Below are 52,698 nucleotides of genomic sequence, written 5' to 3' on the forward strand. Positions count from 1 at the left end.
AGGCCAACGCGCAGGCCTGCTCAACATCAAGATCGTTACTGCACAGGTGGCCAGAAGCCTTTGCGGCCAAGGAAAAGGCCCGTGGGCGACCATCACCCCGGGCGGGCAGGCTCTCCTCGACCGCTTGGATCGCCTGCTCGCCGAGCCCCAGGTTGCAGAAGATCCGGGCCTGTTCATGCAGGATGTGAGCCCAACTGTAGATACCGATCCAACGCGGCTCGCTGAGGGAATCCGACAGGTCTTGGCAGCGGCGTATCTCCTTTAGTACACCTACGGTTGCCTGCCGATCTCCAGTCAGCGAAAGGGCAAGGGCCTGTTTGGAGAGCAGGAATGCTCGGGCAAGAGGCGGCGCATCGGACGCTATGGCAGCAGCGCCGGCGGTGTATCCGACTGCATGCCGGATGTGGGTTATCCAGGCGTCGTTGTCGCGGCGATAGCGCGCCAGCTGCGCTTGATCAACCTCCTGCTCTCCGCGCCGGGCCAGCACCCACGCCGCAAGAGTCAGATCGTTGCTCTCCTGGGCGGTGGTGAATGCCGTGCCCAGCAGGCGGCCAGAGGCCTGGTAGTCGCCAGCGTCGAGGTACATGGCGGCCACCCGAAGACTGAACTCGGTGGCCACGCTGAACAAGTCGTGACGAATGCCAGCGGTGGTGGGCGCGTGCAGTCGCGGCTGGATAACACCGAGAAAGTAATGGCCCGCGTAGGCGCGGGAGTGTTGCCCGCCGAAGCGTCGGTCGGAGGCGGTGAGCGCTGCCAACGTGTCCTGAAAGATCCTGACATCGGCAAGGCCGACGGAGCCGCTCGATGGGGACGGTGGGGCGGCTCCATATCCGAACTCTTGTAGTGTCGTCCGCCCCGTTTCCATCGGATCGCTGGTCAAGCGCCCCAGGCCGAACAGGCCCGGCCCGTCAAACGCGGTGGGGTTCGTCGTGGTGACGGTGTTGATGGGTGTGGTGGAGTCGTCGTGGGGTTTCGTGGCGGTGCCTCTGGTTCGGGGGTGGCGCCCGAACAGGTCCTCGACGGTGACGTTCAAGGCGCGGGCCAGGAGAACTTTGTAGAAGTCTCGGGGCATGACTACCGTGCCTGATTCCCAGTTCCGCAGGTTGCGCAGCAGGTGGTCGGGGTTGGGCAGTCGCTGGCCGGGGCTGGCGAGCTCACACAACCGGGCGACGAACTGCCTGCGGTCGGGGTAGCGCGCTTCGCGCAACCTGCGCAGCCGCTGAGCCCACGCGGGCCCGTCCTCACCCATTGATCCTCTCATTCCGCTCCGCGGCGAAAGGCACATACGCTCATCTGTTTCTCTTACGACGACTGGGTTGCTGTTGGCTGACGCCTCAGAGTCCAGCGCGCCGTCGCTCCAATGCCTTCAAGGCCAGCTCCCATGGGTAATTCTCAAGCTGATTGTCTCCGGTACCTGCCGGGTGGGGCTCGAACTCTCCTGGGCCGAATAGCACGGTGACACCCTCATCACGCAAGCTGCTGATGCTGCGCAGCAGAGGAGCTCGGGCGGCGAACGCACGGTTGACGAACGGCAACACCACCACAGGGATCCCCAGTCCGGGTGCCTCCGCCAAGAGGCCCAGTGCGTAGGTGTCGGCCATTCCGTGTGCGAACTTGTTGATGGTGTTGAAGGTTGCTGGCGCAACGATAATGGCGTCGGCGCGCGGTGGCCGAGCTTCGTCCGGTTTGCGGTACTCGCTGCGAACCGGCCGCCCGCTCTGTCGCTCCAGCGAGGCCACGTCGATGAAGCCCAGTGCGGCTGGCGTGGCGATGACTTGAACGATCCATCCCGCAGCTTGCGCATAGCCAACCAGGTGCCCCACATGTCGAGCTGCTCCTGCGGCGCACACGACGATGTACAGCGTTTTGCCGAGGTTTTTCACGCAGGCACTCCCAGCTTGCTCGCGTACTCCCGCGCAGCACGGCGAACCGTGGGCGGCGCGGTGAGCGCGATGTCATGGACCAGACGCATCGCGGCAGGCCGGCTGGAGACTTCCTCGGGGGCGATGAACTCCGCGGCTTGCAAGACGTGCAGAGCCTTGTCGTGTTTTGCCCACATGAAGAAGGCCTGTGCGGTATCGAGCAACACCGAGGCCCTTCGTTCCGCCGTTGGCAGCGCGTTGAGTTCAACGTGACGAGCGTGGCTGATGGCTGTACCGGCATCGCCGAGTCGCAAGGAGGCGTTGACCTTATGGCACAGCACGTTGGCCGGGCCGAACGCCGTCCACTGGTGATTGCCGTCGTAGCCGAGCCGCCGGGCCGCCCGTTCGGCTTCGTCGAAGAGTTCCTGGACCTCGTGACGTTGGTTACGCAGCGCCGCGGCGCCCGTGCCAGCGAGGAGCAGGGAACCGTACACAGACAGCTCATCGGGGGATGGATCGTCCACGGCGGCGCTCAGGCGCTGGGCGGCAGCGCGTGCGGCGTCAGCGGCGACTCTGTACTGGGCGCTGTCCATGAGCGCCCGGGTCATTGCCCTGGCGCTTGCCCCGATGGCCAGCGCGTTTTCACTGGCGTGCGCCGTTTTGACGCTGCGGTCAGCAGCGAGCCAGGCGAGTTCTCGCTCCTCCTGCTTGAGGAGGACTGATGCGGCGACATGGTAGACCTGGGACGTGAGCGCCTGAGCGTGCAGCCGGTTATCGCCATCCAAGGCATGACTAGCCGCTTCCGTAATTGGCAGCAGGGCTGATACCGCCTCGACGACTTGCGTGTATCGGGACGCCTGGTAATGCTGCTTGATCGTCGCGAGACGTTGGGCCAGCACCGGCAGATTGGGCAGCTCTCCCCGATAGGGAGCCAGGTTGATCATAGCCGATGTGAGCTGTTCCAGCTCAGGCTTCTCGCCGTCCGCAGGCGGCGGTCCTGTCACAGTCCGGAACCAGGAAGGTTCCCGCGGGTCGGTGAGGTTTGTCGTGGTGACGGTGTTGATGGGTGTGGTGGAGTCGTCGTGGGGTTTCGTGGCGGTGCCTCTGGTTCGGGGGTGGCGCCCGAACAGGTCCTCGACGGTGACGTTCAAGGCGCGGGCCAGGAGAACTTTGTAGAAGTCTCGGGGCATGACTACCGTGCCTGATTCCCAGTTCCGCAGGTTGCGCAGCAGGTGGTCGGGGTTGGGCAGTCGCTGGCCGGGGCTGGCGAGCTCACACAACCGGGCGACGAACTGCCTGCGGTCGGGGTAGCGCGCTTCGCGGAGCCTGCGCAGCCGCTGAGCCCACGCGTGCCCGTCCTCACCCATTGCCACCTCTTGCACGACGCCAAGACGGAAATATTCCGTCCCTATCTTCGTCCATCCACGGTGGTTCCACTACCGCGTTGGCGGTCCGCTATGCGGGGCGGGCCTCTCTTGCGCCCAGACAGACCGGCTGACGTCCGCTGGCTGACCTGATACTGCCAGCTCCGCCACCCACTGCACGCGAGGCTGGTGAGAGTCCCACGCATCCTGCATCCCCCGAACGACCGCGGAACCCTTGAGAGGAATTTTTGCGAGGACGTTCGCGGAAATTTTCCTCGCCATTCTTCCTCATTCTTCCGGCCTTTTACTCTTTTCTTGTAGGTGCTAATCGCGATTTACTAGAAAGGTTAAATCGTCAAGTGGCGTGAGCGGTTGGCGTGCCGCAGGCAAGGCTCACGGGATTCGGAGATTGGCTATGGGGCGTGAGCGCTGTCGGAGTAGTCCGGCTGGGGGCGCTACATGCGTCCTTGGCCGCCTGCGGCGTCCGCCTACACGCTGGTCGTGCGCCTTGGCTGTTCGCCTGTCCGAACGTCGCAGGGGACTGGCGCGGCACCGCGACTCAACCCGGCCTCTGCCTGTTCGACAGCGCTGGCTTGAGGGCAGCCTCGTTGCGGTTCCCTCCCGAGTACGTGCACGTTCGCTTGCACGGCAGTCGACTGCACCACACACGGAGATGCGGCTGAAAAGGGGGAGCGCATTACAGGGAAAAGCGTTTCCGGCTCCCGCGCGGTCACGTCCATGTCCGGACGATATTGATCTGAACTCGAAATGAAGATGGGCCCGCCTGCACTTTTCGGAGACGTGCGGACGGGCCCCGATCGGAAGGATGGTCCGATCTCGATGACCAACATAGCTGCTGGCGGCTCCTCAGCCCACCGGTGCGACCACCGGTCCCCGAGGCGAACGACTCGCGCAGCCGACAATCCGGCAGCCCGCCAGAGAGTAGTTTCAGAGGATATCGACCCGAGTGTCCCCAACCCGGCTCGCGTCTACGATTACCTGCTCGGCGGCAAGGACAATTTCGCTGCTGACCGCGCCGCCGCGGAAAAGCTGATCGCTAGAGCGTCGTGGGTGCGTGGCGCGGTTCTCGACAACCGTGAATTCCTCGGCCGCGCCGTCGAGTACGTCGTGACAGGTCTCGGCATCACCCAGATCGTCGACATCGGGCCGGGTCTGCCTACGCGTGACAACGTGCACGAGGTAGCCCTGAGGGCCAACCCGGCCGCCCGTATCGCTTACGTGGACAACGACCTGGTCGTGTGCACTCACGCTCGCGCGCTGCTGGACAGGTCCAAGGTGACCACCGTACTGGAGTACGACGTGCGCGACATCGACGCCATCCTCCACGACGACCATCTTCGGCGGCTGATCTCCTGGGAGAAGCAGATCGCGGTCGGGCTGGTTGCTCTGCTGCACTTCGTCCCGCACAGCCCTGAGGCCATCATCAGCACGCTGGCCTCCTGCCTTCCCGCGGGCAGCGCCGTGTTCACCACGTACCCTTGCACCGATGGCCTCACCGCCGAGGTGGTCAGCGAACTCACCGAGGTGTATGCGAGTACGAGGGACGGCATTCATCCTCGATCGAGTGAGGAGATCCGCGTCCTGTTCCCCGCCGAGACCTGGGAGTGGGCGCAGCCCGGCCTGGTTCCGGTCCGCGACTGGCGTCCCCTTCCGGTCGGTGCTGCCGGGCCGCCACGCGACAGGCCGAAGGCGCACTTCCTGGGAGGCGTGGCGCTGCTGCGTGAGGCGGCGTGAGCCCCGCCGCGGGTGACCGCTCCGCCGGGTCGCTTGATGGCAGCGGCAGCACCGGGTTGTGCTCGAACGGTGTGTCGGCCGGACGCGCGATGGCTGGCCTGTACGACCTGCGCGTTCATCTGGCCCATCACCACCTGGCCGCCTCGATCGTTTTCCGCCGCGCCCGCCCATTCCTGCTCATCGACTCGATAGAGCTGCTGGTAGGGATCGAAGGCGAGACGGTCATCTGGCAGTTGGCTGACCCCTCACAGCCCGGCTTCCCAGTCGGCCGGATCACGGCCACCGACAGCAAGGAGGCGGCCTCGGCCGTGTCCGCAGCCGTCAATGCCGCGCTGATCCAGCAGCAGAGCCGACCTGTGACGACCGATCTTGACCAGGAGGCGACGGGCGAGGAACCGATACCGGCAGTCTCCGGCCCAACTTTCACACGCGGGACCTTGAGCCTGTCATCGGAGGCCGGATTTCGGGAGCTGTTGTGCGCGTGTGCCGCCCTGGCCGGCGGCAGCCTGTTCGTCCACGATCTGTCTCTCGAACTGGCCAGCCGCACCGAACGCCGGTCCCGCCCGCACCGCGCCGGTCAGGAACTGGCCGAGGCGCTCAACAAGCACAACAGCAGCGATGCCACCGCAATCCCGATCAACCGGTGGGTGACGGTGGTTTGGGTGGGCCCGGGTCTGGTCGTGCTGACCGACGGTCAACGCTTCGTCTGGTCGCAGCCCAGCGAGACCCTTTGGCGCAGGTGGTACATGAAGCAGACCATCCCGAGCGCCGCGCGCTGCCTGTCGCGCCAGCGGGATGGGCAGATGCTCGCCCGGGAGCCTCCCTGAGCGCGGTCGGCATCCCGGCTACTGGTCAACTCGTCCAGATGTCGTGGGGCCGTGTCTGAAACCTCTCCGTCAGTTTTCCCTCGAAGGACACCCTCTCTGTCATGAAGCAATCACTTACTGTATGGCTAATTGTGCTCTTAGTTACTGCGTTGGGCGGGTGCGGAAGCTCCGCTGACACGCCAGGTGAGAGCGGCACCCCCGGGCGAAAGATCACCATCGGCATCATGGGCATTCCCGACTGCGTCACCGTGCCGCTCGCACAGGCCCGCGGCTACTTCGCCGATGAAGGGCTGGAGGTGACGACGAGGACCGTCCAGGGCGGCGGCGAGGCGGTTCCCCAGCTGATGTCGGGCGCGCTCAACTTCGCCATCGTCAACTACACGGCCGCGATCATGCACCGGGCGAAACATTCAGGGCCGGAAGGCTCGGTGCGGGTCGTTTCCGATGCCTATCAGGCCAGTTCCAACACCTTCAAGTTGATGGTCCCCAGTGACAGCCCCATCAAGGGCATCCAGGAGATGCGCGGCAAGCGCATCCTGGTGGCGACGATGTTCGGTGTGGGTGATCTGACCACGGAGGCAGTACTGAGGGTGGCTGGACTGACCCGCGATGACGTGAGTTTCCAGGAGAAGGCCCTTCCCGACATGGCTGCGGCGCTGGAAACAGGCAACGCAGACGTCGCCTGGATGACCGAGCCGTTCATCACCGCCTATCAGGCCCAGGGCGGCAGGATGCTCCACGACGTGATGCAGGGCCAGTTGAGGGACTGGCCCATCGCCGGCTGGGCTACCTCAGCCGACTTCGCCACCAGCAATCCCGGCGTCGTGGCTGCCTTTCAACGGGCTTTGCGACCTGCTCAGCTAGACGCCGGCGACCGGCAGGTCGTGGCCGACATCCTGCCCACCTACACCAAGATCAGCTCGCAGATCGCGGACACCATCACGCTCGGCGTCTTCCCCATAGAACTGGGACGCGGCCGCATCCAGAAGGTGGCTGACCTCATGCTCGAGTTCGGCTGGATCAAGGCCCCCTTTGACGTCGGCACCATACTCACACCGCTCCTGGGCACGGGAGCATCCGCGGTGCCGGGTTCAGCGTTGCCCTCCGTCAACTGAGCAGGAGCCATGAACGATCGTCTCTTCAGCAGGTGGAGCACGTTCGCAAGGCGGGCCGTCGCAGCTGGACAGCACAGCACACGCCGCGCTGGTGCCCGGCCGTCGACCGGCGTATCCGCTGCTCCGCGCGGGCACGTCAGCGGGGCGCGGCGGCTGAATAACGCGGCAGGGGCGTGGCGTCCACCGCGCATCAGCCTCGCCGTGAGCACGCCGACCCTGCTGATAGGCGGGGGTTAGCCGAAGACCGTAACCGAACTCCGAACCACGAAGACCGTGAGTTCGCCCCAGCCGGGTGAACTCACCGTCTGTTCCGCAGGCTGCGGGGCCGTGCAGCGCGCGCACGGCTCCGCAGCCATCCCCCACAGTCGCAGCCACGCCGCCGACTGCGCTGACACCGTGGGGCGACCCATCCACCGCCGTCTGTGAGGGCATCATGACCACTGCCATCAGCGACCCGACGGTGAACGCCGAGGCTCACCGCATCCGTAAGACCATCTCCCACCTAGTCACTTATGCCGCACTGCACACGATCTGCAACCTGCGGATCCCTGACCGCTTGAACCGATCGCCCGCCACATTGACCGAACTCTGCCAATGGGCGATCTCCACCATGCGGGCGCCGCAGATCAGCGGCGACTATCTCGAGCGCGTCCTGCGTGCCGGCGAGGCTCATGGCTGGGTGCGCCGTGACGGCGGCATCTACCACGTGGAAGAGCACGGCCGACCTCTCATCAGCGATGCTTCCGAGTCGCTGTATCTCACTGTGCAGCGGGCTGCGCTGCGCGGCCACCCGATCACCGACATGAGCGCGGTCCGCCCACCCGCCCTTCCCGGTTCCCGGGGGCCAGGCGACGGTATCGATTGCGTCGTGCGAGGCGTCGCGCTCTACCGGGCTCTGTATCAGCTGTGCGCCTGGCGGGTGCCCGACCGGCTGCAGGATGGGGGGCCGGTGTCGGTGGAGGAATTGCATGCCTGGTGTGAGCGCGTCCGTAACCGCACCGACGTGGGCAGCAGAATGTCGAGGGAAAGCCTCATCAGGCTGCTGGAGATCTGGACGTCGCAGAAGTGGGTTGCCGCGACGCCTGCGGGCCGGTTCCGGCAGACCCGCATCGGTGACCTATTGACCGGCGCGCCGCACTCGATGCGGGCCGAGGTGATGATCTACGGGCTCGCGCCGTTCTGGGAGCCGCTGGCCAGGATGTCCGAAATCGTGCGCTCGGGTTTTCCCGCGGCGATGACCGGCGCCGACACAAACACGGTTGTGACGGAGGCGCAGCGGTCCGGCGCCGGCGAACTCATCGCGGAGTTCCGCGCTACTCAGGACGCGAGCTTGGCTGCCGTCATCACTGACGCGATTGAGGAGCATCTGGGCGACGCGATCACTCACGTCGTGATCATCGGTGCAGGCGCGGCCTTGGTCGCCGGCATCCTTGACCGGCAGCCACAGGTGAAGGGCGTTGTCGTCCCGCAGTGCGACAGCGACACGGAAAACGCCTTGGCCCAGATCGAGCAGATCGCCGACCGGTGGACGCCCGCGAGCACGGCGGGCGATCCCCCTGGGATCCCGGTAGCGTTCCGGCCGCTCTATCTCATCCACGGGATGATCAACGAGCTCACCGACCAAGACGCACGTGAACTGCTGAAGCAGGTGGCCGCCGCCATGGACGGTTCCGGGCCCGACAGCGTGCTATGGCTGATCGTGCCCATCCTTCCCGAGCCTGGCGAGCCACATCCGGCGATCGCCCGGGATCTGCTGCGCATGGTGCGGACCCCGCACGGGCGTGAGCGCACCACGGACCAGTACGTGAAGCTACTGGCCTCGGCGGGCCTGTCCATATGCGCGTTCATCGCTGGGAGAGAGCACACGATCATCCACGCCAGGAGCACGCGCACGCATCCGCTGCCTATGCACGCACAGCGGATGCTCCTGGGGCGCCAGCCGCGTCTCAACGTCGCGCAGGTGGCGAGCTGGCCGTACTGACCTCTCTTCGCCGCGATCCTGTCCGAAAGGCGTCCATGACCACCGGCCCGGCCCCAACCCCGATCCGGCCCCGGCCCGGCCCCCGGCCCGGCCCCGCGGTGCTGCCGACACCCACGTCCGCGCTGATCGACATCGCCGTCAAGCAGCGGCTGCCGGGCCGGCCGGTGCCCATTGGTGCGGTCGGCGCGGGGGCAACCGGCTCCGATCCAATGGCCGGTGTGACGGGCGTGTGGCCAGGGGGCGCACTGCGGGCACCCCGCGGTGAGGCACCTGCCTGTGCAGCCAGGCCGCGAGACAAGCGCCCTGGCTTCTCCACTGTGGCGCTTGCAGCCCGTTCCCGGCAGGCCCCCGTCATCCGGTTCTTGGAAGGACTTCCCTCATGAACTCATCGTCTTCACCGGAAGAGCGGCTCCACTCCAGCGAAAGCCCGCAGAGCCTGCCTCAGCGGGCCATCGGGGAAAGCACGCCCCCGATCGCTGCCGTCAGGCCGGATCCGCGTGAAGAGGTTCAGGCCGACCTGGACGGTGAGAACCGTACGGCAGCCGTGCGAGCGTTCGCGGACCTGGGATGCCCCCAGCATCTGGCGCAGGGCCCGTTGTCCGCCACGGACCTGGCTCAGCGATGCGGCGTCGACGCCGTGATGCTGGAGGTGTTCCTCAACATTCTGCGCGCATACGGCTACGTCACACACGATCAGGAAGGACGGGTTCGGCTCAGCAGCAAGGGCGAGCTGCTGCGGCCCGACGCCGACGACACGATGGCCACGGCAGTCAAGGTGACCGGCTCCACGACCTGGCGGGAAATGCTCGCGTCACTGCCCGGCACGCTGCGCCGCGGACATCCCCTCTACCTCGACGGTTCCGCCTCGCTGTACGAGCACCTGGCCCAGGAACCGCACCTGGAGCAGCAGTTCGGCCGGTTCATGGCCGAGCGCACCGCACGGATCGCACGCTGGCTCGCCGCCCAGCACTACGCAGGCGTGAGTACGGTCGCCGACCTCGGCGGCGGCACCGGCACCATCCTGGCCGCGATCTTGGAAGCACATCCCCGCCTGACCGGGTTCCTGGTGGAGCGGCCCACCGTCGCTGAACAGGCCCGGCAATACCTGCGCGAGCGCGGCCTGTCCGGACGCTGCACGGTCATCGAGGGCGACATTGAGACCACGAGCTACCCCGGAGCCGAGAGGGTCATCCTGTCTCAGATTCTGCACAACTGGCCCGACGAGAGGTGCGTCCACATCCTGCGCCTGGTCCGCCAAGCACTGGAAGACACGCCGGCAGGTGGCGAAGTGCACATCATCGACGGCATCCTTCCCAGGGACGGGACATACAGCCCGGTGACAGATCGCGCGGTCCGCATGATGGCGATGTTCGGCGCCGCCCGCGAGCGCACCGCCGCGCAACTCACTGACCTCATCAATGCAGCCGGACTCACGATCAGCGAAGCCGAAAGACGTCTGCCGGACAGTCACTCGCTGGTGATAGCCCGGCCCGCCAGGCATCCGCACTCCGCCGCAAGCGCAGCGTCCCGTTGCCAGTGCGCGTGACCGGCAACGCGGGTCGGCACTCACCGGCCCGCACCGGCTTTGTGAACCAGCCACTTCGACCTTTCAGGTGATCATGACAACTACCGACCCTCCGCCCTCGAAGCTGACTCGAGGCGGGCTGCTGAGACCACTCGCGGTGGTTCTCCCTGTGGCGCTGCTGGCTATCATGACCGCGCTTGTGCTGCATGCGATGAGCACCGGCGCCGACACCGTTCGGACGACGTTGTGCGTGTTCGCGCTCCTCATCGCCGTGGGTGTGAGCATCGTGATGCTTCGCATGGTCCGGGAAGAACGAAAGCGTGCGAACAGGTTCGCGCGCTGGGAGCAGCGCCGCCTGGCCGAAGCCGAGGAAGGCCATCGGCGCCTGCACCGAGCGGTGACGGAAGCCCTGCGCCGGCAGGTTGGCCATCTGGTCACTGTCCGGATTCCTGCTGTCTTGGGCGGCCGTACGGAGATCCCGCCCCCCTTGGACGAGTCTGCCATCGCCGCCGCCACGAGTGCGCTGGAGAGCGTTCTGCACACGGTCTGTGAGATCGTCGATCGGTCCACTGGTCGACAGGAGGCGCTCCGCCAAGTCCTGATTGCGCTTTCTCGTCGTGTGCAGCCCTCCGCCCACCGACTGCAGAAGACCGCGGTGGAACTCGGCAACGCTTGTCGAGACGACGAACTCGTGCAGGAAACCATGCTGAAAATCGACCACATCGCCGCCCAGCAGGCCCGAACGGCGCAGAGTCTCGCGGTGCTGTGTGGAGACTGGCCGGGACAGCAATGGCTCAGCCCGTTCCCCTGCATCGAGGTCGTTCGCGCCGCATCCGGCCGCATCGTGGACTTCACGCGCATCACCGTGAGCGGGGACGCCACCGTGGCCGCGGCAGCCTCTGTCGTCGAGCCGCTCATCCATGTGGTCGCCGAACTCCTGGCGAACGCCACCGCCTGCTCTCCTCCCCGCACCGCCGTCGACGTGGTAATCCGGCGCGTGCAGCAGGGCGCTGCCATCACCATCGAGGACGGCGGCGTCGGACTGGACGACCATCGCCTGGCCAAGCTCAATGAGATCGCTTCCGGCCGCCGGTTGCCGGACTTGACTGACCTCGCCGATGCCCTGCAGACGGGGCTGGTCGTGGTCGGCACCCTGGCCCGCCGGCACAAGTTCCACGTCACGCTGACGCACTCGGCGTTGCTCGGGGTGCGCGCTGTCGTGGTCGTTCCCAACCAGATGATTGTGACCGTCGACGACGAAGACCCTCGCGCGCCCGTTGCCCTATTTCCCGCGCGTCCCGATCCTCTCTCGCCTCAGCAACCACCGACCACAGCCGCATCCAAGGCCGACACCGGCACGGTCGCAGGCGAGGCCACCGGGCTGCCCCGCAGGCGATCACTGCGAGAGGTCCCCGCACCGCCCGTCGACGGACCTGCCACGGTGGCCCCGCCCAGTCGCGGCGGATCCTCTAGCTCCCCGCGGCACAGCGTCTTCGCGTTTCTCGCGCCCGGCTCGCCGAGCACTTCCGACACACCGCGGGCGGCGGCACGGCCGCCTGTCCGCGCAGAATCTCCCACCGACGAACAGGAGAAGCGATGACCCACAGCGTCCAGGACAACTCGTGGATGGCTGATCACGTTGCCGAAGTCCTCGGGGTTCGCTATGTGGTGATCTCCACGGCCGACGGCATCGCCAAGGTCTGGTCCCAAGCCACCAGCCGCGACAAAGCGGAACGCATCGCTGCCACCGTTGCCGGCATCCACTCGCTCAGCCATCAGATGAGCGAGGAACACGGTCTGGGCAGCCGACTTGAGACAGTCGTGCATTTCGAAGGAGGCTATGTCTTCGTCTGCCCAGCCGCCGCGGGCTCATCGCTCAGCGTGGTCACCCGTGCCGACGTCGATCCGAACGTGTTGTCTCGCACGGCGCGGGATCTCATTCAGCGCCTGGGTGAGCAGACACTCTCCACACGCCCGCGCAGCACCGCCGGGCCATGACCGATCCCGCCGCGCCGCCGGACTACGTTGATCAGGCGGTGCGGCCCTACGTGATCACCGGGGGACGCGTCTGCGCGTCCATCCCGGTGGACACGCTGATTGTGGCGGCCTCCGACGGTCCGCCCTTGCCGTTGACCGCCACCTTTGAGCAGCGCGCCCTGGTGAAACTGTGTGCCCGCCTGCACACGCTCGTCGAAGCCGCCGCTCGGATGGGGCAGCCGGTCAGTGTCATCGCGATCGTGGCAAGCGATCTCATCGAATCGGGGCATCTGCGCGCCCGTTCGCCCATCCCTCAAGCAGAGAGCCCCCGTATCCAGATGCTGCAGGAGCTTCTTGATGGCCTTCGCAACCTCTGACCGGTACCTGCCCGACAGCGTGCAGCAGGTCGCGAAAATCCTCGTTGTCGGCGGTTTCGGCGTCGGCAAGACCACGCTCATCGGCGCGGTGTCGGAAATCACCCCGCTTCACACCGAGGAGACGATGACCGAAGCCAGTGTCGGCGTCGACGATCTCACCCACCTGCCGGGCAAGTCCAGTACCACCGTGGTGCTCGACTTCGGCCGCATCACCGTCTCGCGCAGTCTGACGCTGTACCTGTTCGGAGCGCCGGGCCAAAACCGCTTCTGGGACGCCTGGCTGGGCCTATCCCACGGAGCAGTCGGCGCCCTCGTCCTCATCGACACTCGCAGACTCGGCGACAGCTTCGCCGTCCTCAACCAGCTCGAACAGTACGCCGCCGCCCTGCCGATCGCTGTGGCCGTGAACCTCTTCCCCGACAGCCGCCACCATCCCGTCCACGACATACGTGGCGCGCTGGACCTGGACGACCGCACCCCGCTGCTGACGTGTGACGCGCGCGACCGCCGTTCTGCCATCGACGCGCTCACGGTACTCGTGCGACATGCACTGGCCACCCACGCCGACTCCCACGTTGAGGACGTTACCCATGTCCGATGATGACCTGACCGGCCCCTTCCCCCAGCACACCAGCTCCGTGGCGGGACAGGCCACACACGAACCGATCTCGCTGTCCCACATCACCGCCTGCGCCGACCCTGATCAGCAGTACCGACGGCTTCGGGACATCCACGGCGAAGTGGCGCCGGTGGAACTCGAGCCCGGCGTGCGCGCCTGGCTGGTCATGGGCTGGCAAGAAATCAAGATCATCGCCACGAACGAAGCCCTGTACTCGCGCGACGCCCGCAACTGGCGCGACCTCAACGAGGGAATCGTCGCGTCCGACTCCGGCCTGGGTCCGATGATGTTCTACCGCCCCAACGTCATCGGCGCTGACGGCGCCGAACACCGACGCCTGCGCGCTCCGCTCGACGACCTCGTCACCCGTGTGAACGCCCCCCGGCTACGTGCCTCCGTCGAAGAAATCTGCTCCGAACTCATCGCCGCGTTCGCACCCCATGGCCACGCCGATCTGGTCACCGACTACGCCGTCATCGTCCCCATGCTCGCCGTCGCCTCGCAGTTCGGCATGGGCGCCGAGCAAGGGTTCGCCCTGCTGAACGGCCTCATGGCCCTCTTCGGGTCCGGCGATGACTCCCAGGCGGGCAATGCACGCTTCGAAGACCTGCTCGCGCAAGTCATGCACGCCCGCCGCAAACGACCCGCCGACGACCTGACCAGCGCCCTGCTCACCCACCCCAACCTTCACCGCGACTCAGAGATCCTGCAATCCATGGTCGTCATGGTCTCCGCCGGGTACCAAACGACCATGATCTGGATCAGCCAGACGTTCCGCCTGATGCTGACCGACCCTCGCCTCGCAGGCCGTGTCAACGGCGGCCGCCTCGCGATCGACGAAGCCCTCGACGAAGTGCTGTGGCGCGACCCGCCCATGACCCACATGCCCACACGCTTCGCCCGGCGCGGCACCACACTCGGCGGGCGCCACATCCGCGCCGGCGACGCCCTCGTCCTCGGCCTGGCGGCCGCCGCAACCGACGCACGCATGCACACCGGAGCGTCCGTCATGGCGCTCGGCAACCGATCCCATCTGGCATGGAGCATCGGACCACACCAGTGCCCGGCCCGCGTCCCCGCCCGGCTGATCGCCCGCACAGCCGTGCAGACCGCGTTCACGCACCTGCCCGGCATGAAACTCGACGCTGACCCCGCTGCCATCACCCTCCACCCTTCGCCCTGGACCCGCGGCCCCGCCAGCCTCCCCGTGACTTTCCCGCCCCAGCTCTAACCCTCGACGAGCCAGCCTGCTTCATCCGTCACCGCTCGAGCGCCGGAGGACCTCGTGACCGCTCACCACCCGCCAGACCCCGACACCACCCCCGAGACCGACCAGCGAGCCGGCACCGCAACCGGCGCGCCGGCCGCGGCGCCCGTCATCACCCTGGACCCCACCGGTGCCGACCACCACGGAGAAGCCGCTCACCTGCGCGCGGCCGGACCGGTCGTGCGCGTCCTGCTCCCCGATAACGTGCCTGCATGGGTGATCACCCGCCAAGATCTGCTGCTAGAGGTGCTCACCCACCCGGACGTCAGCAAGGACTGGCGCAACTGGAAGTGCGTTCAGGACGGCACCATCCGCGACGACTGGCCTCTCATCGGAATGCTGAAAGTCGTCAACATGGTCACCGCAGACGGAGCCGAACACCAGCGGCTCCGCCGCCCCGTCACCCGGACGCTGACCGCACGTAAACTCCAGGCGCTGCGCCCTCGCGTCATGCGCATCATCGACGACATCGTCGCGGAACTGCCCGCACACGCGAACGCTGACGGCGTCGTCGATCTGCGCCAGCACTTCGCCTATCCCATCCCCATGGCTGTCATCTGCGAACTCGTCGGTGTGCCAGACCAGGACCGTCCCCGCCTGCGTCGGCTGGTGGAATCCATCTTCCGCTCCACCACGCCACCAGCGGAAGTCCTGCGCACCCAGCAGGAGATCGACCAGGCGCTCGCAGAAGTCGTCCGCCACCGACGCCACAACCCCGGCACCGACCTGACCAGCGACCTGATCGCCCTGCAACGCACCGACGCGGGCGCGCTCACCGACGACGAACTCGCCGGCACGCTCTGGGTGATGATCGCGGCAGGCCACGAAACCACCGCCAGCCTGCTGCTGAACGCAATCCGCGCACTGCTGAGCACTCCCCGCCAGCTTGAGGCGGTGCGCGCCCGCGCAGCGGCCGGCCACAACAGCGCCTGGGACGCCGTCGTCGAAGAGGCCCTGCGGTTCGACGCCCCGATCGGCAACTTCATGGCCCGCTACCCACTCACCGATCTCACCGTCACGGGCATCACCATCCCGGCTGGCGACGCCATCCTCGCCCCCTACAGCCTCCTCGGCCGAGACCCCCAACTGCACGGCGAGGACGCGCACCTGTTCAACGTCTCCCGCCCCGACATTCACCACCTCGCCTTCGGCACCGGCAGACACGCATGCCCGGGCGCGGGCCTGGCGCGCCTGGAAGCCCGGTTGGCGCTGCCTGCCCTGTTCAGCCGTCATCCGCGCATGCAACTCGCAATCCCCGACAACGCGCTCACCCCGGTCGCGTCCCTGTTCTCCAACTCCGTCCAATCCCTGCCCGTCCGCTTGCAACACCGACCCGTGCCCACCCCCGGCGCAGCCACCGAATCCTCCTGAAATGGGCGCCCCCGAACCGCCCAACACCCCCGGCCGAGGGCGCCTTCACCCTTCTCCCGAACGGCCACCATGCTCGACATCACCATCGCCCGGCCGGCCGCGGCAGCACGACCACGCAACCCGCCGGTGCGAGGCGCTGGCGCGGATCTCGCACCGGTACGGGCCCGTCGTCGGGGCAAGGACGGCGGGCGAAGCTCAGAACAGATTCACGGCAGTGATCCCTGGTGACCGCTTTCATACTCGATCGGCGGTCCAGGGATCATAGCTGCCCGATTCGTGTCTCCCGCCCCGTGCTGTGTTCCGGGACCCTGCAGCGCTCGAGAACTCGAATCACCTTCGACGCAGAGCCCTTCGCTTCATGGTCTTTGGACGCTGTCAACGACACTTGTCCGCCTGCTCTAACTGATCGCGCTCCGGGTGTTCGGCTGGCTGATGGTGCTGGGCCGCGGTCAAGCGTCGAAGGGCGCGGAGATCATGGTGTTGCGCCACGAGGTGGCAGTGCTGTGGCGTCAGACGGGTCGTGATCGCCGTCTTCAACGGCAGAAGAGCAGGGACGGAAGCGCCTCGTCGACCCACTCCCAGAATGGTGTGCCCGGCTGCTCGGATGTGCCGTTGACGCCCGAGAGCGCGACTCGGGGGATGTCGTCTGGATCGCGGTCGGCCATGTCCAAGAAGTAGGCCTCAGCGGCGGAGCCGCAGGTGCAGAAGAGTATGCGACGGTCAAACTCGCCGTTCACCGCACGGACGAAATCATCGGTCTCGTCGTAGTCGGCGGGGTCCTCGCCCGCGTAGTTCGCGCGGATTGAGGCGCCGAGCGTGGTGGTGAAGCGGTCGAGGCGCAGATCGATGTCGGAGGATGTGAGGGAGGCGTGGACTGCCGTGAGGTCACGGACGGGCGCGGGGAGCGGTTCGGCAAGCATGGGGACGACGTCCGTCGGGTTGAGGCGGGTCGGGGCCGTCGCCCACAGCACATCTAGGTAGTCCGGCGGCACGTCCGCCAGGTCACGCGGCGGCTCCCCCGAGAGATCCGAGAGGCCTCCGTGGACGTGCAGATACCCGAGCAGATACTCGCCCTCCACTGCGACCAGCGCCAGCCCGAGCACCTCCGCGCGCAGTGCCGCCAGGAAGCGCGGGGAGCATCCGGCGACGGGTGCCCAGACATGCTCCAGGGCATCGACGAGGCCCGCACCGGCCGGCACACCCCATGGGGAGTCCTCGGCGAACGGGACGTCACCGTCACCACCCAGCAGCAAGAGTCCTCGCAGTTCGGCTGCCTCACTCGACTCCGGTTCGAGCAGGGTCACGCTATGCTGCATCAGCCGCTCGATGATGCGCGGGTCGCGGTTGGCCAGAAAAGTCTGCCACAGGTGGTCAATCTCCTCATTGTTCATGATCGCGACAGTAGCCGTCGGCGCTGCCGGCGACACAGCAGTCTCAAGGACGGCCCTCGCCGCACACCGAGTCCACCGCCGGACCATCCTTGGCTGCCTCATCAACGAGTACCGCATCGCCAGCTGACACTCTCAAGAGCCGCAGGTCGGGCACCGAATCCGATTATCGAGCCCGACAGGCAGGCGGGGCATCGCCACAGTACGGCGATCAGCGTGGTCTGGAGACGGGACACGACCTGGTGCAGGTTCAGGCCGTGTGCATTCCTTTTGGGCTGAGGCGCTGTTCCAGGCAGAACGAACGGCGATCTGGCGCGAGCCGTCGTGCCACAAGCGGGCGCGGGCTGCCTGGCGCTACAACCGCCACCGCACGGTCCGACCCGGACACGTACGCCGCGGCGTGACCACCCGGGTCCGTACGGGTTGACGATGGCCTTCCAACGCCGGGGCGAGTGACTTGCTCACCTGCCCGCCCCGTCCGTCAGGGTCAGCGCGATTTCGGCGGTTCTGGTCGTGCCGGGGGTGAAGGAGATGGTTGTTCCGGCGGCCTGTGCCTGTTCGATCCCGAGACCCGGGATGCTGGTCGCCGGTTCGATGCCGAGGACGTAGACGCCCTGGTACCACGGGAATCCGGGTGTTCCCGCCGCTTCCAGCCAATACCAGGCGTAGGGCATGAGAGTGGCGTTCCATTCGAGTCGCGCGCCCAGGTCGAGTCGCGTGTTGCGGAGCGTGACCAGTCCGGTGGGGAAGCCGGAGAGGTAGGCCATGCGGCTGACCCCGGCGCGCGGGGGCGGTACCCGCCGTAGATCGGCCGGTTCGCCGCCCGGTCGGCTTGCGACGTGTGGCCATGTGCCGGTCGCGCCGGGTTGCACGTCGGTCGGGCCGCCGGGCGGTACGGCGTCGACGGTGAGATGCGTGGCCGTGCTGTCGATCACGCAGTCGGCGGACAGGAAGGGTGGGCCGAAGGCGGGGTGGTGACTCCACATGACGTCGATGGAGTGTCCACCGCGGTGAGTGATCGTTTCGGTGACGGCCACGCGAGGGCCGTCGACGGTGATCCGCTTCAGGATCCGGAATGGGCTGTGGACCAGTTCGGCGGTCATCTCGATGGTGGTGGCGGGCGCGTCGAGGTGCCAGTCGAATGGCGCGAGCCAGGCTTCACCGTGCATCCCCCAGGTGGTGCCCTGGGCGGAGGCGGCGTTGCCCCCGTTGGGGAACACGGTCTGCCATCCGCCCGGGTACGCCTCCATGAGGCGGCCCTCGCTGTCCGTCGCCGCGCTGAGGGCGCCACGTGGTCGCAGTCCCCACGGCGTCGACCACAGGAGATTGACGCCGTCCGAAGGGCGCCGAACTGACAGGATGTCCCCGCCCTTGCCCGGAAGCACCTCGACCTCCGCGTACGCCGAGCGCAGGGTCACGATGTCCCACCCCAGGCGGGTGGTGACGCTCATCGCGGGGCGGCGGCGGCGACCGGCGCTCCGGCGACACCGGCGTCGATTCGCCACAGGCTGCCGGCCAACGGCTCGCTGTGGAGCTGGTCCGCTGACAGTCCTTCCCTGGCGGAGGTGACGTAGAGATCGGTGCCGTCGCCGAACGCGCAACTCGTCGGGCGGGACACCGGCATCCCGATCCGCGCGATCGTGCGTCCGGATGGCGCCAGTCGCAGCAGGCACGACCCGGCGTAGAACGCCACCCAGAGGCAGCCTTCGGCGTCGACGGCCAAGCCATCGGGCAGGCCGGGAATGTCGTCGAAGTGGCGCAGCGTCTCACGCATGCCCGCGTCGCCCGTCTCAAGGTCGTACTCGTAGGCGTACAACCGCCGGGCCACGCTGTCGACGACGTACATGATCGTGTCGTCGGGGCTCCAGCCGATGCCATTGAGCAGGGTGAACCCCTCGTCGACCAGGCGACTCGGCCGTCCCGGCGCCCAGACGCGCAAGGTGCCACGTCCGGGCTCCTCCTCGCTCCCGTTCACGCTCGCCCAGAACCGGCCGGCGGCGTCGCACTTGCCGTCGTTCATCAGCAGGCCCGGGCCGGCGGCGACGGGGTCGTGGACGTCGAGGCGGTCGCCGTCGATGACGGCGAAACCCTCGTCCGTCGCGGCGAGGTACGTACCGTCGTACGCAGGGACGACCACGCCGAGGGGCCGGCCGAAGCGGGCCACGACGTCACGGCCTCGCCGGATGTCCGTCCAGTGCACCTCGCCTCGTGGTGTGTCGACCCAGAGCAGTTCGCCGTCCAGCCAGCAGGGCCCCTCGGCGAGTTCGGCGCGCGCCGCCAGGACGAGGTCGACCATGCCGTACGAACGGGGCGCGGGCGCCAGGTCCCCGCCGAACTCGCGAGTCATCGGCCTACCGCCTTGTCTGAGAGAGTGCCGGCCCGCTCTGCCTGAGACCCGTCGTCGGTCGCGATCGCGCGGCCGATGCGGGCCATCCAGTCGCCACGTCCGGTGCGCGACAGCACTGCCACGACGAGCAGTCCCGCCACGAACCAGGCCACCGCCACGACCGGCGCCCATCCGTTGATCCCCTCGGGCAGCGGGCTCACCGTCTTGTACCCGACGTAGAGCAGGACGATCGTGGAGAAGATCGGGATGGCGAGGTGAGTCAGCCGGTTGTACTCCTGCGGGTACCTGCGTGAGTAGAGCCGCCACATCGCGAGGTTGCCGGCCGAGTAGACGACGATGACCAGCAGGGTGATGATGATGGCCGCGAACGACAGCACACCGACCGGGCCGAAGAGCGCGCCGCCGCCCAGCGCGACAACCGCCGTGACGACCGATTGTGTCCAGACCGCGTTCACCGGCGTACGGCGTACCGGGTGGATCTTCGCCAGCGGCGCCGGCAGTGCGCCGGCCCGAGCCATGCCGTAGATGACCCGTGTCGAGGCGTTCTGCACGGCGATGCCGACCCCTACCGCGGAGTTGATCAACGTGATCAGGAGGAGGATCCACCCGATACCCCACAGCCGGTGTGCCAGGGTCAGCACCGGGGAGCCGTCCGACACGAAGCCGGACAGGTCGTCGGTGCCCCAGCCGATGATGATGCCCCACGAGGTGAACAGGAAGAACACGCCGGAGATGAGCAGTGACAGCACCACTGCCCGAGGCAGGGTCCTCGCCGGGTCGCGGCTCTCCTCCGCCAGCGGGGCGACCTGCTCGAACCCGGCGAACGCGAAGATCGAGAACACGATGCCGAGGAAGAGGCCGTTGAAGCTGGACGCGTTCGACGGGTCGAAGGGGATGAGGTTGACGCCGCCGGGCCCGGGTTGGAGGAGGCCGGTCAGCGCCAGCGCGACGCAGACGATGATCTCGAAGGCACCCAGCAGGACGACAACCTGGATGGACAGCTTCAGCCCGTAGTAGGACACCACCGTCAGCAGGACGATGCCGATGAGGACCGGTATCCACCAGGCGAACCGGAATCCGAACTCCGCCTTGAGCGTCGACTCCAGGATCCCGCCGAGGAAGGCGAGGTTGATGCCGGCCCCGATGGGTTCGAAGAGCAGGAAGATCCAGGCGACGAAGAATCCCGCACGGGGGCCGATGGTCGAGCCGACCCACGTGAAGTAGCCGCCGGCCGACGAGATCTTCTTGGAGAGCTGGATGACCGACACGGAGACGGTCGCCATCGCCAGACAGGCGAAGGCCAGCGCGAAGGGGCTGGCGATGCCCGCGACCCCAGAGATCGCCTGGACCGTGAAGATCAGTCCAACGGCTGGAGCGATGTGGGTGATCGCCTGCATCAGCACCCCGGGCAGCGAAACGGCACTGGCGTCGAGAGTGTGCTGCGTCGTATCGGTGAGTGCGTCCTTTGTCATGATCAGACCTCCGCGGGCCTCTTCGTGCTGCCTAACGTCGGGATGGCGTTTCCGTAGATTCCTCTGGGTGCCGGTGGTGCCATGGCCGCGCGATCACGCGGAATTCGGCACCACGGTCGCGAATCGCTCCAGGGCGTCACGATCCAGTTCGATGCCGAGACCGGGGGTGCTGGGCACGACGAGCCGGCCTTCGTCCATCGTGAAGTCGTCGACGATCAGCGAGCGGCGCAGATTCGACGACGACAGGTCCCTGGGCAGGAACTCCAGGAAGGGAATCGACTCGGTCGTCGCCGCGAGGTGGATGCCCGCCGCGATGGAGATCCCGGTCTTCCAGATGTGCGGCACGACCGGGACGTTGGCGTCCGTCGCCGCGCGCACGACCCGGCTGGCCTCGGTGAGGCCGCCCACCCTGCCGATGTCGGGCTGGACCACGCTAACCGCCCCGCGGCGGAGCAGTTCCTCGAACTCGAACCGGGTGGCCAGCCATTCGCCCTGGGCGATCGGGATGGGCTGCTCGGCGACCAGCCGCGCGTAGCCCTCGACGTCGTCGGACGGCAGCGGCGTCTCCAGGAAGTAGACGTCGTACGGCTCCCATTCGCGGATCGCGGCCAGGCAGGAGTCGGCGTCGGTGAACGAGTATTGTGCGTCGACCATGAGCGTCATGTCCGGCCCGACCGCGCCGCGCACCGCCTCGATCACCTCGGCCATCCGCTCGACCTCAGCGTTAAGCCCCAGATGAGCGTACGCACCCGCCAGCGTGACCTCCAACTTGGCGGCGACGAAGCCGAGCCCCTGCGCCTTCAGCGCCCACTCGACGAGCGAGGCCTTGTAACTGTCGAAGCTCGACTGGTCGGGCTGCAGGGAGGCGTAAGGCGTGACGCGGTCCCGTACCGCTCCGCCGAGGAGTTGGTGACACGGCTTGCCGAGGGCCTTGCCGCGCAGGTCGTGCAGAGCCATGTCGACGGCCCCGATGGCGTGGATCACCGCGCCGCGCCGGCCGTTCATCGCGGTGCCGACGTAGAGCTTCTCCCAGATGGCCTCCACGTCGAGCGGGTCGCTTCCGATGAGCAGTTCGGTGATCCCGCGGCCCATCGTGTGCGTTCCTGGAGCCTCGATGCAGGCCCGCGCGATCCAGGGGTTGACGTCGCTCTCACCGATTCCGATCAAGCCCTCGTCGGTGATGATCTCGACCACGATGTCGTCCTGTGCCGAGCTGGTGGCGCCGATGTTGTAGTCGGGGTCGAGAAGCACGTGGCACTTGACATCGACGATCTTCACAAGGTCCTCCAAATGTGGTCACGAGAGATGTGGTCTGCCTCGTGGAGGTGACCGGGCTCGGGGCTCGGACTCCGGTGAAAGCGTCCTTCATACGGCTCTAGTCTGTTGTCAGACAAGAGCTTCTTGTCGGACAACGCTATAGACCCGGCTCCGGGGTGTCAACGATGTGCGGTCGCGGATTTCGGTCAGGCCCCGAGGCGAGATCCGGGCCAGAAACAGCGAGACGCGCCCTCCCGGGGGGAGGGCGCGTCTCACGCCGCTGCGGCGGGTGCCTGCGAAGGGCCGGCGTCTCGTCAGTCCGTACGGTCCGTGCCCAGTACGGACAGGTCGTGATGGTGCGACTGCGCCAGGTGGTCGGCCATCTCCGCGGCCGCGGCATTCGGATCGCGGGTGCGCAACGCGCGAAGCAGCCGCCGGTGGCGCTCGACCCCGTCGGCCCGCACGTTCGCGCGTGCGTGTATCGGCAGTTGGTCGGTGCGCATGGCGTCGGACAGCGAGTTGAACATGTAGATGATGGCGGTGTTGTGGCACGCCCGGACGATCTCGCTGTGAAAGGCGACCGTCCCCGACCAGAACTCCTCGTCGCCGTCGACCTGGGACAGCCTGTCGAGATGCGCGTCGAGGGCCGCGAGCTCGGCCTCGGTGGCGAGCTCGCAGGCCAGGCGGATGGCCCCGACCTCAAGGATGTTGCGGGCCTGGTGCAACTCTTCGACGCGCCTCATGGTGAGCAGCACGTCGAGCATCTCCAGGGGCACCCGCCGGCTCTCCTGGTCGGCGACGAAGGTGCCCACCTTGCCGCGTGACTCCAGGAAGCCCCTGGATATGAGCATCTGCTTGGCCTCGCGAACCGTCGATCGGCCCACCCCTAGCTGTCGCGCCAGATCGGGCTCGGAGGGCAGCTTGTCGCCCGGCGAGAGCTGGTCGGTGCTGATCAGGCGCAGCAACTCGCCCGCCACCCGATCCGCGACGCTCGTGGTGGAGATGCGCCGGATGCCGTCTCGTCCCGTGTCGGCGCCGGATGCGCTCCGCCGATCGATGCCCGCGGTCATACGGCGATCGTAGCCTTGGCGAGCAGCCCTCCGTCACACACCAGATGGGTGCCGGTGACGTATCGGGACCCGTCACCCAGGAGCCAGGAGATGGCCTCCGCGATCTCCCCGGGCTCGGCGAGCCGGCCCAGCGGCACGGCCTCCGCCACGCCGCGCCGCACCTCCTCGACGTCCTCGTCGGCTACGTTCGCCCACATCAGGGGCGTCTCCGTGGCCCCGGGCACGACGGCGTTCACCCGGACGCCGTGCGCCGCGTACTCGACCGCGAGGGTTCGGACCAGCGCGCTCACGCCGCCCTTCGAGGCGGAGTATGCGGCGTTCTGCCCGGCCGCGAATCCGACGAAGGCCGCGGGCGACGACACGCAGACGATGCTCGTGGCGCCGGAACCCGCTGCCAGCCGCGCGGACAGAACGGCCTGGCACAGCAGGAACGTACCTGTCAGATTGACCTCAAGGGTCTGCCGCCAGTCGGCGGGTGAGACCAGGTGGCTCGGCGCCCCCTTCTCGATGCCGGCCGCGGTCACCAGTCCGTCGGGCGCCCCGAACTGCTCTGTCACCTGCTCGACCGCCGCCTCGACCTGGTCTCTGTCGCTGACGTCACATTGGATCGCCAGCGCGGAGCCGTCCTCGCCGGCGATGCGCGCGGCGGCCTCGCTCACGGCGGCCGCGTCCCGATCCAGCATCGCGACGGTGGCCCCCGCGCCGGCCACGAGGCGCGCGGTGGCGAGTCCGATCCCGCTGGCGGCGCCTGAGATGATCAACGTTGACCCGTGCAAAGAGGACAAAACCCGCACTCCCCACCCTTAGCTAGAGTTCTTGTCTGACATAAGACTAGCAGTGTGGGCAGGCTGTAGTCGGCAGGCCATTGGGTGGTGCCCTGCGTGGGTGAGGGTGGGCGGCGTGGTGGGGGAGCGTTGCCGAAGATCAGAAGGTGATCGAGGCATTCGCGCCGGAGTGTGCCGATGAACCGCTCGGCGAACGCGTTTGCCCGTGAACGCGAGGTTCGCCGACAGCTTCGATGAGGTTTTCGCGGGCGACGACATTCACGTGCTGAAGATCCTGCCCGCGGTTGCCTAGCGCGAACGCGTTCGCCGAGCGATGGGTACGGACCGTACGTGCGGAGTGCACCGACAGGCTGCTGATCTTCGACGAGCGGCACCTTCGTACTGTGCTGGACGAATATGCCGATCATGACAATCGGCACCGGCCACACCGCTCCCTCGGCCTTCGAGCGCCTACCGGGTCTGACGTGATTCCGCTGCCGGTGGGCCGGATCGAGCGCCGTCAGGTCCTCGGCGGGCTGATCAGCGAGTACCGCAGAGCGGCCTGATCGCCCTGCGAACGCTCAGCTCGCCGGTCGGCTGGCCGGCGCAAGCCGTACAGCACGATCGAAAGGCCCTAGCCGGCTGGATCGGCGCTCTGCCCGCCAAGCGCAAGGACGCGCTGCTGTTGTGGGTGATCGAGGATGACGCCACAAGGGTCCGCTCGGAACTGCTGGACCCCGCCGCCGCCCGCCGCCACGCCCGCGAGCAACAGGAGTCGGCCCGGCACGCCGAAAAGCAGGCCCGCCAGGAACACGAGCGACGGCAGGCCCGGGAACTCCACCTGAACCGGCTTGCCCAGAGTCTCGAAGCAGCCTGGGACCGGGTGGAGGCCTCCATCGGCACCAAGCCAGGGTGACCACGAACGACTGACGCACCCAGTAATCGTCGTGTGTGTGCGCCTGGGTGAGGCGGTGATTTTTCGTGTGGTATCCGCAAGTCGGTGCTCCATTCCCCTTCCGTCCCGCGTGGATGGCCGCTCTCAACTGGGCAACGGATGGGAAGTTGAGTCGGGTGCGCTGAAAATCCACAGCAAGCCATTCTCCTGTTCAGGCCCCCACATCGTGACCATATACCCGCCGCCCGTGCGCTAACCTACGCGCTAGCATGAGCTTTAGTGATAGACCGACGGCATGCATCGGTGATTGGAGTGGGTCATGGCCACGCAGATTCGAGAAATTCTCATCGATGACCTGGACGGAGGCGAGGCCTCCCAGACAATCCCCTTCGGGATCGATGGATCCTCCTATGAAATCGACCTCAGCGACCCAAACGCCAAGAAGCTCAGAGACGCGCTGACACCTTTTGTCCTGCATGCACGGCGAGCCAGCGCGCCGCCGTCGCGCCGTCGCGGCCAGGGTGCCGGTCAGCCGACGATAAGCCGACAGAAAAGCTCGGAAATCAGGCGGTGGGCCAAAGCTCACGGGGTGCCGGTCAACGAGCGAGGCCGGATCGCCGCTACCGTTGTGGAGCAGTATGAGGCCAGCCGCTGACCGTCGCCGGGCGGTGCGCGAGGATCGCGTGCTCAGGGACCCTGGGCGATGGGCACGCGGCCAGGAAGTTGGCCGACAGCGCTCATCCGCAGCTGAGCCGGACGCCTTCCGCGCAGATGGGACAGATGAAGGGATGGCGAGCCTCGGGGCGTTCAGCGGCACCGCCTGCGTCTATTTCACACGGGTGCCGCCCAGCGGCGGGACGCGCGCCGCCCCCCGGCCGCCTCCGCCGCCGGAGAAGCCGACCACGTCGGCGGCGAAAAGGTCTTCGAGGGCGACGATGTTCCCCGTCTGGGCGGCGTAGATGAAAACCGACAGGAGGCGCCGGTGCTCGCTCTTGTCGATGGGTTCGTGCCATTCGGCGGTCAGACGCTTGCGGGCACGGCTGACGAGCTTGCGGGCGTTGACCGGGCTGAGCTGAAGGATGTCCGCGATCTGCTGGAAGGGGTAGACGAACGCCTCGCGCAGCACATATGCGGCCCGTTCGGCGGGAGTGAGCCTTTTGAGCGCCGGGTTTGCCACCCTCGTCGTTACTGAGCTATTCAAGATCGCCTCGATGAGATTCGCTGCAGCGTCATCGCCCACGCGGCGAACGAACTCCTCGCTGATGCCGAGTTCTTCGGCTACCTGGCTGACTGTGCCAGGCTGGCCGGTGAACAGGCCGAGCCGCAGCGTGAGGACGTGAAACTCTGGCGAGTCGGCCATCGCGTCGGTGAACTCGTGGGTCAACTTCGTGATCTCACCGGGGGCGTCGCAGGCCGGGCCATCAATCGCGTTTTCCCCGTCCATGACCGGAGTGAGATCGTCCGGCTGTGGTGACTCGAACTCTCTCCCCAGGCGATGAGAGGTCTCGAGCATACGGCGGTATTCACGTCGCTCAGCGTCCGTCAACCTCCACACGTCGCCTTGGACGTAGCGCCGGATCTGCTCCTCCCTCAAATCTTCGTCGTGGAGGTCCGTCCAGAAGCCCACGAGCGCACCCTCTTCCACGGCAAGACGCCGATCGCAGATCTACACGTATCCCTCTCTGACAATGAACCTTACTCGATATGACTTGCCGTTTTGACTCGTGGTGGGGAGTTTGCCCGTTCGCGGGTTGTTCGGATGCCACTCAGTGCCAGCGGCGAGCTATCGGAGTACCCCACTCCCCGAACGGCGTGCGGTGCGCTTGGACATCTCCAGCCAGTAGGAGAGCCACTTCCGGCTCGCGATCGAGCGGCGCCGGTCCATTCCGCGCTCGTTGTTGCCGGGCAGGCTCGTCTGATGGTGAAAGAACAAACTCTGGAGCGCGGCCAGTCCGGCCACAGTCCGTGGGGGCGCGCTGTTCCAGCCGGATATCTGTGATAGCAGCTCGTCAACCTGCTGCTCGGGATTGCCTGCGGCGATAAGTTCTGGGGCGAACAGCGAGGGCTTGCCAGATCTTCGCGAGCCGGTGCTGCCGCGACGCCCGGTCGGCGAGAAGGCCGGGGTCTGGCCGCGTTGGGACGATGCGGGTACTACATTCACAGATCTTGGAGTTCGGCTGCGTAACACGGTGTACTACTCCATCGTCATCGTGTGACCTGTTCTCTCACCTACGATCTGGTCGTGTCCTGGGATGCAGAACTTGAGCGCGCTGACCGAGCGGATCGCCGAACCGATGTTCACCCGGCCTGAGCCGCGCTCCACGTTCGGTGACCTGGTCCGCGCCCTGCTGGCCGACGTCCCGCGGAAGAACTCCTGGCAGTTGGCCGACCACATCGGCCACGTCAAGGCCCACCGGTTCGAGTGGCTGCTGAACGGAGCCAAGTGGGACGCCGACGCGCTGCGCGATGAGGTCCGCGCCTACATGCTGCAGCATCTGGGCCGCCCCGTGGCGTGCTGATCGCCGACGACACCAGCGCGATCAAGAAGAGCGACAAGTCGGTCGCGGTGGCCCGCCAATACTGCGGACTGACCGGACAGGTCGAAAACTGCCAGGTCATGCCCATGCTCACCTACGCCTCGGCAGCCGGGCACGCCTTCGTCAACCGGCGCCTGTACCTACCCGATGCCTGGGCAGCAGATACGGAACGGCGCAGGCAAGCCGGAGTACCGAACGGAGTGGTCTTCGCCACCAAGCCGCACCTGGTGATCGACATGCTGAAGGAGGAGATCGCAGCCGGCACCCCGTTCCGCTACCTGTGCGGCGACTCCGGCTACGGGCGCGACCCCGACCTGCGCGCCTTCTGCCACGATCAGCAGATCGGCTACGTGCTGGCCGTCCCGGTCGACCTGCCGCTCATCGCCGTACGCGGCGGCGGCGAGCCGGTCGGCCACCTGCTGGATCGCCTGCTCGCCCACGGCAACCCGGCCATCTGGGAGCGCCGTTCCTGCGGGCAGGGCACCAAGGGCACCCGCCTGTATGACTGGACCTCCGTGCCCGTGCGCCTGACCGAGCAGCAACCCGCACCCGAGCACGCCCACACCGTGCTCATCCGCCGCTCCGTGGCCGACCCGGCCGAGATCGAGTTCTTCCTCGCCCATGCCCCGCTCGGCACCCCGATCACCGAACTGATCAAACTCGCCGGGCTGCGCTGGAAGATCGAGGAGAACAACGCCCAGAGCAAGGGCCTGCTCGGCCTGACCCAATACCAGGTCCGCAAGTGGACGCCCTGGCATCGGCACGTCACCACCGTCATGCTCGCCCTGGCCTTCCTCGCCGTCACCCAGACCGCCTTACCCGACGACAACAACGCCCCCGCCGACCAGGGAAAAGACCACCAGCCACCGCCGCAACCACCATGAACAGCACTCCCGAGCGCGTGCCCCTGCCCTCGCTGGCGGAAATCCGGCGCGTCCTGGCCCGGCTGTTCATCCCCGCCGCCAACGCCATCGAACACGTCCTGGCCTGGTCAGCCTTCCGCCGCCTCCACCAGGCCCGCGCCCGGCTCAGCCACTACCGCCGACGCGGAGATCCTTTACCTCAAGATCTGTGAATGTAGTACCTGCAAGGTGGTCTTGCCAGTTCACATGGCTGTGGGCTTTTGGGATCTTCCCGCGAGTGAGGCGCCGACGATGATCGCTGTGAGGCCCACAACCGTCGAGTGCGTCAAGCCTTCGTGTAGTAGGGCGACTCCAAGCGTGACGGCGAAGGCGGGGGACAGATAGAACGCAAGCGCCGCGTGGGCGGGCCCTGCCTGGCTGATCAGTGTGTAGAACAAGACGAGGGTCCCGCCGGTGCACACTACGCCCAGCACGAGCAAGGCACCCACGACCGACAAGCTCGGAGGATGGGCGGGAAGCGAGAACAGCCCAGGGATAAGGAGCGCTGCCGTGGTCACGATCATGGCTGCGGTCGCTACGCCGAGCGGCTGGGCATCGCTCAACCGCCGATGGATCATCAACGCACCAGCCGCATAGCAGACCGCGGCGACGAGGACAAGCAAGCCGCCCAGCAGAGCCTGATGCCCGCCCTGGAGATCAATCCCGAACAGGAGAACCAGGCCGAGTAGCCCAAGGAGAAGTCCCAGGGCTCCGAGCCAGCCTCGAGGTCGTTCCTCAGGAGCAAATCGCATCGCCAACAGGGCCACAAACAGTGGCTGCGCGCCGACCAGGATGCCGGCTACCCCAGCGGACACGAACTGCTGTCCTACCGTGAGGAGGAGAAGCGGCACCGTGGACTGTATGAGCACGGTTTCGATCACGGCGGCACTCTGACCGACCCGGCCGCCCGCGTCGACCCCGCGTCCGGCTGCCGCCCCGTCGAGACCACTGCCGCCGCTACGCTGCATCTCCTCCACCACCGCCAGTTGCGTCTGGTGCTGAGCTCCAACAACCTGGCGACCCAGAACCGCCGCCTGGCGCTGCGGCGCGCCAGCGTCGAACACCTCTTCGCCGACGTGCTGACCTCCGAAGACCTCGGCTACGGCAAACCCGACCCGCGCTTCTACGCGGCCGTGCTCAAAGCCGCCGCCTGCTCACCTGAACACATCCTGTTCGTGGGCAACAACTACGACACCGACGTGGCCGCGCCGATCAGCCACGGTATGCGCGCCATCCTCATCCGGCCCCACGGCCGCCTCCTGGACGGTGAGGAACTGCCCAACGATGCCGCAGCGGTCATCGGCTTCCGTCAGCTTCCCACGTTCCTCGACAAGCTTGACGCTCCGTGAGAACCCGACCAGCACAAGGCACAGACATTGCGCCCCTCATGGGGCCTCGCGTCCAACCGTCCCACCGGACAGTACGGAGAGATCATGCTCAACGCGCGCGCCAACGTCGTCGCCGACGCTGAGCCAGCTTATGTCACGGCTGATGCCCTCGCCGACGCTGCGGGAAAGGCCGCCGTCGCCTACTGGCAACCGCGGATCCGAGACTGGCTGCTGGTGTACTCCCCGAGGAAACGCGCCCTTCTTGCGTTCTACTGCGGTCCATGCCCGCCGCCCGGCCTCCAGGTCGAAGTCGACCAGCCGGGGGAACTGCTGGAGCGCATCCAATACGCGGCCCTTGAGCTGTTGCTGACGCGCGGCTACCGGGGCTACCGCGACTGGCAGGCTGCCACTGCCCTCGAACCATGCTGAGCCGGGGCCAAGATGGAAAGGGTCGCCATCAGTCCCCATGCCGCCGCGCCAGGTACTCTTCCCGGCGTGGCGGCGGGCGTTCCGCCCTCCCGCGGCCCCTGCTGCCCGGTAGCGGGGAGACGGAGGACGACACGCCATTGAGTGTGAGGCGCACACCACGGTCGTTCTCCCCGCCAGCGCTGCGGGCTTCCACACCCGAATGGACCTAGCCCAGCACCGCGTCGTCAGGGAAGAGCCCACCCGAGGCGACGCGGCCGTGGGACCGGGCGTGCCCTCCTGCGACCGGTCCCACGCCTGCCATTCACCCGCGAAGGGAGAGCACGATGTCCTGGCCTCCACCCTGGCTCGATATCACCCTCGCGGGCATGGTGGATTTCTGGTCACCGACGCTCACCGACCAACCCATCGCGCAGAACGGAGACTCTTATGACACGTCTGATCTGGGAGGACCTTCCCGGCACGGCCATCGACGCCCTCACTCTGGAGCGTGGCGAAGTGCTCGACGTCTGGCCCATGCCTGCCAGACCCGCTGGCAGCGCGCTCGTCACCGGCCTGACGTTCGATGACGGCCGCCGTATGGTTCTGAAGGCCGCCCACAAGGACACCGATAGCGGGGCCAGGCTACTGCGCGAGCCATCCCCGGTCCCGAGGTGGTCTTCTCCTCCACCATCGACCAGGTCCACGTGCTCATGATGCGCTACGTCAACGATCAGTCGCGTGTCCCGAGTCTGACAGTCGGGTCCCGTGATCTGGACCGCGTGCTGGAGGCGGTCGCGGTGCTGCCGTCGCGGCTCACTCGCGACGGCCTTCCATTTGACGCGGCGCTGGTCGAAGACGACATCCGCCGGATGGCCGAGGCTGCGCACCGGCTCTGCCGCGCGATGGCGCTGCCCGCAGCCGAACTGCCCCTGTGGCAGAAGGCACTGGAGCAGATCGACCTGTCGGTCGTCACCGGCCGCACCCTGCTCCACATGGCGCTGGAACCGAGGCATCTCCTCGTGGCAGTTGACCGGCCGGTGACCGTGCTGGACTGGTCCCAGGCCGCGTACGGCGCCGACTGGGTCGACCTGGTACCGCTCGGCGTGCATCTGCTGTGTGCCGGGCACTCACCGGCTGAGGTGGAGGCGCTGCTGACCCGCTCAATCCCGTGCTGGCGGACCGCACCCTATGGCGCGGTGACGGGCCTCATCGCAGCGTGGGCGTTGTCTCACGTCCTGATCGCCTCCAGAGCGCAGCAGATGCCTGACACGGCCGTCCGGCTCGCAGCCCACGCATGGGTGCGGCACCGGCTGCAGCCAAGCTGATCCGCCGCCCCCCGGGCTGTGCTGCAGACCAGCCCACCCCGAACAGCCCCCAGCACAGCCGCCCACCTTTGAGCAGGAAGCGTCTGGGCGGCCGGGCCGTGCGACGGTGTCGAGCTGTCTCACGGCCCCTGCCCCCCGTTCCGGCTCAATGCAGCCAGGCAAGATACCGACATAGAACTCTCCACACTCTGCCGACGGGCAAGTGAAAGCGCCTGGCATCCGCTGAGGCATACGGCGAGCGAACGCTCCAGGGCAGAGCAGCGAGTCGTGCTTCCTCGCTGGTCAGGCTGAACGACGCGCTCGACGAGGGCGCGCCGGCGTACGCTCCGGTACACTGAGCCCGCGGCCGATGCGAACGCGGCGAAACTGCCAGTGACGGACACGTACTCGGAGACACCTTACGGCTCGTCGCCGCTCTGCAGGACAACCCTCTCGCGGCCATCCTCCTTCGAGAGGCTGCCTGGTTCTACGCGGCAACGTTTCGGCTTGCTGACACCGTCAGAATCGATGGTGCCGAACGCGTCCTCGTTGACATCGTGCAGCGTTAGGGCAGGGGCGCTCGTCCCGGCGGATGAGATCCTCGCCGCGGAGCGTGAGATCTTGCGACGAACGCCCCCGGAGAGCGCGTAGATTGCGTGTCAGTGTCGCGCGGTCGCGCCGACCGCGTTCAGAGGCGGTGTGTGGGCGGCCGACGTCTGGGCGCCGGGGAGAACGCTTCGGTTACCTGTGTTGCTGCCGCCGGGACATGGCAGTGTTGTCCTGATGATGCAGAAAGGGGCGGCGTTGGACTCGAGGCATTGACGGCGATGCGTCACATTTCGGCGCCCTTTCGAACCTATAGGTCAGTCAACTCGTGAACCCATCAGGACCGCACAGAGCGGAGGATCACGTGCCATGCCTGTACGGACCTGGATGACCGGCGAGGCGAGTATCGCCCTGTTCTGGGATTTCCTCGACGAGGTCACCCGTGAATGGCGGACGGTGCTCGACGTCCCGCCCTGGCAGGTGGACTTCGGGAAGGAAACGACGGCGCGCACGATCGTCCACTACCAAGATCCTTCGGCCGGTCAGGTGGCCGTGGGCGTCGCGCTGCGCCCCGGCCGCGAGTCGGAGGTGGAATGGGGGATAGTGGCCGAGGCTGAACACGGATGGACATGCCGCTCGACACCTCCGTGGGTCAGCCTGGGCTTTGTCGGCGAAGGATTCTGCGACGCCAGCGGCGCCTACCTGGACGTGCAGCCCGCTGTCCTGCCGGTCGACTCCAGCCCGGCCAGGAGAGACCTCCTGGACGCCATGGTGCAGGGCCTCAACGACCAGCAGCGCTCCACCGGTCTGCTCGTCGTAGCCGTGAGCAGCAGGAAATCCGCGGCAAAAGCCGGCCACGTCGCCGCCGTGAACTGGCCCGGAGTGCTCAGCACCGCGCTGGTCAGCGACGAGGGCCGCGCGGCGCTGAACAAGTTGCTGCCGGATCAGCCCATTCCCGCCGGCGGTGCCCGCTTCTATCCAGCGCCGGGCGACAAGCTGGCCGGGGTCGAGTACTCACGCGCCACCGTGCGCGCTCGGCCGGAGGTGTTCACCGAGCTGCTCAACCGAGCGCTCCGCACTCGCTCCGACTGCACGCCCACCGGTGTCGCGGCGCTTGCCGTCCCGCTGCTCGAGAACGCCCTGACTGCGAGACGTTCACTCGAACAACACACGCTCCAGCAGGAGAACGAGCGTCTGCAAAGTGACCTCCGCGAGGAGCGCCAGGACAATGCTGCGTTACGGGAAGCTCTCGAACGAGCGCGGCGAGCCGGTGCGGACGCACGCCGCGAAGCGGCCAGCCTCGCTCGCCTCCTGCCGGCAAACGACGGGGGTGTCACCAGTGCCTCGCAGCCGGGGGATCCTGTCGCGGCGGTGGAAGCCGAACGGGACCGCCTTGCCCAACAGCTGGAACGTGCCGAAGACGAGCGGGATCAAGCCCTCCACGACAAGGGCCTGCTGATGTCACGCCTGAACACCGCCAGCCTCGACCTCATACAGAGCGGGTATGACGACATCGGTGCTGCGCCCACCTTTCCCGCCCTGCTTGAAGCCGCGCGCCAACGCTGCACCCTGCTGAAGATCACCGCGGACCCCGCTGCCGCCGCGCTCCTGGACGCCTATCCAACAGCGGCGTCATGGCGGCGCAAAACTGCTGACACGCTCGCGACCATGCAGGCCTACGCTGAGGCCAAACAACGCGCCCGTGCCGGAGGTGAGCCGCCGGGCCCGAACCTGGCAGATCTGCTGGCCTTCGCCCGCTCCGGCTCCCTGGGGGTCATGATCAGCGCGAACGTCATCGCCCTAAGCGAGTCAGAGCAAGTGTCCAGCACCGACCGTTTCCGCGCGGCCCGTACCTTCGCTGTCAGTTCTGAGATCGACCCACGGGGCCACGCCGTCTTCGCCGCTCACGTCCGACTCGGCGGGCCCAAGCCGCCCGCACCTCGGCTGCATTTCTACGACGACACCTCGGCTAGCGGGCTCTTTTACGTCGGTTGGATTGGCCCTCACCTCGCGAGCGGCCGCACCAACTAGCTGGGCTGGGCGGCGGCGGCGGACGTGTCACCGCGTGGTCAGGCTGAGGCGGCCGTCCGCCAACGCGCCAAGATCTCCAGGTCGTCGGGGTCGCCGTGCCAGGAGGCTTGCTCGTCGCTCGCGTACGGTAGCCAGGCTTGGTAGTCCGGGGCATCAGGCGTGATGTCCCGCCAGCCGTCGACGCGAGTGCCGTCAGCCAGCACGGCACAGGTAGGGACGCGAAGCACACCGTCGGCCAGCATGGTCGCGGTCATGTGCGTTGCCCCTCTCTGCCTCATCCGTCACGCTGTACGCCCAGCATAACGCTCTCGCGCCCTACGGGGGAGTGGCGCTGGTCAGCCGATCCCATATCGCCCCGCGAACCAGGTGTAGGCCTGCTGAGCGGCGTGCTCATCACCGAACAGTGCGATGAGACGCCGAGCCCGCCGGATCAGCGTGCAGGCGTACGCCTCAGCGAAAAGCTCGATCACCGCCTCGCGGTAGGGAGGAGCCAGACGGTCGGCGTTCGCGGCATGCAGAGCTGTCCAGAACAGGCCACGGGACGGCATCCCGTCCATGTCGTCGGTCGCGTGCCCCAACTCGTGGCCCGCGACGCTCACCGACGGTGAGGGTACGCTGCCGACCCCGATGGTGCGCCGCGTCGGGTCGTAGACGCCGGCTGATTGTTCCCAGCCGCCTGCCTGGAGCGGCAGTGGGACGCCTTGCAGGTGCTCGAAGCCAGGTAAGTTTGTCACCGCGCCCGTTCCGACCACGATTCCGCCGGAGAGGTGAGCGGCCAGCCTGGTGCCCAGCGCGCGTGGCACTGCGGACAACGTCATGATCGCCAAAAGGGTTTCGGCCGGAGGGAAGGTGCCCGGATCCCACGCTCTGTCAAGGCGGCCCTCGAGCGCGCCGACATGAAGCCAACCCGGCCGTCCTCTGCTCTGGCTGGCCACTCACGTCCTTGGTCATCGCTCTGGCACTGGTCGACGGTGGGCAGCGCATGAGGGAAAGGGGGAGTCCCCGCTGGCTCACTCCTATCGTCAGTCGTGAACTTTAGCGTCCGGTAGATCCCGTCGCATCTTCGTTGAGACGGTGTATCCACCGAGCCTGACAGCGGCCATTGCCTACTCGCAGGAATCTACGTAGTAAAGGCGACGGGGTGGGATCCCTCAAAATTCCTGTCCTCGATACAGAACAGGCTTCGCCCGCGGCTGACGCAGACCCTCGCCGATCGCGACGCGGGACGCTGGAACGCGCCGCTATGGACGGTCGGGTGGCTGGGACCGTCACCCGCATCATCTGGCACCGCGAGGCGTCGCCGGAGACCCGGCCATGAGCGATGTTGGTGTCGGTCATCTGCCCGCGGAGAACATGCTGGAGGAACTCGCCGACCGGCATCTGCACGGTCTCGACGAACTCGCCGTCATCCAGGGGTCGGCTCAGAGACCTTCCGGCACCCACGGGCTACGACAGCGTGGCGGAGGTCGCGATGGCGGAGTGTGGGCGCCTGTCGTGTCTGCTCGGCGTGGCACACGCGCGCAGGCCGGGCCCCACCTGTAAGGTGCGAACCTCCTTTCTCGTAGGTCACGGGCATTCTGAGGAGCTGGTGTGTCGGTGCTTGTCGCTCACATCCGGGCAGTCGGTCACGGAGAACTCCGCTCTCGGGCTGGTGGGGAGGTGTCCCGTGGTGATCAGTGACGCGGACATCTCGCGTGCGGTTTCCGCTTACCTCTCGCGCTACCCGGATGAGGCCGCGCTGCTGTCTGAGCCGGTGGGCCTGCTGTCTCGGGGAGGAGATTTCGCCTCGCGGCGGAACTTCGCCATGCATGTGACCGTCGGTGCCCTGCTGGTCCGCGGCGCTGACGTCCTGCTTGTCGACCATCGGGCGTACGGGATTCCGTTGCAGCCTGGAGGCCACCTGGAGCCCGGCGACGTGTCGTTGATCGACGCGGCAGTGCGGGAGTTGACGGAGGAGACCGGTGTTGACGCCGCCAAGGTCTTTCCAGCGTCGCCGACCCCCGTCTACATCGAGTACGGCAGGGTGCCGGCACGGCCAGAGAAGAATGAGCCGGAGCACCACCACCTCGACATCGGGTATGCGTTCGTGACCGATGCGGACGTGGGACACCTGCAGGAGTCGGAGGTGACGGGTGCCGCCTGGTACCCGCTCGCCGAGGCCGAGCGTCTGGTCGGCCACCGGATCGCGCGAGCGGTGCCAGCCCCGGCAGGCTGACCAGGCCCGTCGAATGCTTCTGGCTGGCGGGCCGCGCGCCAGGTCACGGTGCGCGCCGTTTGAGGCTTGCGCGCTCGTTGTCGAACCGAACGCGCAAGCCTCGACGGCGCGGCCTCAGCCGGCCGGTCGGCCGGGCTGTGGTGCCCGCTCACTCAAAGCACGGCTTGACGCTTCGGTCCCGGCTCCGTTTGAGCTCGAAGAAGCCGTCCGTCCCAGCGACCAGGGCCAGGCCGTCCCAGAGTCGGCCGGCAGCTTCGCCACGGGGGGTCTGCCTGATCACGGGGCCGAACAGGGCCGTGCCCGCGATGCGGAGAACGGGCGTCCCGACATCAAGGCCGACCTCGGTGAACGCCTCGTCGTGGGAGTCCGTGATGAGCTGATCGAATTCCGTGCTTGTGGCGGCAGCGGCCAGTGAACCAGGCAAGCTCACGTCCGCGAGCGCGTCGGTGATCGCGGTGGGGTCGTCGCGACGCCCTTGGTGATGCAGCCGGATGCCGATAGCGGTGTACAGCGGCCCGAGGACGCCGCGGCCGGCGTGCTCAGCGGCGGCCGCGCAGATGCGGACCGGGCCCCATGCCTTCGTCATCAGGTTCCGGTAGTCCTCGCTGAGTCCCTTGCCCTCGCGCTGGACGAGGTTCAGGTGGGCCAGCGACATGATCCTCCAGTCGGCGCGTACGGGCCGGACCTGTTCGACCTCCAGCAGCCAGCGCGAGGTGATCCACGCCCAGGGACAGATGGGGTCGAACCAGAACGGGACCACGTCACGGTCCGGCAGTTCCTTGATCGTCATGGGAGCGCCGTCCTTTCTTCAGACCGGGTCTCGCGTGTCCCGTCGTCTGTCGGCAGGGTGGATGTCGAACAACCCGCCTTGGGCGGGCATGTTGCACTTGGCGGTGCGGCCCGCGATCTTCACCAGTGCCGCGAGGTCGCTGACCTGGGCATCTTCGTCTGCGGCGCTGATCAGCCGGATGAACACCTGCGCGGTGACGTCGACGTCGGCGTAGGCCCGGTGGCGATCCGCTGGGTGCTTGACGGCGAAGTGCGCCAGCAGCGTGTCGAGTTTGTGGTTGGGCAGGCCTGGGACGAGGTGCTTGGCCAGCGGGATCGTGTCGAGAAGGTCGATGCGGGCCAGCGCCGGGCAGTGCTCTCGTTGGTTGTGGATGATGTTGGCTTCGGTGGCGGCGTGCTGAGCCACCAGCAGGTAGTGCTTGCCGGCCGCGAACCGCCGGTCCAGCGCGCCGAGCGCCTGGGCCGGGCTGGGTGCCTGGCTCACCTGCTCGGCCGACAGGCCGGTTTGGGCTGTGACGGCGGGTGTCACCGGAGCGAACGCGGGCGGCCGGATGAGGGATGAGCTTTTGCCGACCGTTGTCCAGGTGCCGGCTTCGTAACGGAGCGCGAGAGCGGCGACCTCGATGGGCTGGGCCGGGTAGCCGGTGGGGGTTGTCGCCTCGAAGTCGATGACGACGAACGTCGTCGCCGCGAAGGCGGGGTCGTCGGTCAGGGCGCCCATGTGTCCACCGTTCTTGCCGCTCGGATGCTGTTGCCGGCCCGCGCCCGGCGCGTTGAGATGAGCATGCCTGAGCGCCAGCGGTCGTGTGCCGTCATGGGCCGATGAGACGGGCAACGGCCCGCGTGGCGGCGGGCAGGTCCGGCGCGTCCCCCCGGCGCTCGCCGGTCCAGGTCTGGGCCAGGGACCGGTACAGGTCCGACATCACCGGCAGGAACGTGGGCGGAAGCGGCGCCGGCTGCGGCCACTGGCTCCTGGGCACGTCGTCGGCGATCAGCCGGCCGGTGGGCACCTCGAGCCCGTTGTTGACGTACCAGTTCCGCAGGACCTGCTTGCCGCAGTGCACCCCGTCGAGCATCAGGCGGCTTTCGTCGGGTGTGCCGGGGCTGTCGGCGAGCACGATGCGCCCGTCGCTCGACACCAGGAACTCGAGCTTGCCGTCGCAGTGGCTCAGCCCGAGCTTGTGCGCGTGCTCGGTCAGCACCTCGTTGACGGTGACGGTGGTTTCGCGCATCGCCTGGTACTGCTCGTCGCTCAGACCGGCCAGGTGCTGTGCGTCGGGCCCGCTCACGAACCGGTTGACCTCTTCCAGCATCGTGGTGTGTTCGATGAGCGGACGGTCCAGCTTCTCGCCGGCCTCGGGAATGCGGTCGAGTCCGACGTCGGCCGGTGTCAGCGTGCCGGCTGCGAGCCGGCGGTGCACGGAGCTTCCTTGCGGGAGTTCGTTGCGGAAGAGGACCTGCACGGGAATGAGGTAGTTTCCCGTGCCGGGGGTGAGCGGCCCGCTGCCCGGATCGGGGACGCGGGCGAGGTCGAACTCGATCCGATTCGGGGGGATGAACCGGCGGAAATGGGTGCGTACGCCCACGGCCTCCAACAGGGTGAAGTTGAAGACGGCCATGCGGCAGATCGCCTCCCCTTTCCCGGGGATCAAGTCCGGCATCGCGCCGTAATGGAACACCGTGTAGGTGTCCCGGTATGCGAAGCGTGCGATCCCTTCCCTCGTTGCGGTGGGAGGTTCGACGATCTCCAGGTTCTTGGTCGAGTGCAGGACGGGCATCATGCTCCCCAGGTGCGACGGCCTCGGGCCGTCATCGGGCGGAATCTGCTGATCGTGGCGACGTGTTGTCCGCCGTGGCGTCTGGCGTGGTGCCGTGCGCGGCGGCGGCGGCCGTCGTGCGGGCGGTAGCTGGCCCAGGCGCGCGGCGCCGCGACGCCTGGCGTGGTGTCTGGCGCTGCATCGGCGCTGTGGCGTCGGCAGCGAAGTGGTGTGCGGCTGTCTCGGCGACTTCGTCGGCGGGGGCCAGGTGGCCGTCGGCCACGGTGAGCACGTGCTGCATGCCGGCCGCGCGGGCGGAGGTGACTCCGTCGGGAGCGTCGTCGACGGCCAGGCAGCGGTCCGGCCTGACGCCGAGGCGTCGGGCCGCCGCGAGGTACAGGTCGGGGGCCGGCTTGCCGTGGGTGACGTCTTCGCGGGCGATGACGGCGGCGAACTCGTGCCTCAGGCCCAGGGCGTCGAGTCCGGGATGGACGAGGACCTGGCTGGCGCCTGAGGCGACGGCGCAGCGCAGCCCGGCCTGGCGTGCAGCGCGCAGGAGCGCGACGACGCACGCGATGGGGGTGAGGGTGTGCAGGGTGGACAGCAGGTGGGTGCGGCTGGCTCGGATGATGTCGTTGTGGGGCAGTGACTGGCCGCCTGGCAGCGCGGCCAGCAGGTCGTGGATGGACAGGCCGACGTGCTGGCGATACCAGCCGTGGTCGAGGTTGAGGCCGTGCGGCTGCAGCGCCGCTCGTAGCGCCTGCTCGTGGCCGGGTGTGGTGTCGGCCAGCGTTCCGTCGAAGTCGAGGATCAGGGCGTCGACGCCGTCGAGGATCGCGGGGATCGTCGGCGCGCGGCACCTCGCCGCAGCCGCGCCTGGGCAGGGTGCGAGGCGTGCTCCGTCGTTCATGCCGGTGCCCCTTCTGGGCGGCGGCCGCAGCACAGGCAGGGGGCCGCCGGGCCCTGCCATGGCTCGCGCAGGCAGCCCGGAGCGGTACCGGCGTCGTGGATCCACGCCCGGATCAGCTCGGCCGCGTCGTGCTCGTCCACGCTGCGCCGGTCGACGACCCGGTAGCGTGCCGGGTCGGTGGCGGCGAGCCGCTCGTAGAGGTCGCATGCCTGGTGCATGAACGTGGCCTGCTCGGCCGTGAAGACGCACTGGTCACGCCGTTGTGCGCGCAGCACGGCCTCGTTGGCGTCGTCGGTGATGAGGATCGTGAGGTCGGGTAGGGGCCGGTAGGAGGACGCGAAATCCAGCAGGGCGGTTGCCGTGTCCAGGGCGGTGGCCGGGTCGCCGGGATGCAGCAGCAGCGCCTGGCACACCGCTGTGGTGTCAACGCCGCGTCCTTCGACGACGGCACGCCCGAGCGACAGCTCGGGGATGACGGTGTCCAGGTCATGTCGCTTGATGGCGAGCAGGAGCCAGGTCTCGGCCAGTGGGGTGCCTCCGCGCAGGAACGGGTCGCCTGCGCTGGCCGCGCGCAGCGCTCGCAGCAGGGCTTCGCCCAGGCCGGGCCGCTCGCCGGCCCGCTGGGAGAACCCGTCGAGGAGCAGCGGCTTGTCGTCGAGGGCTCCGATGGCGCGGCGGGTCAGATATGTCTTGCCGACGCCGGTGATGCCGTCGACGGAGATCAGCGGCCCGCGGGTGCAGGAACGGCGTACCGGTGTGATCGTCATGCGGCAGGATCCGTTCAGGAGTGAGGGCGGGGCGGCGCCGGAAGGGGCGCTCCGGGTGTTGCGGTGGCGTTCGTCGATGCGGGCTGCGGGGTGCTGGTGCGGCATGTGAGCCATGCGGTGGCCTCGTGGGCGATGACGGCGGCGTAGCGGTCGAGGGTGGCCTCGGTGTCGCGTTCGGTGAGGATGACGGCGAGCGTGCGATCGAGGATCTCGGCGGCGCCGCGGCACGGTCGGCGGCTGCTGGTGAACATGGGCCGGGTGTCGCAGGGGACGAGCCGGAAGCTGCCGGTGGAGTTCGGCACTCCCCGCTGTGCGAGGTGTTCGGCGAACGCCCGCGGGTTCGGCAGGTCGATGTGCAGCAGTGCGGCGAAGCCGTTCCACGCCTCGCCCGCTGCCGGGCGCAGGGCGGTCAGGCCGGGTGTGTGCGCGAGGGCGTGCAGCAGGTGGCGGGTTTGGGCGCGGCGCAGTTCGATCAGGGTGGGGAGTCGGCGAAGGTTGGCCGCGGCGATCGCGGCGAGGGGGGCGGCCAGCCGGGAGTTGGTGGCCAGGCGGCTGTGGGGGGCCTGGCCCGCAGGAGCAGGCTGCCAGTGGCTGCGGAACGCGGCCGCGTGCTCTGCGACGTCGCGGCGGGTGGTGAGCAGGAAGCCGCCCTCGCCGCTCCAGAGGATCTTGCCGTCCTTCATGCTGACGCAGCCGACGGTGCTGGTCGTGCCGGCGCGCTGTCCGTCGCGTGTGGTGCCGACGGCCTGTGCGGCGTCCTCGACGACGGCGAGCCCGTGCTCGCAGGCGAACGCGGTCAGGGTCGCGGGGTCTCCCATCCGGCCCCACAGGTGTACCGGGATGATCGCCTGGGTTCGCGGGGTGACCTTGCGGGCAGCGTCGTCGTAGTCCAGGTCGAGGGTGGTGGGGTCGCTGTCGACGAACACGGGCACCGCTCCGAGAGCGGCCAGGGGTGCCACGGTCATGACGACGGTCAGCGCCGGCACGAGGACCTCGTCGCCGGGGCCGATGCCGCAGGCCGACAGCGCGGCGTGCAGGGCCGCTGTGCCGGAGGCGACCGCGACGGCGTGCCGGACGCCGAACGCCTCGGCCAACTCGCGCTCCAGGTTCCTGACGGCGGGCCCACCACTCGGGTCGGGCATCTGCTCGAGCACGAGGGCGAGCTGATCGGCGAGCAGGTGTGCATCGCCGGGGATCGCCGGGAGTGTCATCGGGTAGCCCCCTTGTTCAGCAGCCTGGGCATGTCCAGCGCAAGCGGCCACATGTTCACGCAGTCCCGGGAGAACAGCGAGCAGTTCGTGCACGCGGGCCGGTCCGCGAACAGGGTGCGCGCGTCGGCGCCGCGGATGGTGCGCCGCCCTTCGGGCGGGGTAGCGGCGATCCGGCGATCGGAGGGGCAGTCCCAGACGGAGCCGTCGGGCTGGGCGAAGAACAGGCGGGCGCCGCCGAAGCAGTTGGGCACATGCCCGCTGTCCTGAGTGGAGATCGCCTCGATGAAGCGCCGTGCGTAGGAGGGGGCCGGGAGCGTCAGCCTGCCCGGCTCGTCGTAGAGACGGCCGAGCTGCTCGGCCACGGCGGGTACGTCGTCGCGGCGGTGGGTGAGCTCGGTGAACAGCTTGTGGTCCGGTGCCAGGGAGATCGGCTGGGGGACGTAGTAGTCCACGCCGAGCTCGTCGGCCAGGTGGGCCATGGCGGTGATCTCGTGCGGGCGTTCCCGCATCACCACGGTGTAGATTCCGACCCGCGGCGCGGGCCGGTCGCCGCGGGCCTGAAGCAGGGCGCGGATACCGGACAGGACATCGTGGAAGCCGAAGCGGCCCGATCGGGAGGGGCGCAGCCGGTCGTTGACGGCCGCGTCGGCGCTGTCCAGGGAAACCGAAACGCCGTCGACGCCGAGCGCGACGAGCCGCTGGACTACCGGCGGGCGCGTGAGCGGGATGGCGTTGGTGGCGATCACGACTTGAAGGCCGGCCTGTTTGATGAGGTCGATCACCTCCAGCGTGGGCGGCCAGTCCAGCGGCTCGCCGCCGGCGATGACCACCCGCTCGATCGGCGAGCCGGCCAGGGTCCGCGCGAACGCCTTGAGCGCCTGGGGCGGCAGGTCGGTGCGCGACAGGTGCGACAGGACGCCGGTCTCGGTGGGCGGTGCCTGCCGGTGCTCCTCGATCGTGCCGAAGTAGCAGTGCGGGCAGGTGAACGCGCAGGGCGAGCGCAGACCCCACAACAGGGTCGCATCCGGAGTCTGAACCTCATCGGGCGGCGGAAACTTATCAGGCGGCACGGCCTGCCTCCCGCTGCTTCACGAGGTCCTCCACGAGCGCGCGCACTGCGTCGGCGACGGCCTCGGCGGGCCGCCCGGCAGTGTCGATCACGGTGTAGCGGCCGGGCTCGGCGGCGGCCAGCCCGGTGTAGAGGGCATCGGCTTGCTCGATCACGCGCGCGTCCCGTGAGGCCAGGGTCCGTCCGATCCGGTCGGCGAAGCGCCGGATGCACGCCCGGCGGTCGCCGGTGAGCAGGACGGTGGCGTCGGGCGGGGGCCGCCAGCGCGACATCGTCGAGAGCACGTGCCGGGCGACGTGCGCGGGGTCGGCGTGCGGTAGCTGCTCGCAGAGGATCGCGGCCTGGTAGACGGCGACGGTGTCGACGCCGCGGTCCTCGATGACCACGTCAGGCACGGTCGGAAGGCCGGCGAGGAGTTCGGCCTCGCGGATCTTCAGCGCGAGCAACGCCAGTGTCTCGGCGACGGGGTGCCCGGTACGCAGGCACACGTCGTCTTCCGCCGACAGGGCGGCGATCACGCGCCCGGTCAGGGTGTCGCCGGCCTGGTCGGTGATCTCGTCCAGGAGCAGGCACCGCTCGCCGAGCTGGGCGGCGACCGCTCGGGCCGCGGTGGTTTTCCCGACGCCGTTGATGCCCTCGATGACCACCCAGAGTGGCCGGGCGGGGGCGGGTTCGCGCCGCGGCGCAGCGGCGGCGTTCATGCGGGCCTCCGGCACACGTACAGCAGCTCGGTCGCCGTCGTCGGCGCCGACACCGCTGAGACCGTGTCCAGCAACGCCGCGGGGGCTCGCTCGGCAAGGTCGCGGTACCAGTCGGCCGCACCCTGCCCGTACCGTTCGGTGAGCTCGCCGGCCACCACGTCCGGCTCGGCCGGCAGCAGGCCGGTCACGTCCTCGATGACCAGGCCCGCCTCGCCGACGACGTGCTCCACCTCCTGGCGTGACCATTCGTAGACGTGGACGCGGTACTGCAGAGGCCGCGGCGGCGGGCCGAACGCCTGCGGCGTGGACAACAGCAGTACCCCGCCGGGCGCGAGCGCTTGCGCCGTGCTGCGCAGGCTGGCCGCGCCGAGCTCGAAGGGCAGGTGCTCCAGCGCCGAGGTGTACACGGCCACGTCGAAGGCGGGCAGGCTCGGCCAGGGCTCGGCCACGTCACACTCGATGAGCTCGGCCGGGAAGAGGTCTCCGTACGTCTGGCGCAGGAACGCGATCCTTTCGCGGGCCTCGTCCAGGTTGCTCGGGCTGATGTCCAGCCCGACGTACCGTTCGATCTGCGGCGTGTACCGGCACAGCAGCGGCAGCGCGAGCCCGCGGCCGCAGCACACGTCCAGCACCTTCGCGCCCGGCGCGCACCGCTCGGCGACGATGAGGTGCTGCATCAGGTTCATCAGCCCTGACGGCTTGGCTTCTCCGCGGTGCAGCGCCGCGTAGAAGTCGTCCATCTGGTTGGTGCTGTACGGGCCGATCATGGGGGTTCCGGGCCGGGTGCGGAACTGCTCGGGAAGCGGATCAGTGCTCGTGCTCATCGTGCCTCTCCCAGGGGAAGACCACCCATCCGTGGGTGATCGTGCCGATGTAGGTGACGACAGCCTCAGCGGGGAGGCGGCCGGTCCAGTTGTCCTCGTTCACCACGCAGACCGCGCTTCGAACCCGGCGGGCTCCCGCGTCGGCGGCCAGGCGGGCCGCGGCGGCCAGGGTGTGGCCGGTGCCGGCGACGTCGTCCACGATCAGGACGTCCCGGCCGGTGAGGTCGCCCAGCGAGGCCGGGTTGACGGCCACGGGCTGCGGGGTTTTCGCGGCGTTGGTGCTGTCGTCCGCGGTGTGGGTGACCTCGACCGCGCGGACGTCTCGCAGCCGGAGTTGGTGGGAGAGCATGATGGCCGGGACGGCGCCGCCGCGCAGGACTGCCACCAGAGTCTGGGGAACGCCGTCACCTGTGATCAGCTCGGTGATCCGGCTGACGAGTTCTTCCATGCGAGGCCACGTCAGGTGCGTGATGCCGGAAGGCGTCATCGCTGAGGGGCTGATCGCCGTCACGATGTCCCCCACTGGCCGGTGCTGGTGAGGGCGGCGAACTGCTGGGAGAGCCGCGTATCGGTGGTGAACCGGCCGCCGGCCTGCACGGTGGACGTGCGAGCGGCCTCCATTCGGACGCCGCGCATGCTCATGCACAGGTGCACGCCGTGCACGGTGACGGCCACGTCCTCGCTGCGGATGGCTGCGACCACGGCGTCGGCGAGCTGGCGGGTGAAGCGTTCCTGTACCTGCAGGCGCCCGGCGTACCGTTGCGCGATCCGGCCGAACTTCGACAGTCCCAGGATGGTGCCGTTGGCGAGGTAGCCGACGTGCGCGTTGAGCTGCATGGGCAGCATGTGGTGCTCACACAGCGACCACACGTTCAGCCCTCCCACGACGACCAGTTGGTCACTGGCGTGGGTCTCGGTGAAGCTCGTCGCTGTCGCCGAGGGGTCCGGCGACAGGAAGTCGCGCCACCAGGCCGCGACGCGGGCCGGCGTGCCGAGCAGGCCCTCGCGGTGGGGGTCCTCTCCGAGAGCGATGAGCAGTTCGCCGACGAGCGCGGCCACGCGGGGCGTGTCCACCGTCGAGCCTTTCACGTCAGCGTTCGGTGGTGAAACGGCTCGGCTGGGATACGCCGTATCAGAGGGTCGCACGGCGTTGTGGGTCATGTTCCCTCCTTGCTTCGAGGGCTGGGGCAGGAGAGGCGGAGCGGTGGTTCGCCATCGGCCGCGGGCCTGCGCCGGGCAGCACAGCGGTTATCGGCCACGTTCGTCACCCCACAGCAGGACGTGCAGGCGCAGGGACAGCGACCAGCCGCGGGCGATGACCGCTTCGGCGAGCGCCTGGGCGCCGATCAGCACCTGGTCCGGAGTGTTGCCTTCAGGCATCACCCACACCTGCTTCATCGTGAAGCGCTCGGCGAGCTCGGCGATCTCGTCCAGATCGGCAACGTCGCGGGCGACGAACTTGAACACGGCCTGCCCGCTGGCCGACAGCGCCTCCAGAGCGGCGGCCTTGATGCGCCGGTCGGCCGGGACACCGGCGTTGGCGAGCTTGGGAGAGACGTTGAAGCGCACCCCATCCAAGAGCAGCGCCGGATCAGGGGCAATGGTGCCGTTGGTCTCCACCTCCAGGCGGCGGCCCGCCTGGAGCAGCGGCTCGACCAGGGCGGGCAGATGGCGTTGCTGCCGTAGAGGCTCTCCGCCCGTGACGACGATCAGGGGCGCGGGGAGGGCCAGCGCCCACGCGGCCAGGCCGGCGACGGGGACACGCTCGCTTTGCTGCTGAAGGTTGAACCGCGTGGAGTCCCACGTGTACGGCGTGTCGCACCAGGTGCAGGACAGGTTGCAGCGGGACAGCCGGATGAACAGCGCGGGCTGGCCGATGCTGGGCCCCTCGCCTTGCAGGGTCGGGCCGAAGTGCTCGGCGATGAGGAGCGTCCTGGCACGGGACTGAGCGGACACCGCTGTGGCGCTCACGGCGCGTCTCCGGTCGCGTAGCGCGCCCACGTCTTCGCGGTTTCGCTCACGGTGATGGCGACCAGCCGCCCGGCGATCGTCGGCTGCACGTTGTCGAGGAACCATTTGCCCAGATGGAGGGCCAGCCGCTCGGAGGTCGGCTCGGCGTCGAACACCTCGTTCAGGTATTGGTGGTCGAAGTGCTCGGTGAGGTAAGTGCCGAACAGCGCCAGGTCGCCGAAGTCGGTAACGAATCCCGGTCCGACGAGTTCGTCGGCGGCGAGTTCGACGGTCACCTGGTAGCTGTGGCCGTGCATGCGGGCGCATTTGTGCCCATCCGGCAGTCCGCTCAAGCGGTGGGCCGCCTCGAAGGTGAAGGTCTTGGCGATGGTCAGACCGACGCTGCTCAGGCCGCGTGGATCAGGATTCGCAATGGCGTGAGCTGGGGCGGGGTGTGGCGATGTCATCGTGCTCTCTCCGTTCTCCTGCTGGCCGTATCGCCGCCGGTGACGATGTGAGGCGGCGCGTACTACGGGCGCGGGTTGTGGCCGTGGGGTGAGGGTCTGATGCAATCCGCTGCGGTCTTCTCCCTCGGGTCTTACGCTCCGATCAGCCTCCTGTAACGCATCGTCACCCGACGGGGTTGGGGTCGCCAGAGGGCCGCTGTGGCTGCCTTGTGGCAGCCACAAGCCCGTCGGGCGGGAATGGAGCGGATGCTGTGGAACAGATGAGTGACCAGCACGTCTGCGCGGCTCGCATGCTGGGGCTGGTCTTGCGGCATCTGCGAACGAGCGCCGGGTGGACGCTGCGCGAGACGGGCCGGCTCGCCCACTACGACTTCAGCCGGCTGGGCAGGGCCGAACGCGGCGAGATCCTCCTGCCGGCGCACCAGGCCGAGGCACTGGATACGGTGTTCGCGACGAAAGGCCTGCTTGAGGGACTGCGGCAGGTGGCCGATGCTGGACAGACCCTGCCGATGACGGCAGGGCTGGCTGGCGTCACCGGCGGCGATCAGGTCATGCTGGTCCTTCAGGTGCAGGGAGGGAGCGTGCCGGTGGCCATTTCCAGACGTGAGTTCGCCCAACTGCTCGCCACCGGCGTGTTCTCCTCGGCGATACCAGCACTGGACGCCGATCAGATCGAACGTGCGGCGGGCGCGATCGGCTTCCCCGCTCGCGTCGACGCCGAAGTGATCGCCTATTTCCGGCGGGTGCTGGCAGAGCACTACGCGGCTGACCAGATGCTGGGACCGCGCTCGCTGCTCAAGCCTGTCCTGGCTCAGATCGATGTGCTGGACGACCTGCGGCGCGGGGCCAGGTCGGCGCATGCCGAGCCGCTGCTGCAGGTGCTGTCCCTCTACGCCGAGATGGCCGGATGGCTGTACCAGGACCTGGGCCAGCTGGAGACGGCCACCCACTGGACGCGCAGGGCCGCGGAGTGGGCGCACTGCGCAGGCGACACCGACATGGCGGCCTACGCTCTGGTTCGCCAGTCCAACATCGCCGCGCTGGCTGGCGATCACGCAGGTGTGGTCCAGCTCGCGGCGGCCGCCCGCCGCGACCCAGCCGCGGTGGAGCCGAAGCTGCTGGCGCTGGCCGCCCAGCAGCAGGCGCGCGGCATGGTGATGCTCGGCCAGACCGACGAGTCCTTCGCGTTGCTGGACGTCGCCGCGGAGACGTTGAAAGACCATCCGCACGTGCGCCGCCCGGACGCGCCCGTGTACCTGCATCACTATGATCTGGCCACCCTGCGCGAGCAGAGCGCCGTCTGCTATCGGGCCGCTGGCCAGGCGGGCGCCGCCGCAGCCATCCTGGCGGAGCAGATCGCTGCCACCCCAGACCGTCTGGTGCGCGATCGCGGCCACCTGACCGCGAAGCTGGCCGTCGCCCTTGTCCCGGATGATCCAGCGCAGGCGGCGAGCCTCGGACTCGAGACGATCGCGATCGCTCAGCAGACCGGCTCGGCGCGGATCTGGCGTGAGCTGCGCACACTGGACGGCGACCTTGTCCAGCGGTGGCCGGGGCATGCCGGCGCTGCGACGTTCCATGACGCTCTTCTCAGCGTGTGAGCGGACAGTTGCCGGGGCGCGGGGTGGCGGTGACGACGACGCCAGGCACACCCCGCACCACGGTGCGGCACGGCGCGACGCCTCGTGAGGTGAGGACCGCACTGGAAGGGTTGCCGCGCTGGCTTCGAGCGGCTTGCGGTCAGAGCTTGTCCAGCCGGTAGGCCAGCCAAAGGCGTCCGGCGTCGGCGAGCTGTTGCGCTCGCTTGCGCCGATCGAGGTCGCCGTGGTGCGCCTGGTGCAGGTGGGCGAGTGTCCACACTGCGGTCAGGGCGCTGACCTGGTGGGCGGGCGCGTCCGGCAGGGACGTCGTCGCGGACAGCATCGCATGCACCCGTGGTTCTTTGTGGCCCGCGGCGATGAGCTCAGGGGCCAGCAGCGCGGGCTCGATCCATGCCTCGCCGCGGCAGGCTTCCCTCCACCCGCACACGTACACCTGGCGCCCTTTGACCAGCAGATGCTCAGCCCTGAGACGGCAGTTCAGGAGCGTGTCGCCGCCGGCCAGCGCGGTAGCCTCCCACCCCTCCAGCGCGGTTTTGTACAGGTCCCGCCCGTGCAGTACGCCGGGCGCCTGGTCGAGCATGCGAACGGCGGCGCCCGAGAGTTTGTGGATGTACTCCGAAACGTGCCGCGGCTCATACCGGCAGGGTGAGAGCGTGCTGCCCAGCCGCTCCATCGCGGCGAGCACCAGAGGCACATCGTCCGATTCCGGCCCCAGGTCGGCGGGGCGAGCGTTGTCGACGAGTTGGAAGGCGTAGACCAGGTGGTTGTCCCTGGTCTCCTCCCACAGCAGGCGCGGAACGGGTGCATCAGGGGGCATGTGCCTGGCCGCTTCCAGCTCCCGTCGGTAGCGGAGCGCGGTCGCGGCTGTCAGCGGGATGCCCTTGACGAACACGTCCTCGTCGGTGGCGTAGAGCCGCGCGGCCAGGCCCGCGCGGCGACCGTCCGGGTAGGTGACGGCGGCGACTTCGCCGCAGTGGTCCTGCACGGCGCTCAGCATGGCGCCGGGCAGGTCTTCCAAGTCCAGGCGAAGCTTCATGTCAGCCTCCGTAGGGGGTGTTAACTCTTCTCAGCGTGCGAGCGAACGGTTGCCGGGTGTGAGCTGCGAGGCTGCCGAGAGACCTGGCGCAGCCTCGCAACTGTGGTTTCGCCCCGGCTGGGCCGCTCCTGTCGCTGGGACCGGGGTGGGGCGGGTGTGCGACGAGCTCAGGGGATGCTCGCAGTACACCCGCCGGGGTTTTCCCGGAGCCGTGCGATCAGCAGGGTCTGGCCGCATGGCAGCGGGCTGGTCTTGCGGACGCGGAGTCCGGTCTGCCGGATCAGGCGGTGAAAGTCATCGGAGACGCGTACCCCGTCGCCGGGGAACAGCGCGAGCATGCGCATGTCGGTGCTCGCCCAGCGGCTGCGTGCACCGGGCAGCCTCGGCAGCATGCCTTCGGCGATCCACAGCTCCGCATCCTCTCCGGCGCGCGCCATCGCGTCGGCCACGACGGTGAACAGGGGCGGCGACCTGCTTGTCGGAGTAGTTGTGGCAGACCGACGACAGCAGGTAGATCTGCGCGCCGTCTGGGACGGTGTCGAACAGATCTCCAGGCGCGAGGTGGACCCGGTCGGCCAGTCCTTGATGGGCCAGGCGGTCGCGGGCGCGGTCGAGGACGTCCTCGCGGTCGGCGAGGATTCCCCGCAGGTGCGGATGCGCCTGCAGGATGGCGGTGAGTACGCCTCCGAGGCCGCCCCCTAGATCGGCGATCGTCCGCGCCTTGGAGAAGCCGTCGACCGCTGCGAGGTCCTGGCCGAGGGCGCTGCTGCGGGTATCCATGAACCTGTCGAACTCGGCGCCCTGCTTGGGATTGCGGGCGAGGTATTCGTAGGGCGACAGGCTGCGGCCCGCCCATGTGGGGTGGCCGCGGCGGATCACTTCCGTCAGGTCGCCGGTTGCCTCCCACCAGTAGGTCGATCCGGTGACCAGGACGGCGTGCCGCATGGACGCCGGGGCGGCGGTGGTAAGGACCTGGCCCAGGTCGGTCAGCTGGTAGCGCTCGCCGTAGGTGGCGACGAAGTCGCGGCTGTGCAGCCAGCGCATCAGCCGACGCATCGCGTCAGGGTCGGCTCCGCAGGCGTTGGCCAGGTCGTCGCTGGTCAGCTCGTCGCTGGCGAGGAACTCGAAGATGCCGAGTTCGACCGCGGCGTGCATGGCCATGAAGTCCGGCACGCCGTCCATCATGAGCTGGACCAGGTCGGCCGGGAGAATGTCGAGTTCGTCGAGTTGATGGGCGGGGACGATGGTGGGGCGTGGCCGCTGCGGCAGTGGGGTTGACTCCGCGTCGTTGCGGGGTTCGTGCACGCCAGTGGACGGGCCGGTCGCGGTCATGAGGCGAGTCCCTGCCGGCTTTGGGCGGGAGGCGGCGGGAGGACCGAGATGGCGGGTGTGGCAGGGATGGTCGGCGGCTGGATCAGCATTCTGGTGACGTCAACGGGTGTCTTGACGTAGCCGTACTCCAGCATGAGGTCGGCGACCCTCTGGATCCTGCTGGGCGCCAGATCGAGCGGAAAGGTACCGATCGGGATGCTGCTGGCGGTTGCTTCCTTGATCTCAGTGTAGGTCGGCAGGAGAGAGGTGACCAACTCCCGGTCGTCGGCGACGTCGGCCTGGGCTCGCTGCATGGCGCGTTGGAAGGCCGCGACCACTGTCGGGTGGTCGTTCGCGAACTTGGCGCTGGTGGCCCATCCGGCGATGGGGAGGTCCGCTGACTGGCCCGTCATCATGTCCGCGAGCTTGCGGCCGCAGTGCTGGACGCCGTAGGCGCTGATGAACGGTTCGGTCATCCATGCCGCGTCGATGTCTTCCTGCTCCAGAGATTGGATCGTGCTGGCCACCGGCAGTTCGATGACCTGCACGTCCTTCTCGGTGAGGCCGGCGACTTTGAGCGCAGATTCCAGGGTGAGGGTGCCGACGCTGTTGAGCGTGAGGACGGCGACACGCTTGTCGCGCAGGTGGCTCACGCTCGTCACGGGGCTCTTGCCGGGGACCATGAGCACGAAGGTGTTCGGGGCTGCCTGGTAGGCGTCGTTGACGAGCTTGATCACGCCAGGTTCTTCGGCCTCCTTCTGAATGGCCGCCACATGGTTCATGACTGCGAAGTCCAGTGCGCCGCTCTCCAGCTTGGGCAGCGCGATTCCGCCTCCTTGGACAGCCTCTGGTTGAACGTGGAGGCCCTCCGCGGTGAAGTAGTCCTGCCTGTCGGCCACGAAGAGGGTGACGCAGTCCGGGATGGGCATGTAGCCGACCTTGATGGTCGTGACGGTGCCGCCGTTCTGCTGGCGGGTGGGGGATGCGGAGGTCCCACACCCGTGCATTACTACAATGAGTACCATTATAATGACTGTATGCAACATTGGCGTGCGTTGTGATTTCTGTGAGGGGACGAATCGAACGTCAGCCGTTTGAAGCGCTGGCCGCACTCCGTGATGAGCCGGACTGGCCGCGGCCGCCGCCAGCCGGCCGTGAGGGCGGCGCCGTCAGGCAGGAAGCCGTCGTGGCGCCTCGGGCCGTTCCTCGGCCAGCCGTTCCACCGGGTAGCGAACACCGTCCGAGGTGCTTGTACGGTTCTGCGTGGCTGCGCGACGGGCCATCATCACGCAGAAGGGCGATGGCCTGTAGCGCTGCCTCAGCTCCCGTTCCAGCCCGTTGAGAGCCAGGATGATCGCCTCCATCGCGCCTGCCCTTCCGGATGACTTCGAGAAACCCCGGCCGATCGTGTCGCCGTGCCTCCCCCTCGCTTGGGGAGGAGGGGCGCGATCCACCACGCAGGGCGGGCCTGCGGAAGTGGGCGTCGCGCGGCATAGGACCAGGCGACGGAGTGGGTGATAGCGGGTCGCGAGGCAGGCAGAAGGTGTGCGGCTTGCCTGCCTCGCGGCCGGCGAGAGCCCGGCGGCGGTCTGGCCGCAGGGTCCTCGGGGGCGTGGCACGGCGGTGGAGCACCATGAGGTGCGCATGCCACAGAAGGTCCCGGTCACGCCGCTGCCGCTCCGGTCCGGGTGGGCGCGCGCAGGGGTGGGATGGCGATGCCGCCGACGAACTTCTCCGCCGTCAGGTCATTGGCCGCCTCGTCGGGGCTCGTTCGCCATGCGGCGACGGGGACGAGCCCGGG

52 protein-coding genes and 1 pseudogene (1 of these 53 cut by a window edge) are annotated in these 52,698 nt (G+C 68.1%); 22 read left to right on the forward strand and 31 right to left on the reverse strand.

Going from position 1 to position 52,698, the window contains the following annotated elements; all coding sequences use genetic code 11:
• From ACZ6S0_RS45380 to ACZ6S0_RS45390, 3 genes are all read right to left on the reverse strand, one after another.
• On the reverse strand, positions 1-1,249 hold the 5' portion of the coding sequence (locus ACZ6S0_RS45380; protein WP_465925905.1) for a hypothetical protein. The gene continues 158 nt to the left of window position 1, outside the view; the window shows 1,249 of its 1,407 coding nt (coding positions 1-1,249); its start codon is at positions 1,247-1,249; its stop codon lies beyond the left edge, outside the window.
• 85 nt (positions 1,250-1,334) lie between these two features.
• Entirely contained in the window at positions 1,335-1,883 is a 549-nt protein-coding gene (locus ACZ6S0_RS45385; protein ID WP_465925907.1) for a flavoprotein, read from the reverse strand.
• Positions 1,880-3,229, reverse strand: a complete 1,350-nt coding sequence (locus tag ACZ6S0_RS45390) for an XRE family transcriptional regulator (protein WP_465925909.1) — start codon at positions 3,227-3,229, stop codon at positions 1,880-1,882. The genes ACZ6S0_RS45385 and ACZ6S0_RS45390 overlap by 4 nt, the downstream gene beginning before the upstream one ends.
• An 837-nt stretch (positions 3,230-4,066) precedes the next feature.
• Here ACZ6S0_RS45390 and ACZ6S0_RS45395 point away from each other — a divergent pair.
• From ACZ6S0_RS45395 to ACZ6S0_RS45445, 11 genes are all read left to right on the forward strand, one after another.
• Positions 4,067-4,981 carry an SAM-dependent methyltransferase gene (locus ACZ6S0_RS45395; protein WP_465925911.1) on the forward strand — a complete coding sequence of 305 codons (915 nt, stop codon included), beginning with the start codon at positions 4,067-4,069 and terminating at the stop codon, positions 4,979-4,981.
• Complete coding sequence (locus tag ACZ6S0_RS45400; RefSeq protein WP_465925913.1) at positions 4,978-5,808, forward strand: hypothetical protein; 831 nt, start codon at positions 4,978-4,980, stop codon at positions 5,806-5,808. The genes ACZ6S0_RS45395 and ACZ6S0_RS45400 overlap by 4 nt, the downstream gene beginning before the upstream one ends.
• A 101-nt stretch (positions 5,809-5,909) precedes the next feature.
• Positions 5,910-6,923 (forward strand): ABC transporter substrate-binding protein, encoded by a 1,014-nt coding sequence (locus tag ACZ6S0_RS45405; protein WP_465925915.1) that lies wholly within the window; start codon positions 5,910-5,912, stop codon positions 6,921-6,923.
• A gap of 433 nt (positions 6,924-7,356) precedes the next feature.
• A complete protein-coding gene (locus ACZ6S0_RS45410; RefSeq protein WP_465925917.1) occupies positions 7,357-8,904 on the forward strand; it encodes a hypothetical protein in 1,548 nt (515 codons plus the stop codon).
• Between the two features lie 379 nt (positions 8,905-9,283).
• Entirely contained in the window at positions 9,284-10,450 is a 1,167-nt protein-coding gene (locus ACZ6S0_RS45415; protein WP_465925919.1) for a methyltransferase, read from the forward strand.
• 148 nt (positions 10,451-10,598) lie between these two features.
• Positions 10,599-12,029 carry an ATP-binding protein gene (locus ACZ6S0_RS45420; protein ID WP_465925921.1) on the forward strand — a complete coding sequence of 477 codons (1,431 nt, stop codon included), beginning with the start codon at positions 10,599-10,601 and terminating at the stop codon, positions 12,027-12,029.
• Complete coding sequence (locus tag ACZ6S0_RS45425) at positions 12,026-12,427, forward strand: roadblock/LC7 domain-containing protein (protein WP_465925923.1); 402 nt, start codon at positions 12,026-12,028, stop codon at positions 12,425-12,427. Before ACZ6S0_RS45420 ends, ACZ6S0_RS45425 begins: the two co-directional genes overlap by 4 nt.
• The gene (locus ACZ6S0_RS45430) at positions 12,424-12,783 is read left to right on the forward strand and encodes a DUF742 domain-containing protein (RefSeq protein ID WP_465925925.1); all 360 of its coding nucleotides are present in this window, start codon (positions 12,424-12,426) and stop codon (positions 12,781-12,783) included. The genes ACZ6S0_RS45425 and ACZ6S0_RS45430 overlap by 4 nt, the downstream gene beginning before the upstream one ends.
• On the forward strand, positions 12,764-13,384 hold the full coding sequence (locus tag ACZ6S0_RS45435) for a GTP-binding protein (protein WP_465925927.1): 621 nt from the start codon (positions 12,764-12,766) through the stop codon (positions 13,382-13,384). Before ACZ6S0_RS45430 ends, ACZ6S0_RS45435 begins: the two co-directional genes overlap by 20 nt.
• Positions 13,374-14,633, forward strand: coding sequence for a cytochrome P450 family protein (locus ACZ6S0_RS45440; protein WP_465925929.1), 1,260 nt, complete (start codon positions 13,374-13,376; stop codon positions 14,631-14,633). Before ACZ6S0_RS45435 ends, ACZ6S0_RS45440 begins: the two co-directional genes overlap by 11 nt.
• 54 nt (positions 14,634-14,687) lie before the next feature.
• Positions 14,688-16,040, forward strand: a complete 1,353-nt coding sequence (locus tag ACZ6S0_RS45445; RefSeq protein ID WP_465925931.1) for a cytochrome P450 family protein — start codon at positions 14,688-14,690, stop codon at positions 16,038-16,040.
• 533 nt (positions 16,041-16,573) lie between these two features.
• On the opposite strand, the gene ACZ6S0_RS45450 is transcribed toward ACZ6S0_RS45445, so the two are convergent.
• The 7 genes from ACZ6S0_RS45450 to ACZ6S0_RS45480 all read right to left on the reverse strand — a co-directional run bounded on the left by ACZ6S0_RS45450 (position 16,574) and on the right by ACZ6S0_RS45480 (position 24,335).
• Positions 16,574-17,431, reverse strand: a complete 858-nt coding sequence (locus ACZ6S0_RS45450) for a hypothetical protein (RefSeq protein WP_465925933.1) — start codon at positions 17,429-17,431, stop codon at positions 16,574-16,576.
• A gap of 458 nt (positions 17,432-17,889) precedes the next feature.
• On the reverse strand, positions 17,890-18,879 hold the full coding sequence (locus tag ACZ6S0_RS45455) for a DUF4432 family protein (RefSeq protein WP_465925935.1): 990 nt from the start codon (positions 18,877-18,879) through the stop codon (positions 17,890-17,892).
• Positions 18,876-19,775 (reverse strand): SMP-30/gluconolactonase/LRE family protein, encoded by a 900-nt coding sequence (locus ACZ6S0_RS45460; protein WP_465925937.1) that lies wholly within the window; start codon positions 19,773-19,775, stop codon positions 18,876-18,878. Before ACZ6S0_RS45460 ends, ACZ6S0_RS45455 begins: the two co-directional genes overlap by 4 nt.
• The gene (locus tag ACZ6S0_RS45465) at positions 19,772-21,247 is read right to left on the reverse strand and encodes an APC family permease (protein ID WP_465925939.1); all 1,476 of its coding nucleotides are present in this window, start codon (positions 21,245-21,247) and stop codon (positions 19,772-19,774) included. The genes ACZ6S0_RS45460 and ACZ6S0_RS45465 overlap by 4 nt, the downstream gene beginning before the upstream one ends.
• Positions 21,248-21,340: 93 nt before the next feature.
• On the reverse strand, positions 21,341-22,525 hold the full coding sequence (locus ACZ6S0_RS45470; RefSeq protein ID WP_465925941.1) for a mandelate racemase/muconate lactonizing enzyme family protein: 1,185 nt from the start codon (positions 22,523-22,525) through the stop codon (positions 21,341-21,343).
• 293 nt (positions 22,526-22,818) lie between these two features.
• A complete protein-coding gene (locus ACZ6S0_RS45475) occupies positions 22,819-23,574 on the reverse strand; it encodes a FadR/GntR family transcriptional regulator (protein WP_344889315.1) in 756 nt (251 codons plus the stop codon).
• Complete coding sequence (locus ACZ6S0_RS45480) at positions 23,571-24,335, reverse strand: SDR family NAD(P)-dependent oxidoreductase (protein ID WP_465925943.1); 765 nt, start codon at positions 24,333-24,335, stop codon at positions 23,571-23,573. The genes ACZ6S0_RS45475 and ACZ6S0_RS45480 overlap by 4 nt, the downstream gene beginning before the upstream one ends.
• 308 nt (positions 24,336-24,643) lie before the next feature.
• On the opposite strand from ACZ6S0_RS45480, the gene ACZ6S0_RS45485 reads away from it, so the two are divergent.
• The 3 genes from ACZ6S0_RS45485 to ACZ6S0_RS45495 all read left to right on the forward strand — a co-directional run bounded on the left by ACZ6S0_RS45485 (position 24,644) and on the right by ACZ6S0_RS45495 (position 25,888).
• Positions 24,644-24,904: an integrase core domain-containing protein gene (locus ACZ6S0_RS45485; protein WP_465925945.1), complete on the forward strand. Its 261-nt coding sequence runs from the start codon at positions 24,644-24,646 to the stop codon at positions 24,902-24,904.
• Positions 24,905-25,023: 119 nt separating this feature from the next.
• Positions 25,024-25,254 (forward strand): hypothetical protein, encoded by a 231-nt coding sequence (locus ACZ6S0_RS45490; RefSeq protein WP_465925947.1) that lies wholly within the window; start codon positions 25,024-25,026, stop codon positions 25,252-25,254.
• Between the two features lie 298 nt (positions 25,255-25,552).
• Positions 25,553-25,888 carry a histone-like nucleoid-structuring protein Lsr2 gene (locus tag ACZ6S0_RS45495; protein WP_465925949.1) on the forward strand — a complete coding sequence of 112 codons (336 nt, stop codon included), beginning with the start codon at positions 25,553-25,555 and terminating at the stop codon, positions 25,886-25,888.
• Positions 25,889-26,059: 171 nt separating this feature from the next.
• Here ACZ6S0_RS45495 and ACZ6S0_RS45500 read toward each other — a convergent pair whose 3' ends face one another.
• Entirely contained in the window at positions 26,060-26,860 is an 801-nt protein-coding gene (locus ACZ6S0_RS45500) for a sigma factor-like helix-turn-helix DNA-binding protein (protein WP_465925951.1), read from the reverse strand.
• Between the two features lie 585 nt (positions 26,861-27,445).
• On the opposite strand from ACZ6S0_RS45500, the pseudogene ACZ6S0_RS45505 reads away from it, so the two are divergent.
• Positions 27,446-28,654 (forward strand): annotated as a pseudogene (locus tag ACZ6S0_RS45505) (IS701 family transposase).
• On the forward strand, positions 28,651-28,845 hold the full coding sequence (locus ACZ6S0_RS45510; protein WP_465925953.1) for a hypothetical protein: 195 nt from the start codon (positions 28,651-28,653) through the stop codon (positions 28,843-28,845). Before ACZ6S0_RS45505 ends, ACZ6S0_RS45510 begins: the two are co-directional and overlap by 4 nt.
• 30 nt (positions 28,846-28,875) lie before the next feature.
• Here the strand turns inward: ACZ6S0_RS45510 and ACZ6S0_RS45515 are convergent, their stop codons facing one another.
• Positions 28,876-29,553 carry a DMT family transporter gene (locus ACZ6S0_RS45515; RefSeq protein ID WP_465925955.1) on the reverse strand — a complete coding sequence of 226 codons (678 nt, stop codon included), beginning with the start codon at positions 29,551-29,553 and terminating at the stop codon, positions 28,876-28,878.
• On the opposite strand from ACZ6S0_RS45515, the gene ACZ6S0_RS45520 reads away from it, so the two are divergent.
• The 4 genes from ACZ6S0_RS45520 (at position 29,449) to ACZ6S0_RS45535 (ending at position 34,289) form a co-directional block, all read left to right on the forward strand.
• Positions 29,449-30,021: an HAD family hydrolase gene (locus ACZ6S0_RS45520; protein WP_465926004.1), complete on the forward strand. Its 573-nt coding sequence runs from the start codon at positions 29,449-29,451 to the stop codon at positions 30,019-30,021. The two genes, ACZ6S0_RS45515 and ACZ6S0_RS45520, sit on opposite strands and share 105 nt — an antisense overlap.
• An 84-nt stretch (positions 30,022-30,105) precedes the next feature.
• Positions 30,106-30,429 carry a hypothetical protein gene (locus ACZ6S0_RS45525; protein WP_465925957.1) on the forward strand — a complete coding sequence of 108 codons (324 nt, stop codon included), beginning with the start codon at positions 30,106-30,108 and terminating at the stop codon, positions 30,427-30,429.
• Between the two features lie 650 nt (positions 30,430-31,079).
• Positions 31,080-31,733 carry a hypothetical protein gene (locus ACZ6S0_RS45530; RefSeq protein ID WP_465925959.1) on the forward strand — a complete coding sequence of 218 codons (654 nt, stop codon included), beginning with the start codon at positions 31,080-31,082 and terminating at the stop codon, positions 31,731-31,733.
• Positions 31,734-32,627: 894 nt separating this feature from the next.
• Positions 32,628-34,289 carry a hypothetical protein gene (locus ACZ6S0_RS45535; protein ID WP_465925961.1) on the forward strand — a complete coding sequence of 554 codons (1,662 nt, stop codon included), beginning with the start codon at positions 32,628-32,630 and terminating at the stop codon, positions 34,287-34,289.
• 38 nt (positions 34,290-34,327) lie between these two features.
• Here the strand turns inward: ACZ6S0_RS45535 and ACZ6S0_RS45540 are convergent, their stop codons facing one another.
• Together ACZ6S0_RS45540 and ACZ6S0_RS45545 are read right to left on the reverse strand one after the other, a co-directional pair.
• Positions 34,328-34,543 (reverse strand): hypothetical protein, encoded by a 216-nt coding sequence (locus ACZ6S0_RS45540; RefSeq protein WP_465925963.1) that lies wholly within the window; start codon positions 34,541-34,543, stop codon positions 34,328-34,330.
• A gap of 81 nt (positions 34,544-34,624) precedes the next feature.
• Entirely contained in the window at positions 34,625-35,224 is a 600-nt protein-coding gene (locus ACZ6S0_RS45545; protein WP_465925965.1) for a hypothetical protein, read from the reverse strand.
• A gap of 731 nt (positions 35,225-35,955) precedes the next feature.
• On the opposite strand from ACZ6S0_RS45545, the gene ACZ6S0_RS45550 reads away from it, so the two are divergent.
• Positions 35,956-36,504 carry an NUDIX hydrolase gene (locus ACZ6S0_RS45550; RefSeq protein WP_465925967.1) on the forward strand — a complete coding sequence of 183 codons (549 nt, stop codon included), beginning with the start codon at positions 35,956-35,958 and terminating at the stop codon, positions 36,502-36,504.
• Between the two features lie 148 nt (positions 36,505-36,652).
• Here ACZ6S0_RS45550 and ACZ6S0_RS45555 read toward each other — a convergent pair whose 3' ends face one another.
• The 13 genes from ACZ6S0_RS45555 to ACZ6S0_RS45615 all read right to left on the reverse strand — a co-directional run bounded on the left by ACZ6S0_RS45555 (position 36,653) and on the right by ACZ6S0_RS45615 (position 46,949).
• Positions 36,653-37,294, reverse strand: a complete 642-nt coding sequence (locus ACZ6S0_RS45555) for a mycothiol-dependent nitroreductase Rv2466c family protein (RefSeq protein ID WP_465925969.1) — start codon at positions 37,292-37,294, stop codon at positions 36,653-36,655.
• A gap of 18 nt (positions 37,295-37,312) precedes the next feature.
• Positions 37,313-38,014, reverse strand: a complete 702-nt coding sequence (locus ACZ6S0_RS45560) for a 3'-5' exonuclease (protein WP_465925971.1) — start codon at positions 38,012-38,014, stop codon at positions 37,313-37,315.
• Between the two features lie 91 nt (positions 38,015-38,105).
• Positions 38,106-39,074 carry a phosphoribosylaminoimidazolesuccinocarboxamide synthase gene (locus ACZ6S0_RS45565; protein ID WP_465925973.1) on the reverse strand — a complete coding sequence of 323 codons (969 nt, stop codon included), beginning with the start codon at positions 39,072-39,074 and terminating at the stop codon, positions 38,106-38,108.
• Between the two features lie 28 nt (positions 39,075-39,102).
• Entirely contained in the window at positions 39,103-39,960 is an 858-nt protein-coding gene (locus ACZ6S0_RS45570; RefSeq protein WP_465925975.1) for an HAD family hydrolase, read from the reverse strand.
• Positions 39,957-40,727 (reverse strand): dTMP kinase, encoded by a 771-nt coding sequence (locus ACZ6S0_RS45575; RefSeq protein WP_465925977.1) that lies wholly within the window; start codon positions 40,725-40,727, stop codon positions 39,957-39,959. The genes ACZ6S0_RS45570 and ACZ6S0_RS45575 overlap by 4 nt, the downstream gene beginning before the upstream one ends.
• Positions 40,728-40,741: 14 nt before the next feature.
• Positions 40,742-41,938, reverse strand: coding sequence for a DegT/DnrJ/EryC1/StrS family aminotransferase (locus ACZ6S0_RS45580; protein WP_465925979.1), 1,197 nt, complete (start codon positions 41,936-41,938; stop codon positions 40,742-40,744).
• Positions 41,935-42,951, reverse strand: coding sequence for a radical SAM protein (locus ACZ6S0_RS45585; RefSeq protein ID WP_465925981.1), 1,017 nt, complete (start codon positions 42,949-42,951; stop codon positions 41,935-41,937). The genes ACZ6S0_RS45580 and ACZ6S0_RS45585 overlap by 4 nt, the downstream gene beginning before the upstream one ends.
• Positions 42,952-42,997: 46 nt before the next feature.
• Positions 42,998-43,708, reverse strand: coding sequence for a dTMP kinase (locus tag ACZ6S0_RS45590; RefSeq protein WP_465925983.1), 711 nt, complete (start codon positions 43,706-43,708; stop codon positions 42,998-43,000).
• Positions 43,705-44,532, reverse strand: a complete 828-nt coding sequence (locus ACZ6S0_RS45595) for a class I SAM-dependent methyltransferase (RefSeq protein ID WP_465925985.1) — start codon at positions 44,530-44,532, stop codon at positions 43,705-43,707. Before ACZ6S0_RS45595 ends, ACZ6S0_RS45590 begins: the two co-directional genes overlap by 4 nt.
• Positions 44,516-44,980: a phosphoribosyltransferase gene (locus ACZ6S0_RS45600; RefSeq protein WP_465925987.1), complete on the reverse strand. Its 465-nt coding sequence runs from the start codon at positions 44,978-44,980 to the stop codon at positions 44,516-44,518. The genes ACZ6S0_RS45595 and ACZ6S0_RS45600 overlap by 17 nt, the downstream gene beginning before the upstream one ends.
• Before the next feature lie 59 nt (positions 44,981-45,039).
• A complete protein-coding gene (folE, locus tag ACZ6S0_RS45605) occupies positions 45,040-45,606 on the reverse strand; it encodes a GTP cyclohydrolase I (RefSeq protein WP_465925989.1) in 567 nt (188 codons plus the stop codon).
• 174 nt (positions 45,607-45,780) lie between these two features.
• Positions 45,781-46,503, reverse strand: a complete 723-nt coding sequence (locus tag ACZ6S0_RS45610) for a 7-carboxy-7-deazaguanine synthase QueE (RefSeq protein ID WP_465925991.1) — start codon at positions 46,501-46,503, stop codon at positions 45,781-45,783.
• A complete protein-coding gene (locus ACZ6S0_RS45615) occupies positions 46,500-46,949 on the reverse strand; it encodes a 6-pyruvoyl trahydropterin synthase family protein (RefSeq protein ID WP_465925994.1) in 450 nt (149 codons plus the stop codon). Before ACZ6S0_RS45615 ends, ACZ6S0_RS45610 begins: the two co-directional genes overlap by 4 nt.
• A gap of 260 nt (positions 46,950-47,209) precedes the next feature.
• On the opposite strand from ACZ6S0_RS45615, the gene ACZ6S0_RS45620 reads away from it, so the two are divergent.
• Entirely contained in the window at positions 47,210-48,550 is a 1,341-nt protein-coding gene (locus ACZ6S0_RS45620; protein ID WP_465926006.1) for a helix-turn-helix domain-containing protein, read from the forward strand.
• A 139-nt stretch (positions 48,551-48,689) separates the two neighbouring features.
• Here ACZ6S0_RS45620 and ACZ6S0_RS45625 read toward each other — a convergent pair whose 3' ends face one another.
• From ACZ6S0_RS45625 to ACZ6S0_RS45640, 4 genes are all read right to left on the reverse strand, one after another.
• Entirely contained in the window at positions 48,690-49,586 is an 897-nt protein-coding gene (locus ACZ6S0_RS45625) for a hypothetical protein (RefSeq protein WP_465925996.1), read from the reverse strand.
• A gap of 294 nt (positions 49,587-49,880) precedes the next feature.
• The gene (locus tag ACZ6S0_RS45630) at positions 49,881-50,918 is read right to left on the reverse strand and encodes a methyltransferase (RefSeq protein ID WP_465925998.1); all 1,038 of its coding nucleotides are present in this window, start codon (positions 50,916-50,918) and stop codon (positions 49,881-49,883) included.
• Positions 50,915-51,922 carry an ABC transporter substrate-binding protein gene (locus tag ACZ6S0_RS45635; RefSeq protein ID WP_465926000.1) on the reverse strand — a complete coding sequence of 336 codons (1,008 nt, stop codon included), beginning with the start codon at positions 51,920-51,922 and terminating at the stop codon, positions 50,915-50,917. The genes ACZ6S0_RS45630 and ACZ6S0_RS45635 overlap by 4 nt, the downstream gene beginning before the upstream one ends.
• A gap of 144 nt (positions 51,923-52,066) precedes the next feature.
• A complete protein-coding gene (locus ACZ6S0_RS45640; RefSeq protein ID WP_465926002.1) occupies positions 52,067-52,261 on the reverse strand; it encodes a hypothetical protein in 195 nt (64 codons plus the stop codon).
• Positions 52,262-52,698 lie beyond the last annotated feature (437 nt).

Source organism: Nonomuraea sp. NPDC051298 (assembly GCF_055586305.1).

Coding starts and splice junctions, on each gene's coding strand:
- ACZ6S0_RS45510 (WP_465925953.1), top strand. CDS start 28,651: ATGAACAGCACTCCCGAGCGCGTGCCCCTGCCCTCGCTGGCGGAAATC.
- ACZ6S0_RS45620 (WP_465926006.1), top strand. CDS start 47,210: ATGAGTGACCAGCACGTCTGCGCGGCTCGCATGCTGGGGCTGGTCTTG.
- ACZ6S0_RS45450 (WP_465925933.1), bottom strand. CDS start 17,431: ATGAACAATGAGGAGATTGACCACCTGTGGCAGACTTTTCTGGCCAAC.
- ACZ6S0_RS45590 (WP_465925983.1), bottom strand. CDS start 43,708: ATGAACGCCGCCGCTGCGCCGCGGCGCGAACCCGCCCCCGCCCGGCCA.
- ACZ6S0_RS45580 (WP_465925979.1), bottom strand. CDS start 41,938: ATGACACTCCCGGCGATCCCCGGCGATGCACACCTGCTCGCCGATCAG.
- ACZ6S0_RS45390 (WP_465925909.1), bottom strand. CDS start 3,229: ATGGGTGAGGACGGGCACGCGTGGGCTCAGCGGCTGCGCAGGCTCCGC.
- ACZ6S0_RS45440 (WP_465925929.1), top strand. CDS start 13,374: ATGTCCGATGATGACCTGACCGGCCCCTTCCCCCAGCACACCAGCTCC.
- ACZ6S0_RS45630 (WP_465925998.1), bottom strand. CDS start 50,918: ATGACCGCGACCGGCCCGTCCACTGGCGTGCACGAACCCCGCAACGAC.
- ACZ6S0_RS45600 (WP_465925987.1), bottom strand. CDS start 44,980: ATGGAAGAACTCGTCAGCCGGATCACCGAGCTGATCACAGGTGACGGC.
- ACZ6S0_RS45395 (WP_465925911.1), top strand. CDS start 4,067: ATGACCAACATAGCTGCTGGCGGCTCCTCAGCCCACCGGTGCGACCAC.
- ACZ6S0_RS45475 (WP_344889315.1), bottom strand. CDS start 23,574: ATGACCGCGGGCATCGATCGGCGGAGCGCATCCGGCGCCGACACGGGA.
- ACZ6S0_RS45570 (WP_465925975.1), bottom strand. CDS start 39,960: ATGAACGACGGAGCACGCCTCGCACCCTGCCCAGGCGCGGCTGCGGCG.
- ACZ6S0_RS45435 (WP_465925927.1), top strand. CDS start 12,764: ATGGCCTTCGCAACCTCTGACCGGTACCTGCCCGACAGCGTGCAGCAG.
- ACZ6S0_RS45595 (WP_465925985.1), bottom strand. CDS start 44,532: ATGAGCACGAGCACTGATCCGCTTCCCGAGCAGTTCCGCACCCGGCCC.
- ACZ6S0_RS45635 (WP_465926000.1), bottom strand. CDS start 51,922: ATGGTACTCATTGTAGTAATGCACGGGTGTGGGACCTCCGCATCCCCC.
- ACZ6S0_RS45540 (WP_465925963.1), bottom strand. CDS start 34,543: ATGACCGCGACCATGCTGGCCGACGGTGTGCTTCGCGTCCCTACCTGT.
- ACZ6S0_RS45525 (WP_465925957.1), top strand. CDS start 30,106: ATGCTCAACGCGCGCGCCAACGTCGTCGCCGACGCTGAGCCAGCTTAT.
- ACZ6S0_RS45560 (WP_465925971.1), bottom strand. CDS start 38,014: ATGGGCGCCCTGACCGACGACCCCGCCTTCGCGGCGACGACGTTCGTC.
- ACZ6S0_RS45555 (WP_465925969.1), bottom strand. CDS start 37,294: ATGACGATCAAGGAACTGCCGGACCGTGACGTGGTCCCGTTCTGGTTC.
- ACZ6S0_RS45425 (WP_465925923.1), top strand. CDS start 12,026: ATGACCCACAGCGTCCAGGACAACTCGTGGATGGCTGATCACGTTGCC.
- ACZ6S0_RS45625 (WP_465925996.1), bottom strand. CDS start 49,586: ATGAAGCTTCGCCTGGACTTGGAAGACCTGCCCGGCGCCATGCTGAGC.
- ACZ6S0_RS45465 (WP_465925939.1), bottom strand. CDS start 21,247: ATGACAAAGGACGCACTCACCGATACGACGCAGCACACTCTCGACGCC.
- ACZ6S0_RS45575 (WP_465925977.1), bottom strand. CDS start 40,727: ATGACGATCACACCGGTACGCCGTTCCTGCACCCGCGGGCCGCTGATC.
- ACZ6S0_RS45410 (WP_465925917.1), top strand. CDS start 7,357: ATGACCACTGCCATCAGCGACCCGACGGTGAACGCCGAGGCTCACCGC.
- ACZ6S0_RS45495 (WP_465925949.1), top strand. CDS start 25,553: ATGGCCACGCAGATTCGAGAAATTCTCATCGATGACCTGGACGGAGGC.
- ACZ6S0_RS45405 (WP_465925915.1), top strand. CDS start 5,910: ATGAAGCAATCACTTACTGTATGGCTAATTGTGCTCTTAGTTACTGCG.
- ACZ6S0_RS45615 (WP_465925994.1), bottom strand. CDS start 46,949: ATGACATCGCCACACCCCGCCCCAGCTCACGCCATTGCGAATCCTGAT.
- ACZ6S0_RS45430 (WP_465925925.1), top strand. CDS start 12,424: ATGACCGATCCCGCCGCGCCGCCGGACTACGTTGATCAGGCGGTGCGG.
- ACZ6S0_RS45415 (WP_465925919.1), top strand. CDS start 9,284: ATGAACTCATCGTCTTCACCGGAAGAGCGGCTCCACTCCAGCGAAAGC.
- ACZ6S0_RS45455 (WP_465925935.1), bottom strand. CDS start 18,879: ATGAGCGTCACCACCCGCCTGGGGTGGGACATCGTGACCCTGCGCTCG.
- ACZ6S0_RS45460 (WP_465925937.1), bottom strand. CDS start 19,775: ATGACTCGCGAGTTCGGCGGGGACCTGGCGCCCGCGCCCCGTTCGTAC.
- ACZ6S0_RS45535 (WP_465925961.1), top strand. CDS start 32,628: ATGCCTGTACGGACCTGGATGACCGGCGAGGCGAGTATCGCCCTGTTC.
- ACZ6S0_RS45565 (WP_465925973.1), bottom strand. CDS start 39,074: ATGATGCCCGTCCTGCACTCGACCAAGAACCTGGAGATCGTCGAACCT.
- ACZ6S0_RS45640 (WP_465926002.1), bottom strand. CDS start 52,261: ATGGAGGCGATCATCCTGGCTCTCAACGGGCTGGAACGGGAGCTGAGG.